At 65.9% G+C, this 57671-nt stretch carries 44 protein-coding genes, 1 tRNA gene and 11 pseudogenes (2 of these 56 only partly in view); 26 read left to right on the top strand and 30 right to left on the bottom strand.

What is annotated here, in order from left to right:
* From AADZ55_RS18820 to AADZ55_RS18845, 6 genes are all read right to left on the bottom strand, one after another.
* Positions 1-787 carry the 5' end (the start) of a vWA domain-containing protein gene (locus tag AADZ55_RS18820; protein ID WP_085325029.1) on the bottom strand. 1202 nt of this gene lie to the left of the window's left edge, so only the first 787 of its 1989 coding nucleotides appear in the window; the start codon lies at positions 785-787; its stop codon lies beyond the left edge, outside the window.
* A complete protein-coding gene (locus AADZ55_RS18825; RefSeq protein ID WP_085325028.1) occupies positions 780-2165 on the bottom strand; it encodes a sigma 54-interacting transcriptional regulator in 1386 nt (461 codons plus the stop codon). Before AADZ55_RS18825 ends, AADZ55_RS18820 begins: the two co-directional genes overlap by 8 nt.
* A 103-nt stretch (positions 2166-2268) precedes the next feature.
* Positions 2269-3840, bottom strand: a complete 1572-nt coding sequence (purH, locus tag AADZ55_RS18830) for a bifunctional phosphoribosylaminoimidazolecarboxamide formyltransferase/IMP cyclohydrolase (protein WP_085325027.1) — start codon at positions 3838-3840, stop codon at positions 2269-2271.
* Positions 3837-4484, bottom strand: coding sequence for a phosphoribosylglycinamide formyltransferase (gene purN / locus AADZ55_RS18835; protein WP_085325026.1), 648 nt, complete (start codon positions 4482-4484; stop codon positions 3837-3839). Before purN ends, purH begins: the two co-directional genes overlap by 4 nt.
* A gap of 241 nt (positions 4485-4725) precedes the next feature.
* Positions 4726-6102, bottom strand: a complete 1377-nt coding sequence (locus AADZ55_RS18840) for a DUF6350 family protein (protein ID WP_085325025.1) — start codon at positions 6100-6102, stop codon at positions 4726-4728.
* 36 nt (positions 6103-6138) lie between these two features.
* Positions 6139-7053, bottom strand: coding sequence for a DUF5336 domain-containing protein (locus AADZ55_RS18845; RefSeq protein WP_085325024.1), 915 nt, complete (start codon positions 7051-7053; stop codon positions 6139-6141).
* 164 nt (positions 7054-7217) lie between these two features.
* Here AADZ55_RS18845 and AADZ55_RS18850 point away from each other — a divergent pair, with 164 nt between their 5' ends.
* A complete protein-coding gene (locus AADZ55_RS18850) occupies positions 7218-8069 on the top strand; it encodes an LLM class F420-dependent oxidoreductase (RefSeq protein ID WP_085325023.1) in 852 nt (283 codons plus the stop codon).
* A gap of 18 nt (positions 8070-8087) precedes the next feature.
* Here AADZ55_RS18850 and sucD read toward each other — a convergent pair whose 3' ends face one another.
* Together sucD and sucC are read right to left on the bottom strand one after the other, a co-directional pair.
* Positions 8088-8990 (bottom strand): succinate--CoA ligase subunit alpha, encoded by a 903-nt coding sequence (gene sucD, locus AADZ55_RS18855; RefSeq protein WP_085325022.1) that lies wholly within the window; start codon positions 8988-8990, stop codon positions 8088-8090.
* A gap of 14 nt (positions 8991-9004) precedes the next feature.
* Positions 9005-10168: an ADP-forming succinate--CoA ligase subunit beta gene (sucC, locus tag AADZ55_RS18860; RefSeq protein ID WP_085325021.1), complete on the bottom strand. Its 1164-nt coding sequence runs from the start codon at positions 10166-10168 to the stop codon at positions 9005-9007.
* Positions 10169-10477: 309 nt separating this feature from the next.
* On the opposite strand from sucC, the gene AADZ55_RS18865 reads away from it, so the two are divergent.
* Positions 10478-11479, top strand: a complete 1002-nt coding sequence (locus AADZ55_RS18865; RefSeq protein WP_085325020.1) for a M23 family metallopeptidase — start codon at positions 10478-10480, stop codon at positions 11477-11479.
* 95 nt (positions 11480-11574) lie between these two features.
* On the opposite strand, the gene pcrA is transcribed toward AADZ55_RS18865, so the two are convergent.
* Together pcrA and AADZ55_RS18875 are read right to left on the bottom strand one after the other, a co-directional pair.
* A complete protein-coding gene (pcrA, locus tag AADZ55_RS18870; protein WP_085325019.1) occupies positions 11575-13905 on the bottom strand; it encodes a DNA helicase PcrA in 2331 nt (776 codons plus the stop codon).
* Positions 13906-14026: 121 nt separating this feature from the next.
* Positions 14027-14655, bottom strand: a pseudogene (locus AADZ55_RS18875) (PPE family protein); the annotation flags it as partial.
* A gap of 411 nt (positions 14656-15066) precedes the next feature.
* Between AADZ55_RS18875 and AADZ55_RS18880 the strand changes: the two are divergent.
* The 3 genes from AADZ55_RS18880 (at position 15067) to pgi (ending at position 18131) form a co-directional block, all read left to right on the top strand.
* Complete coding sequence (locus AADZ55_RS18880; protein WP_085325018.1) at positions 15067-15384, top strand: chorismate mutase; 318 nt, start codon at positions 15067-15069, stop codon at positions 15382-15384.
* Positions 15385-15446: 62 nt separating this feature from the next.
* Positions 15447-16418, top strand: a complete 972-nt coding sequence (locus AADZ55_RS18885; protein WP_119184959.1) for an esterase family protein — start codon at positions 15447-15449, stop codon at positions 16416-16418.
* A gap of 48 nt (positions 16419-16466) precedes the next feature.
* The gene (gene pgi / locus AADZ55_RS18890) at positions 16467-18131 is read left to right on the top strand and encodes a glucose-6-phosphate isomerase (protein WP_085325017.1); all 1665 of its coding nucleotides are present in this window, start codon (positions 16467-16469) and stop codon (positions 18129-18131) included.
* Between the two features lie 24 nt (positions 18132-18155).
* On the opposite strand, the gene AADZ55_RS18895 is transcribed toward pgi, so the two are convergent.
* From AADZ55_RS18895 to cobF, 5 genes and pseudogenes are all read right to left on the bottom strand, one after another.
* Entirely contained in the window at positions 18156-18905 is a 750-nt protein-coding gene (locus AADZ55_RS18895) for an SDR family oxidoreductase (RefSeq protein ID WP_207569087.1), read from the bottom strand.
* A 17-nt stretch (positions 18906-18922) separates the two neighbouring features.
* Entirely contained in the window at positions 18923-19381 is a 459-nt protein-coding gene (locus tag AADZ55_RS18900; protein WP_242670154.1) for a zinc finger domain-containing protein, read from the bottom strand.
* Between the two features lie 216 nt (positions 19382-19597).
* Positions 19598-19915 (bottom strand): annotated as a pseudogene (locus tag AADZ55_RS18905) (DNA-formamidopyrimidine glycosylase family protein); the annotation flags it as partial.
* On the bottom strand, positions 19833-21542 hold the full coding sequence (locus AADZ55_RS18910; RefSeq protein ID WP_085325014.1) for a PE family protein: 1710 nt from the start codon (positions 21540-21542) through the stop codon (positions 19833-19835). The pseudogene AADZ55_RS18905 and the gene AADZ55_RS18910, both read right to left, overlap by 83 nt.
* 170 nt (positions 21543-21712) lie before the next feature.
* Positions 21713-22453 (bottom strand): precorrin-6A synthase (deacetylating), encoded by a 741-nt coding sequence (gene cobF, locus AADZ55_RS18915; RefSeq protein ID WP_085325013.1) that lies wholly within the window; start codon positions 22451-22453, stop codon positions 21713-21715.
* Between the two features lie 156 nt (positions 22454-22609).
* Here cobF and AADZ55_RS18920 point away from each other — a divergent pair.
* Positions 22610-23404, top strand: a pseudogene (locus AADZ55_RS18920) (AurF N-oxygenase family protein); the annotation flags it as partial.
* A gap of 50 nt (positions 23405-23454) precedes the next feature.
* Here AADZ55_RS18920 and AADZ55_RS23615 read toward each other — a convergent pair.
* A pseudogene (locus AADZ55_RS23615) lies at positions 23455-23547 on the bottom strand (hypothetical protein); the annotation flags it as partial.
* On the opposite strand from AADZ55_RS23615, the gene AADZ55_RS18925 reads away from it, so the two are divergent.
* The 5 genes from AADZ55_RS18925 to AADZ55_RS18945 all read left to right on the top strand — a co-directional run bounded on the left by AADZ55_RS18925 (position 23512) and on the right by AADZ55_RS18945 (position 28016).
* Positions 23512-24798, top strand: a complete 1287-nt coding sequence (locus AADZ55_RS18925) for a DUF4873 domain-containing protein (RefSeq protein ID WP_085325011.1) — start codon at positions 23512-23514, stop codon at positions 24796-24798. The pseudogene AADZ55_RS23615 and the gene AADZ55_RS18925 overlap by 36 nt on opposite strands.
* A gap of 363 nt (positions 24799-25161) precedes the next feature.
* A complete protein-coding gene (locus tag AADZ55_RS23620) occupies positions 25162-25296 on the top strand; it encodes a hypothetical protein (protein ID WP_423202327.1) in 135 nt (44 codons plus the stop codon).
* Positions 25284-26057, top strand: a complete 774-nt coding sequence (locus AADZ55_RS18935) for an STAS domain-containing protein (RefSeq protein ID WP_085325009.1) — start codon at positions 25284-25286, stop codon at positions 26055-26057. Before AADZ55_RS23620 ends, AADZ55_RS18935 begins: the two co-directional genes overlap by 13 nt.
* Positions 26058-26145: 88 nt before the next feature.
* A complete protein-coding gene (locus tag AADZ55_RS18940; protein ID WP_085325008.1) occupies positions 26146-27012 on the top strand; it encodes an LLM class flavin-dependent oxidoreductase in 867 nt (288 codons plus the stop codon).
* A gap of 86 nt (positions 27013-27098) precedes the next feature.
* Positions 27099-28016: an SAM-dependent methyltransferase gene (locus AADZ55_RS18945; RefSeq protein WP_085325007.1), complete on the top strand. Its 918-nt coding sequence runs from the start codon at positions 27099-27101 to the stop codon at positions 28014-28016.
* A 71-nt stretch (positions 28017-28087) separates the two neighbouring features.
* Here the strand turns inward: AADZ55_RS18945 and AADZ55_RS18950 are convergent, their stop codons facing one another.
* Together AADZ55_RS18950 and AADZ55_RS18955 are read right to left on the bottom strand one after the other, a co-directional pair.
* Positions 28088-30022, bottom strand: coding sequence for a fumarylacetoacetate hydrolase family protein (locus tag AADZ55_RS18950; protein WP_085325006.1), 1935 nt, complete (start codon positions 30020-30022; stop codon positions 28088-28090).
* The gene (locus AADZ55_RS18955) at positions 30019-32277 is read right to left on the bottom strand and encodes an ATP-dependent DNA ligase (RefSeq protein WP_085325099.1); all 2259 of its coding nucleotides are present in this window, start codon (positions 32275-32277) and stop codon (positions 30019-30021) included. The genes AADZ55_RS18950 and AADZ55_RS18955 overlap by 4 nt, the downstream gene beginning before the upstream one ends.
* A gap of 22 nt (positions 32278-32299) precedes the next feature.
* On the opposite strand from AADZ55_RS18955, the gene AADZ55_RS18960 reads away from it, so the two are divergent.
* Positions 32300-33217, top strand: coding sequence for a carbohydrate kinase family protein (locus AADZ55_RS18960; RefSeq protein ID WP_085325005.1), 918 nt, complete (start codon positions 32300-32302; stop codon positions 33215-33217).
* A 138-nt stretch (positions 33218-33355) separates the two neighbouring features.
* A complete protein-coding gene (locus tag AADZ55_RS18965) occupies positions 33356-34174 on the top strand; it encodes a Ku protein (protein WP_085325004.1) in 819 nt (272 codons plus the stop codon).
* Positions 34175-34184: 10 nt separating this feature from the next.
* On the opposite strand, the gene pstA (AADZ55_RS18970) is transcribed toward AADZ55_RS18965, so the two are convergent.
* From pstA (AADZ55_RS18970) to AADZ55_RS18985, 4 genes are read right to left on the bottom strand one after another with little or no spacing between them, the layout of a single operon-like run.
* Positions 34185-35090: a phosphate ABC transporter permease PstA gene (gene pstA, locus AADZ55_RS18970; protein WP_085325003.1), complete on the bottom strand. Its 906-nt coding sequence runs from the start codon at positions 35088-35090 to the stop codon at positions 34185-34187.
* Position 35091: 1 nt separating this feature from the next.
* Positions 35092-36108 (bottom strand): phosphate ABC transporter permease subunit PstC, encoded by a 1017-nt coding sequence (gene pstC, locus AADZ55_RS18975; RefSeq protein ID WP_085325002.1) that lies wholly within the window; start codon positions 36106-36108, stop codon positions 35092-35094.
* A 56-nt stretch (positions 36109-36164) separates the two neighbouring features.
* On the bottom strand, positions 36165-37289 hold the full coding sequence (gene pstS / locus AADZ55_RS18980) for a phosphate ABC transporter substrate-binding protein PstS (protein WP_085325001.1): 1125 nt from the start codon (positions 37287-37289) through the stop codon (positions 36165-36167).
* A gap of 20 nt (positions 37290-37309) precedes the next feature.
* Positions 37310-38170: a phosphate ABC transporter ATP-binding protein gene (locus AADZ55_RS18985; RefSeq protein WP_085325000.1), complete on the bottom strand. Its 861-nt coding sequence runs from the start codon at positions 38168-38170 to the stop codon at positions 37310-37312.
* Between the two features lie 166 nt (positions 38171-38336).
* Between AADZ55_RS18985 and pstS (AADZ55_RS18990) the strand changes: the two genes are divergently transcribed.
* Both pstS (AADZ55_RS18990) and AADZ55_RS18995 read left to right on the top strand, forming a co-directional pair.
* Positions 38337-39449, top strand: coding sequence for a phosphate ABC transporter substrate-binding protein PstS (gene pstS / locus AADZ55_RS18990; protein ID WP_085324999.1), 1113 nt, complete (start codon positions 38337-38339; stop codon positions 39447-39449).
* 21 nt (positions 39450-39470) lie between these two features.
* Positions 39471-41495: a serine/threonine-protein kinase PknD gene (locus tag AADZ55_RS18995; RefSeq protein WP_119184957.1), complete on the top strand. Its 2025-nt coding sequence runs from the start codon at positions 39471-39473 to the stop codon at positions 41493-41495.
* Positions 41496-41521: 26 nt separating this feature from the next.
* Here AADZ55_RS18995 and pstA (AADZ55_RS19000) read toward each other — a convergent pair whose 3' ends face one another.
* The 3 genes from pstA (AADZ55_RS19000) to pstS (AADZ55_RS19010) are packed head-to-tail and all read right to left on the bottom strand — an operon-like array spanning position 41522 to position 44532.
* Complete coding sequence (gene pstA / locus AADZ55_RS19000; RefSeq protein ID WP_085324997.1) at positions 41522-42436, bottom strand: phosphate ABC transporter permease PstA; 915 nt, start codon at positions 42434-42436, stop codon at positions 41522-41524.
* The gene (gene pstC / locus AADZ55_RS19005; protein ID WP_085324996.1) at positions 42433-43407 is read right to left on the bottom strand and encodes a phosphate ABC transporter permease subunit PstC; all 975 of its coding nucleotides are present in this window, start codon (positions 43405-43407) and stop codon (positions 42433-42435) included. The genes pstA (AADZ55_RS19000) and pstC (AADZ55_RS19005) overlap by 4 nt, the downstream gene beginning before the upstream one ends.
* Positions 43408-43419: 12 nt before the next feature.
* Positions 43420-44532: a phosphate ABC transporter substrate-binding protein PstS gene (pstS, locus tag AADZ55_RS19010; RefSeq protein ID WP_085324995.1), complete on the bottom strand. Its 1113-nt coding sequence runs from the start codon at positions 44530-44532 to the stop codon at positions 43420-43422.
* 220 nt (positions 44533-44752) lie between these two features.
* On the opposite strand from pstS (AADZ55_RS19010), the gene AADZ55_RS19015 reads away from it, so the two are divergent.
* The 7 genes and pseudogenes from AADZ55_RS19015 to AADZ55_RS19045 all read left to right on the top strand — a co-directional run bounded on the left by AADZ55_RS19015 (position 44753) and on the right by AADZ55_RS19045 (position 50798).
* Positions 44753-45544 (top strand): SDR family oxidoreductase, encoded by a 792-nt coding sequence (locus AADZ55_RS19015; protein WP_085324994.1) that lies wholly within the window; start codon positions 44753-44755, stop codon positions 45542-45544.
* Between the two features lie 27 nt (positions 45545-45571).
* Positions 45572-46648: a diacylglycerol kinase gene (locus AADZ55_RS19020; RefSeq protein ID WP_085324993.1), complete on the top strand. Its 1077-nt coding sequence runs from the start codon at positions 45572-45574 to the stop codon at positions 46646-46648.
* A 52-nt stretch (positions 46649-46700) separates the two neighbouring features.
* The gene (locus AADZ55_RS19025) at positions 46701-47438 is read left to right on the top strand and encodes a flavodoxin family protein (RefSeq protein WP_085324992.1); all 738 of its coding nucleotides are present in this window, start codon (positions 46701-46703) and stop codon (positions 47436-47438) included.
* A gap of 30 nt (positions 47439-47468) precedes the next feature.
* A pseudogene (locus AADZ55_RS19030) lies at positions 47469-48757 on the top strand (Nramp family divalent metal transporter); the annotation flags it as partial.
* Positions 48758-49822: a poly-gamma-glutamate hydrolase family protein gene (locus tag AADZ55_RS19035; protein ID WP_085324990.1), complete on the top strand. Its 1065-nt coding sequence runs from the start codon at positions 48758-48760 to the stop codon at positions 49820-49822. It begins immediately after the preceding pseudogene.
* Positions 49823-49853: 31 nt separating this feature from the next.
* Positions 49854-50672 carry a TIGR03621 family F420-dependent LLM class oxidoreductase gene (locus AADZ55_RS19040; RefSeq protein ID WP_085324989.1) on the top strand — a complete coding sequence of 273 codons (819 nt, stop codon included), beginning with the start codon at positions 49854-49856 and terminating at the stop codon, positions 50670-50672.
* A 53-nt stretch (positions 50673-50725) separates the two neighbouring features.
* Positions 50726-50798: transfer RNA gene (locus AADZ55_RS19045), tRNA-Arg, on the top strand.
* A 42-nt stretch (positions 50799-50840) separates the two neighbouring features.
* Here AADZ55_RS19045 and AADZ55_RS19050 read toward each other — a convergent pair.
* The gene (locus AADZ55_RS19050) at positions 50841-52031 is read right to left on the bottom strand and encodes an IS481 family transposase (protein ID WP_341286227.1); all 1191 of its coding nucleotides are present in this window, start codon (positions 52029-52031) and stop codon (positions 50841-50843) included.
* A gap of 196 nt (positions 52032-52227) precedes the next feature.
* On the opposite strand from AADZ55_RS19050, the pseudogene AADZ55_RS19055 reads away from it, so the two are divergent.
* A pseudogene (locus tag AADZ55_RS19055) lies at positions 52228-53413 on the top strand (IS481 family transposase).
* Positions 53414-53428: 15 nt separating this feature from the next.
* On the opposite strand, the pseudogene AADZ55_RS19060 reads toward AADZ55_RS19055, so the two are convergent.
* Positions 53429-53524 (bottom strand): annotated as a pseudogene (locus AADZ55_RS19060) (integrase core domain-containing protein); the annotation flags it as partial.
* Here AADZ55_RS19060 and AADZ55_RS19065 point away from each other — a divergent pair.
* Positions 53525-53633, top strand: a pseudogene (locus tag AADZ55_RS19065) (IS481 family transposase); the annotation flags it as partial.
* Between the two features lie 112 nt (positions 53634-53745).
* On the opposite strand, the gene AADZ55_RS19070 reads toward AADZ55_RS19065, so the two are convergent.
* Both AADZ55_RS19070 and AADZ55_RS23625 read right to left on the bottom strand, forming a co-directional pair.
* Positions 53746-54411 carry a TIGR04283 family arsenosugar biosynthesis glycosyltransferase gene (locus AADZ55_RS19070; RefSeq protein ID WP_085326440.1) on the bottom strand — a complete coding sequence of 222 codons (666 nt, stop codon included), beginning with the start codon at positions 54409-54411 and terminating at the stop codon, positions 53746-53748.
* An 82-nt stretch (positions 54412-54493) separates the two neighbouring features.
* Positions 54494-54724 (bottom strand): annotated as a pseudogene (locus AADZ55_RS23625) (hypothetical protein); the annotation flags it as partial.
* A gap of 365 nt (positions 54725-55089) precedes the next feature.
* On the opposite strand from AADZ55_RS23625, the pseudogene AADZ55_RS19075 reads away from it, so the two are divergent.
* Positions 55090-55713 (top strand): annotated as a pseudogene (locus AADZ55_RS19075) (SAM-dependent methyltransferase); the annotation flags it as partial.
* A gap of 400 nt (positions 55714-56113) precedes the next feature.
* On the opposite strand, the pseudogene AADZ55_RS19080 reads toward AADZ55_RS19075, so the two are convergent.
* Positions 56114-57101, bottom strand: a pseudogene (locus AADZ55_RS19080) (IS256 family transposase); the annotation flags it as partial.
* Between the two features lie 243 nt (positions 57102-57344).
* Between AADZ55_RS19080 and AADZ55_RS19085 the strand changes: the two are divergent.
* On the top strand, positions 57345-57671 hold the 5' portion of the coding sequence (locus tag AADZ55_RS19085; RefSeq protein WP_085326441.1) for an RES family NAD+ phosphorylase. It continues 135 nt past the right edge of the window; 327 of the gene's 462 nt are visible here — the first part of the coding sequence; it begins with the start codon at positions 57345-57347; its stop codon lies beyond the right edge, outside the window.

Consider the following 57671-nt stretch of genomic DNA (forward strand, 5'->3'; position numbering starts at 1 on the left):
ACGCCGGTGATCCGAAGGCCTGCTGCGCCAACGCATCCAGTTCGTCACGCTGCTCCTGGGACAGGCTGTTGCGGAATCGTTGGGCGGCGGCCGCCCGCTTGGCCAGCGAGTCCAGCAGCTCCTCAACATTGCGCGGGTTCTCCGGGAAGAACTCGCCATGCTTGTTCATGAACTCTTGAAAGTCTTGGTCGGTGTCCTCGCCGCGGGCGTGCTTGTCCAACAGGTCGTTGAGGTCGTCCAGCATCTCGGCGACGCGCTGGCGGTCCTCATCGGTAGCGTGTGAAAGCGCCTGCTTCATGCCGGTGAAGCGTTGGTCGAGCATCTCGCGGCCGAGCAGATCCTTGATCCGCTCGTAGGATTCCCGGGCCTGTTCGCTTCGCCAGTTGTAGTCGGAAAGCTCCTGGATGGCTTTGGCCGGAGATGGCGGGAGGGCCTCCAACTGCAATTCGGCGAAACGGGCGTCGTCGTCCAGGGCGCGGGCCAGTTCCATTCGCTCGGCCAGCACCGCCTCGTCGAGCAACTTCTTGATTTCCTGTAAAGTGCCGTCTAAATTATTGCGGCGCAGCAACTCTCGTCTGCGCCGGTTGGCCTCGGCCGCCAACCGGTCTGCACCGCGCATGTTCTTGGTGCCGCGCCGCAGCAGCTCGGACAGCGCCCGGCGCGGCGAAGTGCCCGCCATGACGTCCTGCCCGATCTGTTCGAGCGCCTCACGCAGATCCACCGGCGGCGCCAACGGGTCGGGCCCGCCGGTGTAGGCCGAGTATCGCGTTGAGTGCCGTCTAGCCATAGACGGTTTGGCCCTCCCCCGACACCTTGTCGATTCGTTTTGCCAGGTACAGCGCCTCCAACGCCAGTTCCAGCGCCGCGGCGCGCTCCCCCTCGGACTCGGCGCCCAGCTTTCTGGCGATTCTGTCCACCACCGGTAACCCCGGCACCGCGGCCAACACGTCCTTGGCCGATACCCGCTCGCCCGTTGTCACCGCGGAACCGCCCTCGACGGCGGCCACCAACGAGCCGACGTCGATGCCGCCGAGGGCGCGCGATGCGGTATCGGCGGTGGCACGGCGCAACAGATGCTCGAGCACCGCCTGCTCGCGGCCCTCCTCGCCGGACTCGAACTCCAGCTTGCCGCGCAGGACGTCGATCACGGTGCCCAGATCGACCACCCGGGCCACCGGATCGGTCTCCCCCAGCACCGCACCGCGGTGCCGGGCGGCGGCCGCGACCGTCTCCGCCGCCGCGATGGCGAACCGGGCCGACACCCCCGACCGCTGATCGACCGAGCGGGATTCTCGTAGATAGCGGGCAAACCGCGCGAGCACCTGCACCAGGTAGTCGGGCACCTGCGCGCTCAGGTGCGCCTCCTGGGCGATGACGCCCATTTCGGCCTCCAGCTCCAGCGGGTAGTGGGTGCGGATCTCTGCGCCGAACCGGTCCTTGAGCGGCGTAATAATCCGGCCCCGGTTGGTGTAGTCCTCGGGGTTGGCGCTGGCGACCACCAACACATCCAACGGCAGCCGCAGCGTGTAGCCGCGAACCTGGATGTCGCGCTCCTCCATGACGTTGAGCATCGACACCTGAATGCGCTCGGCGAGGTCGGGCAATTCGTTGACGGCGACGACGCCGCGGTGCGCGCGGGGGATCAGCCCGTAGGCGATGGTCTCGGGATCGCCGAGGCTGCGCCCCTCGGCAACTTTGATCGGGTCGACGTCACCGACCAGATCGGCCACACTGGTGTCCGGAGTGGCCAGCTTCTCGGTGTAGCGCTCGCTGCGGTGTTTCCACCTGACCGGCAGATCGTCACCAAGCTGCGCGGCCCGCCGGATCGACTCCGGTGTGATCGGCCGGTAGGGGTGCTCCCCCAGCTCGGCTCCCCCGATCACCGGCGTCCACTCGTCCAGCAACCCGGTCAGCGCGCGCAACAGCCGAGTCTTGCCCTGACCGCGTTCACCGAGCAGGACGAAGTCGTGACCTGCGATTAGTGCCCGCTCCAGCTGTGGCAAAACGGTGTCGTCGAAGCCCAGGATGCCCGGCCAGACTTCGTCTCCTTCGGCCAGAGCGGTCAGCAGATTCTCCCGAATTTCCTGCTTGACCCCTCGTTCACGATGGCCCGCGGCCCGCAATTCTCCGACGGTCCGGGGCAGATAGCTCGGTGAAGTCACCACTCCACGCTACGACGCCGTCATTCTTATCGCGCCGAAAGTGAGTTTCACCCCCCAACTTTTCCGGGCACTTCCGGCAGGTCGGGTCATGGATTTCTCGTTAAAGTCAGTGGGCGAAATGGCGAGCGCCGGTCAGGTACAGGGTGATCCCGGCGTTGGCCGCCGCTGCGGTCACTTCCTCGTCGCGCACCGAGCCGCCGGGGTGGACTATCGCGGTGACCCCGGCGGCGGCCAGGGTTTCCAGTCCGTCCGGGAACGGGAAGAACGCATCCGAGGCCGCAACGGCGCCCTTAACCCGCTCGCCGCCGCGTTCGACGGCCAGGTGGGCGGCGTCGACCCGGTTGACCTGACCCATCCCGACGCCGATGGTGGCACCGTCGGCGGCGATCACGATCGCGTTCGACTTGACGGCGCGACAACTCCGCCACGCGAAGACCAGGTCGGTCAACGTCGCCGGGTCGGCCGGCGATCCGGTCGCCAAGGTCCAGTTCGCCGGGTTGTCGCCGTGCGCGTCGAGCTGGTCGCGTTGCTGCATCAGCAGTCCACCGCTGATCGGACGCAGCTCGATGCCACCGGCCAGCGGCTCGGAGGCCACCAGCAGCCTGATGTTCTTCTTGCGGGTCAGCACGTCGAGGGCGCCCGGCGCGTAGGCGGGCGCAACGACCACTTCGGTGAAGATGGTGCTCACGTACTCGGCCATCTCGACGCTGACCTCCGTGTTGGCCGCGATCACTCCACCGTAGGCGCTCAGCGGATCGCATTGGTGCGCCTTGCGATGTGCGTCGGCAACCGAAACCGCCGAGATTGCGATGCCACACGGGTTGGCGTGCTTGATGATTGCCACGCACGTTTGTTCGTGGTCGAAGGCGGCCCGCCAGGCCGCGTCCGCATCGGTGAAGTTGTTGTAGGACATGTCCTTTCCGTGCAGCTGCTCCGCCTGTGCCAGCCCCGGCCAGGCGGTGCGGTCGCCGTAGAGAGCAGCCTGCTGGTGCGGGTTCTCGCCGTAGCGCAGCATCGCCTCGCGGCGCCAGTATCCACCGAACCACGACGGGAACGCGGTGGGCGGATGCTCGGGAGCCACCGTCGACTGCATCCAGCTCGCGACGGCGATGTCGTACTCGGCGATGTGCTGAAACGCCAACGACGCCAGCCTTTTGCGCTCGGCGAGGGTGAATCCGCCGTTGCGCACCGCGGCCAGCACTCCGTCGTACCCAAGCGGGTCGGTGACCACCGCAACGTTGGGATGGTTTTTCGCCGCCGCCCGGACCATCGCCGGCCCGCCGATATCGATCTGCTCGACGCACTCGTCGACGCCGGCGCCGGATTCGACGGTCTGGCTGAACGGATACAAGTTGACCACGACGAGTTCGAACGCCTCGATTCCGAGTTGCTCGAGGGCCGCGGCGTGCTCGGACTTGCGCAGGTCGGCCAGCAGCCCGGCATGCACTCGCGGATGCAGAGTCTTGACCCGGCCATCGAGTACTTCGGGAAAGCCGGTCAGCTCCTCCACCGGGGTCACCGGAACCCCGGCGTCGGAAATGGCCTTGGCCGTTGACCCGGTCGAGATGATCTCGACGCCGGCCGCGCCCAGACCCTGGGCCAGGTCGACCAGCCCGGTCTTGTCGTACACGCTGATCAACGCACGGCGGATCGGCCTTCGGCCGTCGTCGGTGCTCATCCTATGGTTGCCTTTCGTCCGATCGTCGCGTTTCTTCCGACCACCGTCACTCCGCCGGTAGCGATTGCGGCCACCACATCCACCAACAGCCGCCGTTCAGTGATCTTGATTCGTTCATGCAAGGTCTGTTCGTCGTCGCCGTCGAGCACTGGAACGGGTTGCTGCGCCAGTATCGGCCCGGTGTCCATGCCAGCATCCACCAGGTGCACCGTAGCGCCGGTGACCTTCACACCGTAGGCCAGCGCGTCGGTGACCCCATGCGTACCGGGGAAGGCCGGCAACAGCGCCGGGTGGGTGTTGAGGATGCGGCCGCAGAAGCGTGAAAGGAACTGCGGTCCAAGGATTCTCATAAACCCAGCGGAAACGACCAGGTCGGGCGCATGCGCTGCGGTGGCGGCGGTGATTGCGGCGTCCCAGGCATCGCGACTGGGGTGGTCGGCGAGCCGGACGGTGAACGCCGGCACCGATGCCTCCGCGGCGATCTCGGATGCCCGGCATTGGCGATCCACCCCAACGGCGATCACCCGCGCCGGGTAGTCACCGACCGCGGCGTCGAGTAGGGATCTCAGCAGCGAACCGGTGCCGGATGCCAGCACCACCAGCCGCGCCGGTGCACTCGGGGGTACGCGGAGCGGTTCCTGCACACGGCGAGCCTAGTCTGGCGACGATGCGGACCGCTGCAGCGGCGCGAGGAGGAGCCAGACAGTCGAGCACATCTGGCGACGATGCGGACCGCTGCAGCGGCGCGAGGAGGAGCCAGACAGTCGAGCACATCTGGCGACGATGCGGACCGCTGCAGCGGCGCGAGGAGGAGCCAGGCAGTCGAGCACATCTGCGCTCTCCTGCTGCCCTTGCAGCGGCGCCGGGGCGCCCAACGCTGGACAATCAGTCGGGCTGCCGCGGCGGTTCGTCGGGTAGCGGGAGTGACCCGTCGTCGGCGGCCGGGGGGACTTCGAGGCCGTCGCCGACGTCGTCTTCGCTGGGCTGGCCGTCGTCCCGTTCCGGGGCGGGCGGCTGCTCGCCGGCTGTCCCGTCGATGGTGCCGACCGGAGACGTCGGCTCATCGACGTTCACCTCGACCGGCGGGGCGGGCTGGGATTTGGGCCGCTTGGGGCGACGCGTTATCCCGCCTGCCATCGCCACCGTCACCCAACCGACGACCGCGAACCAGAAGAACACACCGAATACCAGGGCGCCCTCGTCGACGCCGACGTCGCCGAAATTGCCCAGGCTGCCGCCGCCGCCGTATCCCAGAATGGCCATCGCCAATGCCCCCGCAGCGGCCGCGACCAGCAGCTTGGCCATCGCCGGAACCAACGGCAGCGCGTGGCGAGCGCATTGCTGACCGACCGCCACGCCGGAGGACGCGCCAACGATCAGCAGGGCAACCCAGGCCGGGCCGAGGGGCGGCGCGGGTGCCGCGGCCAGAACCGGCAGAGCCGGGATATCGCCACCGAAGACCGCAAACGAACTGAACGTCGCAAAGCCAATGTGCGCGCTGGACCCAACAGCGATCGCGGCGGTGCCGATGATGACGTTGGGGGCGTAGAGCACCGACAGCACGGTGAGGCTGAATTGGCCGAATATCGAATCGGTGATCCCGTAGAGCTCTTGCATCGTCGCCCAGTGCACAACCAGCGACCCCGCCGTCACCACGCCGGAGAGCCCGAGCAATGCCAACACCCCGGCCGCGGCGGCACGCGCCGAATCAGCCAGCCAATCGGGTAGTGGCGAGGTGGCCAGTGCCCGTCGACCGACCCGGGACCCCACCCCGATCGCGGCCCCGACCCCATGCACCGCCAGCACACCGATGAACGCGCGCAGGGCGTTGGGCGTCTGCAGCTCGGTGAGGACCGATGACGCGTCGTGGATGACCGCCAGCGCGATCGCCGCCATCAGCAAGGGTCCGCCCAACGCCGACGCGACAACCCAGCGAACGACCAGCCACGACGACCGTGGGGAGGTGGCCCGCGCCGTGCTGCGCGCGGTGGCCCATACCATCAACAGGACCGGCAATAGCGGCATTACGCCCAGTTCGCGGCCACCGATTGAGACCGGGACCAGGTGCACGCCGAGCCACATGCTGGCGGTGGCGCCCAACGCGCCGGTCATGTCGCTATTGGCGATCAGCAATTGCAGCAGCGTCACCGAGGCGATGATGCCCAACGCCACCACACCCGGGCCGAACGCGACCCTGACAAGGTCACGAGCCTGGCGAACGCCCGGCGCCCGATTGCCCTCGCTTTCTGACACCCTTTTCACTCTTCGCGCACGCACCCGATTAGGCGCGGGAGCGGGTTAGACCGGCGCCGCCCCAGGGGACGACGACTGCTGGCCCTGGCCGTAGGACTGCTGGCCCCCGCTGGGGCTTGAGTAGTTGACCGGAGCAGAACCAGCCTGCGACCCCGTCCCCGCATTGACCGGTGGCGGTGGGCTGAAGCTCGGGAAGCCGGTGGGCGGGGTGGACGGTCCCTGGTGCGATTGTTGCGACGCGGACTGCGCGGGGGGCTGGGCACCGAATCCACCGCCCGATTGGCTCGGACTCTGGCTCGGGCCGGACGAATAACCACCGTACTGCGACCCGTACCCGGGCTGCTGGGGGCTGGGCGACTGCAGTCCCGCGGGCTGCTGCCCACCACCGTAGTAACCGCCCGGCTGCGCGCCGTACTGCCCGTACTGCCCATACTGCCCGTACTGCCCATACGGGTCGTACTTGGGCCGCGGCGCCGGCGCGGTGATGACGCCCGTCTCCACCAGCAGCGCGGCGACCGCGGCAACCGCCTGGAACACAATGAAAACCAACACAATCCACAATGCCCAGGCGGTCGAATAGGCGCTGGGCTTGTTAAACGTTGCCGAGATCATCAGAAAGACGCCGAGCACCCCAAGCACCGCAACCACACTCACATGGTTTTTGGCCTTGGGCACCAGACCCACCCCGGCAAGTAGCGCAGCCAGCAGAGCCACCCCGACCGGCAGTCCAGTGTCACCGGCCACCGCGCCACCACCCCCGCCGAGTTCGGTGCTCAGCGTGAACATGGGGCCGAAGCTGGCGAAATACGCGGCCAGGCCGAGGGCAGCCACCGCGATGTTCAGATACATCAAAAGCTTGCTCGCACCCTCATCGGCTTTGGCGAACGAAGGTGTGGCGCCTCCGTAGGAGCCTGCGGGCTGCGCTTGCGGATATCCGGGGCTACCCGGCGAGTAGGTCATGGCTCCTCCACTGGTGCAGTGCGACGCTGTGCTCCCTGCGACGCGATTCGATCAACCACGCTAGCGCACGTTCCGGTGCCCGCGTCGGAGCGACCGGCGCCCCCCGGCATCAACCACCGGGCAGCCGCTTGCCCCGGCAGGTGGAACACGTTCTAATTCTCAGCATGCACTACGGCCTCGTGCTGTTCACCAGCGACCGTGGCATCACCCCGGCGGCGGCCGCCAAGCTTGCTGACATCCACGGGTTTCGCACGTTCTACGTGCCTGAACACACCCACATCCCGGTCAGGCGTACGGCCGCCCACCCGACCACGGGTGACGCATCGCTGCCCGACGACCGCTACCTGCGCACGCTCGACCCGTGGGTGAGTCTGGGCGCGGCTTCGGCGGTGACATCGCGGGTCCGGCTGTCGACTGCGGTGGCGCTGCCGGTCGAGCACGACCCGATCACGTTGGCGAAAAGCATTGCGACGCTGGACCATTTGTCCGGGGGGCGGGTAAGCGTCGGGGTTGGGTTCGGTTGGAACACCGACGAGCTCGCCGACCACGGCGTGCCGCCCCAGCGCCGCCGCACCATGCTGCGCGAATACCTCGAGGCGATGCGGGCGTTATGGACCCAAGAGGAAGCCGCCTACGACGGCGAGTTCGTCAAGTTCGGGCCCAGCTGGGCCTGGCCCAAGCCGGTGCAGTCACATATCCCGGTGCTCGTGGGCGCCGCCGGCACCGAGAAGAACTTCGCATGGATCGCGCGCAGCGCGGACGGCTGGATCACCACTCCGCGCGACGTCGACATCGACGAGCCGGTCCGGCTGCTGCAGGACACCTGGGCAGCCGCCGGCCGCGACGGGGCTCCGCAGATCGTGGCCCTGGACTTCAAACCGGTGCCCGAGAAGCTCGCGCGTTGGGCCGAGCTTGGCGTGACGGAGGTGCTGTTCGGCATGCCGGACCGGTCCGAAGACGAGGTCGCCGCATACGTGGAGCGGCTGGCCGGCAAGCTGGCCGCCGCTGCGGTGTAGATCCGCTCAGCAAACGCGTTACAGGCTCTTCAGGATCTCCCGCGCCAGCGCCGCCGTCTCCGACGGAGTCTTGCCGACCTTCACGCCGGCCGCCTCCAAGGCTTCCTTCTTGGCGGCCGCGGTGCCCGACGAGCCGGACACGATGGCGCCGGCGTGGCCCATCGTCTTGCCTTCGGGCGCGGTGAACCCGGCGACATAGCCGACGACCGGCTTGGACACGTTGGCCTTGATGAAGTCGGCGGCGCGCTCCTCGGCGTCACCACCGATCTCACCGATCATCACGATGAGCTTGGTGTCCGGATCCTTCTCGAAGGCCTCGATGGCGTCGATGTGGGTGGTGCCGATTACCGGGTCACCACCAATCCCGATCGCGGTGGAAAAGCCGAGGTCGCGCAGTTCGTACATCATCTGGTAGGTCAAGGTTCCCGACTTGGACACCAGGCCAATGGGACCGGGGCCGGTGATGTTGGCCGGGGTGATGCCGGCCAGCGACTGACCGGGACTGATAACGCCCGGACAGTTGGGGCCGATGATGCGGGTCTTGTGGCCGGCATCGAGGTTGCGGGCCCAGGCATAGGCGGTGTCCTGTACCGGGACGCCCTCGGTGATGACGACCAGTAACGGAATCTCGGCGTCGATCGCTTCGATGATCGCGTCTTTGGCGAACTTCGGTGGCACGAAGATGATCGACACATCGGCGCCGGTCTTTGCCATCGCCTCCGCGACGCTGCCGAACACCGGCAGCTTGATCAGCCTGCCCCCCTTGTCCTCATGGGTGACGGTGGTGCCCGCCTTGCGTGCGTTCACCCCGCCGACGATTTGCGTGCCCGCCTTGAGCATTCGAGCGGTGTGGACGGTGGCCTCGCTGCCGGTGATGCCCTGGACGATGACCTTGTTGTCCTTGCTGAGAAAGATCGACATATCCACAAGTCCTTTCAGGCGCTCGCCAGCTCGGCGGCCTTGTCAGCGGCCTCGTCCATCGTCGACACCAGCGTCACCAACGGGTGGTTGGCCTCGGTCAGAATGCGACGGCCTTCCTCGACGTTGTTGCCGTCCAACCGAACCACCAGCGGCTTGTTCGCCTCGTTGCCCAGAATTCCCAGCGCCTTTACGATCCCGGTGGCCACCGCATCGCACGAGGTGATGCCGCCGAAAACATTGACGAACACGCTCTTGACCTGCTCGTCACCCAGTACCACGTCCAGTCCCGCGGCCATCACCTCAGCCGAAGCGCCGCCGCCGATATCGAGAAAGTTGGCCGGCTTGACTCCACCGTGGTTCTCACCGGCGTACGCGACGACGTCGAGAGTCGACATCACCAGGCCCGCGCCATTGCCGATGATCCCCACCTGACCGTCCAGCTTGACGTAGTTGAGGTCGTGCTCCTTGGCCTTGAGCTCCAGCGGATCCGTGGCAGCTCGATCCTCGAATTCGGCGTGGCCCGGCTGACGGAAGTCGGCGTTGCCGTCGAGGGTGATCTTGGCGTCCAGCGCGAGGATCTGATTGTCGGGGGTGCGCACCAGCGGGTTCACCTCGACCAGAGTGGCGTCCTCGGCGACGAAGAGCTCCCACAGCTTGGCGATGGTGACCGCGGCGGCGTCGAGCACCTCGGCTGGCAGATGACCTTGCTCGGCGATGGACCGCGCGAAAGCCCGGTCAACGCCCTGGACGGCGTTCACCGGGACTTTGGCAAGCCGCTCGGGTTTGGTGGCGGCCACCTCTTCGATCTCCACGCCGCCTTCCACCGAGCACATCGCCAGGTAGGTGCGATTGGCCCGGTCCAGCAGGAAAGAAAGGTAGTACTCCTCGGCGATATCGCTGGCCTCGGCGACCAGCAGTTTCTTGACGATGTGGCCCTTGATGTCCAGGCCGAGGATGTTCTTGGCGTGTTCGTACGCGTCTTGGGCAGTCGCGGCGTATTTGACGCCACCGGCCTTACCGCGGCCACCGATCTTGACCTGCGCCTTGACCATGACCGGACGACCGATCTCGGTGGCGATGGCCTTAGCGCCCTCGGCCGTGTCGGTCACCCGACCCGGCGTGCTGGGTACGTTGTGCTTGGCGAATAATTCCTTGGCTTGATACTCGAAAAGATCCATGGGCTCACCGTCTTCGCTCGGCTTACTGCTCGGCTGGTAGGGAGGCGGTACCGGAAATGGGCAACTCGCACGGAGGAACTGTATCGAGACGGCAGATGAGCTCCGCGATCGCATCCACCCGGTGTGGGCCAGGTCACCGAACGTTCGCCAATTCGAATCGTGATCCGGGTCACAATCCCGGCCGGATTCCACACTGAGGTTGCCACTTCCATCCGGTTACGGATACCGTCTCAGGGTCCAGATAACGTTATGGTCACGATCCGAGGACATTTCAGATTGTCCCAGCACCGTTTCGCTCGTTCTGCTGCCATGGCAGCGTCTCGCACACCTCGCGATCATTGGCCGCATCAGCACCGCGACGAAATCACCGAAATCATCCCGCTGGACGGATTCCTCGACGGCATCGCGGACCTGGATGACCTGGATTTCGCCGACCTCGATGACCTGGACCTAGGCGACGACTGCGTCTTCGACCACGAAGCCCAACTGCTGCAGGCTCCGGAGCTCGACGACCTAGACGACGCCGACGATCTGACCCCCGAGTGGCTGGCCACCCGCCCGGACGTGCTGAGCCCGGAGGTCACCCCAGTGCCCCGGCGTCGGGCCGGGCAACACCGCAAGCAGCCGGTCGGTGCGACCAGGGGCCGCCTGCTGATTTCGGCAATGGCCGCGGGCGCGGCAGCGGCGGCGGCGCACGCGGCGACCCAACAGTCGGAAACCCCCAGCACCCAGACCGTGCTGACCGCTCACGCTTTGGCACTCACCGGAGGTTCCGGAAGCGACGCGCCGCGGGGAGTCCAGGTCATCGCCGCCCAGCCTGCGGCAAATGCTGCCGTGCACAACGCGGAGTTTGCCAGGGGCGTGGCCTTCGCCGAGGAACGCGCTCAGCGTGAGGCGCGACTGCAGCGGCCGCTGTACGTCATGCCGACCAAGGGCATATTCACCTCGAATTTCGGCTACCGATGGGGTGTACTGCACGCCGGTATCGATCTGGCCAACGCAATCGGAACCCCGATCTACGCGGTGTCGGATGGCGTCGTCATCGACGCCGGTCCCACCGCCGGCTACGGAATGTGGGTCAAGCTGCTCCACGCCGACGGCACGGTCACGCTGTACGGCCACATCAATACCGCGTTGGTCAGCATCGGCGAGCGCGTGATGGCGGGCGATCAGATAGCCACCATGGGCAACCGCGGCTTTTCCACCGGCCCGCACCTTCACTTCGAGGTACTCCTGGGCGGCAGCGAGCGAGTGGACCCCGTGCCGTGGCTGGCACAGCGGGGACTTAGCGTCGGCGGCTACACCGGCTGACCCGGCTGGTCGTGGAGCGATCGAACACCGAACGTGCACTGGCTGCGAAGGATTCGCGACTTTTTCGCAGCGAGTGCACGCTGGGTGCACCGACGCTAGAGCTTGGTGACCGGGGCGTGGTTATGCATCAGCTTCACGCGACCCGAACTACCGAAATCGATCAGCGACATCGCCGATTCGCCGACACCGGACACTTCCTCGACCCGGCCCATGCCGTACTTGTCATGGGTGACCCGGTCCCCGGGTTGCAGCACCAATAGCGGCCGCCTGCTCGCCCCTCCAGCACGGGTGGGCGATGGCCGCGGGGTACCGAACCGCCCTGCACCACTGACCGGCGCGCTGAACGACGTGGCCGGTGCGGTGCGCCGCCAATCGATGAGGTCTGGCGGAATCTCCCGCAGGAACCGGGACTCCGGGTTGAGCATCGGTTGTCCCCAGGACGAACGCACGATTGCCCGGCTCACGTACAGTCGTTGCCGGGCCCGGGTGATGCCCACGTAGGCCAGGCGCCGCTCCTCAGACAGTTCCCCGGCATCATCCAAGGCCCGCATGTGCGGGAACATTCCGTCCTCCCAGCCGGTCACGAACACCACCGGGAACTCCAGGCCCTTGGCGGTGTGCAACGTCATCAGCGTGACCAGGCCCGCACTGTGCTCCGGTATCTCGTCGGTGTCGGCGACCAGCGACACCCTTTCCAGAAACTCCGCCAGCACACCGGTGTCGGGCACGTCTTCGTCGTCTGGTTCAAGCCCCGCGGCTTCGCTGGTCTGCAGGGCTCGGTCGGTGCTGAATTCGTGTGCGACGCTGACGAGTTCGTTGAGGTTGTCCAGCCGTGCCAGCTCTTGGGGGTCGGTGGACGATTCCAGCTCCCGGCGGTATCCGCTGCGTTCCAGCACCGCCTCGACCAGCTCACCCAGGTCGTCATCGAGGCGGCCCCGCAGCTCGTCGAGCATCTCGACGAAGCCTGCGATCGCCTTCTCCGCGCGGCTGTTGAGCATCGGAACCTTGCCGCTCGCCGCGGCGGCAAGCGCGTCTGCGAAGCTGGCGCCGGTGTTCTCCGCATACACCGCCACACACGCCTCGGCCCGATCCCCGATACCGCGGCGGGGGGTGTTGAGGATGCGCCGCATGCTGACCGCGTCGCCAGGGTTGTCCAGCACGCGCAGGTAAGCGACGATGTCGCGTATCTCTTTGCGTTCGTAAAAGCGCACTCCGCCAACGACTTTGTACGGAATTCCGGCGCGAATGAACACCTCTTCCAGTGAGCGCGACGAATTGTTGGTGCGGTAGAAGACCGCCACGTCGTTGTAGGTGATGTCGCCACGCTGGGCCAGCGCATCAATCTCCTCGGCCACGAACCGGGCCTCGTCGTGCTCGTTGTCGGCGACGTAGCCGACGATCAGCTCGCCCGCGCCGGCGTCGGTCCACAACCGCTTCTCCCGGCGTCCGGAGTTGCGGGCGATCACTGAGTTGGCTGCCGACAGGATGTTCTGCGTCGAGCGGTAGTTCTGTTCCAGCAGAATCGTTCTGGCGTCGGGATAGTCGCGTTCGAAGTCTTCGATGTTGCGAATCGTGGCGCCGCGGAACGCATAGATCGACTGGTCGGCGTCGCCGACGACGCACAACTCGCCGGGCGGGACACCATCCTCGGTGTCGCGACCGACCAGCTCCCGCACCAGCACGTACTGCGCGTGGTTGGTGTCTTGGTATTCGTCGACCAAGACGTACCGGAACCGCCGCCGGTAGTACTGGGCAATCTGCGGGAACGTTTGCAGCACCGCCACCGTCTCGCCGATGAGGTCGTCGAAGTCCAGCGCGTTGGCCGCGCGCAGCCGTCGCTGATATTCGGCGTAGACGCTGGCAACGGTGCGCGCTAGGTCATCGGAGTCGTCCGTTAGGGCGGCCAGTGCCCCATGCGGGTCGATCAGCTCGTTCTTCAGGTTGGAGATGGCGTTGGCCAGCAGCCGCGGCGAATACCGCTTGATGTCCAGGCCCATGTCCCGACCGATCATCTGCAGCAGCCGCCGCGAATCGTCGGCATCGTAGATCGAGAAGTTGGAGTTGAGACCTTCGATCAGCGAGGCCTGGTTGCGCAGGATGCGCACGCAGGTGGAGTGAAACGTGGACACCCACATGTACCGGGCCCGGTCGCCGACCAGGGCCACTACCCGTTCCCGCATCTCGGCGGCGGCCTTGTTGGTGAAGGTGATGGCCAAGATCTGACCGACACCGACACCGCGGGCCGCGATCAGGTAGGCGATCCGCCGGGTCAACACCGCCGTCTTGCCCGAGCCCGCGCCCGCGACGATCAGCAGCGGAGAACCCTCATGCACCACCGCGTGGCGCTGTTGTGGATTCAGGCCCTCCAGCAGGGCATCTGCCGGGGCTGAACGGGGGAGTTTCGCGTCGGTCGCATGCACACTCATGTCGGTCCAAACTTACCGCCGCACACCGACGGCGTGTCGGACCAGGGCATCGGCCGAGCGTCACGCCGCCGCTACAGCGCAAGGCCCGATTGGTTCGCGCCCGCATGATTGCTATCCGAGCTAGGTTGAAACTGCCGGTGTTCTCGCTGCCCTGGTTCAGGCTGCCGATGTTTCCCAGCCCCAAGTTCGCGGCGCCGATGTTGCCGACGGCCGAGAGTGCGCTCAATGCCGGGAACGCCTGCTGCCACGGCGCCAACGTTGCCGCCACGGCCGACGCCCCGCTGTGGTAACCGAACATCGCCGCGACATCCTGCGCCCACATCTGTTCGCAAATGGCCTCGGCGGCGGCGATCACCGGAGCGTTCTGACCGAACAGGTTCGACAGCACCAACTGCACCAACTGCGAGCGGTTGGCCGCCACCGCTATCGGCTGCACGATTGCCGCCTGGGCGGCCCCGAACACGCCGGCAACCGTCCGGGCTTGCCCGGCCGCGCCCGCGGCCCGTGCCGCCGCAGCGCTCAGCCACCCCGCATACGGTGCCGCCGCGGCCGCCATTGCGGCCGATGCCGAACCCTGCCACCACTGACCCGCTAACCCCGACGTCACCAATCCGAACGAGTCCGCGGCCGACGCCAGCCCCTCGGGACCAAGCCGTCCCAGGCCGTCGCAGCCTGCAGCATCGGGGCGGAGCCCGCACCCGTGAACATCAGCAAGGAATTGATTTCGGGTGGCAACACCGAGAAATTCATCGCCAGAGTCCTTTCCCCCGGGTATCACAAGCCCGCGGCGGGCCGCCGGGCTGTCCAACGACCGCGTCAGCGAATAGAGCTGACGGCCGTGGGGGTGACCACGAGGGGCGTTTCGGCGAATTACCAGCCAGGCGCGTCGGGGCGCACCTCCGGTTCGCAGCCACCGGAACGGCGTTGCGGCCAGCAAACCGCCTTCGGCCGAGTCCGTCGGTTGCACGGTGTGGGCAGTAGCGGGAAGCTGCTTTTGCGCAGGCATGGCATTTGGTGGCACACTCTGTTGGTGCTCAGTGCGCAGCGCCGATTTTTCTACGGGTACCCGCCAGCGGTGCCCGTGGTTTAGCTGCTTTCGCAGAGCCCCGTGGTCCGCTTCGGCGATTCGGGGCTCGGCTCATGTGTGAGGCCCGACACCGGATGAGATCAGAACACCCACCTCACGACAACGCGGAGTTAGCAGAAATGAACCTGGAAGTGGTCAAAACCCAACCACCCCCCAAGATCGACGGGCTGCGCGAAGAGATCGACCGGCTAGACGGTGAGATCCTCGATTTGGTCAAACGGCGCATCGAGGTCTCCAAGGCCATCGGCAAGGTCCGGATGGCATCCGGCGGCACCCGGCTGGTGCACAGCCGCGAAATGGAGGTCATCCAGCGCTACAGCGAGCTGGGCCCCGACGGTAAGGATCTGGCCATGCTGCTATTGCGACTGGGCAGGGGCCGGCTCGGTCACTAATGGGTCACTTCGGCCGCTACATGCCGGGGATTTGTCTTTTGCTGCGGTAAATTTCCGCCGAAATGGTTGCGGCAGAGGCGGCTGGAGTTTCGCATTTGCGCCGACTGATGGTCATCTCGGCGGCGATTTTGCTTGCCCTGCTCGGGCAGTCCGCCAGCTCGGCAACCTCGTCCGCGTGGTCCCGGCGCGGTCTGCCCATCGAGTACCTGCTGGTCCCGTCACCGTCGATGCACCGCCAGATCAAGGTGGAGTTTCAAGGCGGCGGCCCGCACGCGGTGTACTTGCTGGATGGCATGCTCGCCCGAGACGACTACAACGGCTGGGACATACACCTCCCGGTGTTCGAGTGGTTTGACCAGTCGGGTTTGTCACTCGCCATGCCCACCGGTGGCATGGCGAGTTTCTATTCCAACTGGTACCGGCCGGCGGTCGGCAATGACGGGGTGTGGACGTACAAGTGGGAAACCTTTTTGACCCAGGAGCTGCCCGATTGGCTGGCGGCGAACAAGGGGATCAGTCCGACGGGAAACGCCGTGGTGGGTGCATCCATGGCCGGATCCGCGTCACTGATCCTGGCCGCCAAGCACCCGGAGAACTTCAGCTACGCGTCCTCGATGTCGGGCTTTCTCAATCTGTCCGCCGGACAATGGCCGTCGCTGGTCAGCATCGCGCAGCTGGGCGCCGGTGGCTTTCACTCCGACGCGATGTGGGGCCCGCCGGGCGACCCCGCATGGGCCCGCAACGACCCGACGGTCAATGCCGCGAAGCTGGTCGCCAACCGCACCCGCGTCTGGGTGTATTCGGGCAACGGCACGCCCGCGCAGGAGTTGGGCGGCAATAAGCCGGCGGCAAGCCTGCTGGAAAACGCCACGCGGGTGAGCAACAAGGCTTTCCAAAGCAAGTACAAGGCCGCCGGGGGGTACAACGGCGTGTTCAATTTCCCGGATAACGGCACCCACACCTGGGAATACTGGGGTGCGCAATTGCAGGCCATGCTGCCTGATCTGCAGCGGGTGCTGGGCGAGGACGGCTGACGCGCCTCGCCCTCCCGCCCGGCCGGCTCCGCAGCATAGGGTCGAGCCATGACCTCCGTGCAATCAATCCCGGACATCACCGCCACCCCGGCTTGGGACGCCCTGCGCAGGCATCACGATCAGATCGGCGACACCCAGCTTCGCCAGTTCTTCGTCGACGATCCCGACCGCGGCCGCGAACTCAGCGTCACCGTCGGCGACCTCTACATCGACTACAGCAAGCACCGCGTCACCCGCGAGACGCTACGGCTGCTGATCGATCTGGCCCGAGCCGCCAACCTTGAGGAGCACCGCGATCGGATGTTCGCCGGTGCGCGCATCAATACCTCGGAGGACCGCGCGGTATTGCACACCGCGCTGCGGCTACCCCGAGACGCCGAGCTGATCGTGGACGGTCGCAATGTCGTCGAGGACGTGCACGCTGTGCTCGACGCGATGGGCGACTTCACCGACCGCCTGCGCAGCGGAGAATGGACCGGAGCCACCGGAAAACGGATCAGCACCGTGGTCAACATCGGTATCGGTGGTTCAGACCTGGGCCCGGTGATGGTGTACCAGGCATTGCGCCACTACGCCGACGCGGGGATTTCAGCACGCTTCGTCTCCAACGTCGATCCCGCTGACATGATAGCCACGCTGGCCGACTTAGACCCTGCCACAACACTTTTCATCGTCGCATCGAAGACCTTCTCCACGCTGGAGACGCTGACGAACGCGACTGCCGCGCGGCGCTGGTTGACCGACGCACTCGGCGACGCGGCGGTGTCTCAGCACTTCGTCGCCGTTTCCACCAACCGCCGACTGGTCGACGACTTCGGTATCAACACCGACAACATGTTCGGGTTCTGGGATTGGGTCGGCGGACGCTATTCGGTCGATTCGGCTATCGGGCTGTCGGTGATGGCGGCCATCGGCCGCCAGGCCTTCGCCGATTTTCTGTCCGGGTTCCACATCGTCGACCTGCATTTCAAGACCGTCCCGTTGGAGTCCAACGCGCCTGCCCTGCTCGGCCTGATTGGACTCTGGTACTCCAACTTCTTCGACGCGCAATCGCGCGCGGTGTTGCCGTATTCCAACGACTTGGCGCGGTTCGGAGCCTATCTGCAGCAGCTGGCCATGGAGTCGAACGGGAAGTCGATCCGCGCGGATGGCACGCCGGTGAGCACCGACACCGGTGAAATCTATTGGGGCGAACCGGGCACCAACGGCCAACACGCCTTCTACCAGCTACTGCATCAGGGCACTCGGCTGGTGCCGGCCGATTTCATCGGCTTCAGTCAACCCATCGACGACCTGCCCACCGTGGAGGGCACCGGCAGCATGCACGACCTGCTGATGAGCAACTTCTTCGCCCAAACCCAGGTGTTGGCATTCGGCAAGACCGCCGACGAGATCGCCGCCGAAGGTACTCCCGCCGACGTGGTGCCGCACAAGGTAATGCCCGGCAACCGACCGACCACATCGATTCTGGCCAACCGGCTTACGCCGTCGGTGCTGGGACAGCTGATCGCGCTCTACGAGCACCAAGTGTTCACCGAGGGGGTGGTCTGGGGTATCGACTCGTTCGACCAATGGGGTGTGGAGTTGGGCAAGACACAGGCCAAAGCGCTGCTGCCGGTGATTACCAGCGACGCCTCCCCCATGACGCAGTCGGACAGCTCGACCGACGCGCTGGTGCGTCGGTACCGAACCGAGCGAGGCCGCAGCGGCTAACGGCCTGGTGCGCCAGTCGACGGTCTAGGCGAAACGCGTGCTCAGGTGAGGTGGCAGCACACGAATCAGCTGCACCAGCGGCGCCCACGGCCACCACGGCACCACGGCCCGCCCGGGCTCCCGCTCGATGGCGTCGACGAGTGCCTGAACGCCAGTTGCGTTGTCCACCATGAACATTGTGCTCGCCGATTTGGCCGTCATTTCCGACTCGATATAGCCCGGCTCCATCACCGAGATCTTGATGGGGCCCTTCGCGTACTCGGCACGCAGCGACTCGCCCAGCGAGCGCACGCCGGCTTTGCTTGCCGCATAAGCGGCTTTAACACCCGGCACCCCTTTGGCACCGAGCACCGAGGACATCAGCACCAGATGGCCCGAACCGCTCCTGGCGAACATGTCCAGTGCGGTTTCGATCTGCACTAGCGCGGCAACCAGATTGGTCTCGATGGTCGCCTTGTTCGCCCACAGTTTCCCGGAGCCCAGCCGGGCGCCCTTGCCGATACCAGCGTTGACGATGACGCGATCGAGGCCGCCAAGTTCGTCACCGAGCACGGCAAATACCTTCGGCACCTGCTCGGCGTCGTTGACATCCAGCTCCGCGACGGCGATCTTGATGGCCGGATATCGTTGTGACAGTTCGGTTTTCAGTTCTTCGAGACGGTCGGTGCGACGGGCACAGAGCGCCAGGTCGCGGCCCTTGCCGGCGAAGGCGCGGGCCATCCCGGCGCCCAGACCGGAACTGGCGCCGGTGATGAGAATCTTCTGGCGAGTCACCCGGGTGCGCATATCGGCTACTTGAGCAGCCGCGACATGCGCCGGTCGGCCAGCACCTTGCCACCGGTCTGGCACGCGGGACAGTACTGAAAAGACTTGTCCGCGAACGACACTTCACGCACGGTGTCACCGCACACCGGGCAGGGCAACCCGGTGCGTGCGTGTACTCGCAATCCGGAGCGCTTCTCCCCCTTGAGCATGGCGGCTCCCTGGCCGACCGACCGGCGCACCGCATCGGACAGCACCGACACCATCGCGTCGTGCAAGCTGGTGAGTTGTTCATCGGACAGTTTCCCGGCCGTGGCGTACGGCGAGATCTTGGCGACATGCAGAATTTCGTCACTGTAGGCGTTGCCGATACCGGCGATCACCTTCTGGTCGGTGATGACGGTCTTGATCCGGCCGGTGTTGCCGGCCAATTGCCCGGCCAGGTCGTCGGCGCTGACGGCCAATGCGTCTGGCCCCAGCGCGGCAATGCCGGGTACCTGCGCTGGGTCGTCGACCAGCCACACGGCCAGCCGCTTCTGGGTTCCGGCCTCGGTGAGGTCGAAGCCCGGCGCGGTGCCCGGGGCGCCCAGATGGACACGCAGCCCGATCGGCCCCTTGCCGGGTCGCAGCGGCGCTGCGGCCAGCCGGTCGGACCACCGCAACCAGCCCGCACGCGACAGATGAGCGATCAAGGCCAGCTTCCCGGCACGCAGTCCCAGGTACTTGCCCCACCGGTCGGCCCCGACAATCTCCTGGCCGTGCAGCGCGCCGATCGGCGGGTCGAACGTTTTCAGCACGGACAGCGCGCCGACGTCGACACGACCGACCGACAGACCGACGGCGTGCCGCCGCAAATGGTCTGCCAGCGCTTCGATCTCGGGGAGTTCGGGCACGCGTATCAGTCTGCCGACCGCCGCGCAGGGATGTCCATCCCGAGTGCTACGGGGGTCCGGCCGTCCCGGGCTGGCCGAATATCTGCCCGCCGGCACCGCCCTTGCCGCCGACACCGCCCTGGGCGGCACCGGCCCCGGCCCCGCCGTTGCCGCCGTTGCCGATCAGGCCGGCATCGCCGCCATCACCGCCGACACCGTTTCCCATCGGGGCGGTGAAGCCCGCGGGTATGGCGCCGGCGCTACCACCGTTGCCGCCGTTGCCGTAGAAGAACCCACCACTGCCGCCGAAGCCGCCGTCACTGGTCTGGAACACATTGCCGGTGCCGCCGCTGCCGAGGTTGCCCGGCGTGCCGGTGGCGCCGCCATTGCCGCCGGCGCCACCGTGGCCGAACAGCTGGGCGTCCCCGCCGAAGCCGCCGAGCACGCCGGGACCGGCGTCGCCGCCGTTGTGGCCGCCGCTGCCGCCGTTGCCTCCGTTGCCACCGGCGCCGGCATTGCCGCCGTTGCCAATCAACCCGGATTGACCGCCGCCACCACCGAAGCCGCCGTAACCGCCGGTGCCGTTGAAGGTCAGAATCTCGTTGGGGGCGCCCCCGCCATCTGCGCCGTTGCCGCCGAAGCCGCCGGTACCGCCGTTGCCGTAGAAGAACCCGCCGCCGCCGCCGGTGCCACCGTTGAGACCACTGCCACCCTGACCACCACTGTCTCCGCCAGTGCCTACGGTCTGGCCGGCGCCGCCCAATCCACCGTTGCCGCCGGCGCCGCCGTTACCGAACAGCCCGGAGTTGCCGCCGTTACCACCGGTCGCGAGGAAACCTCCGCCGTTAGCGCCGGCCGTGACGCTGCTGTCAGCGACGAACGAACCGCCATTGCCGCTGTTGCCACCGGCACCACCGTCGCCGTACAGCCACCCGCTGTGGCCGCCGTTGCCGCCGTTGCCGGCCTCCCCGCCATTGCCGCCCGAGGAAATGCCACCGGTGGCATTGCCGCCGTTTCCGCCCAGACCACCAAACCCGCCCGTGCCGAAGAGCAACCCACCGGGACCGCCGGAACCGCCGTTGCCCCCGACGCCGCCGTCAAAGCCGGAGGGTTGGCCCGGACCCGCGGCACCGGCCTGCCCCCCGTTACCACCGAGGCCACCGGCGCCGCCCAGGCCGTACAGCCACCCGCCGGCACCCCCGAGACCGCCGTTGCCACCCGCCTGGCCGGCCTCGCCTGCCGCACCCGCCGCCCCGTCGCCACCGGCGCCGCCCCGTCCGCCGTTGCCCAACAGCCCGGCCGACCCGCCGGTGCCGCCGGCCTGACCCAGCGCACCCGACCCGCCGTTGCCGCCGTTTCCGTACAGCCACCCGCCAGGCCCGCCGGCTTGGCCGGTCCCCGGGGCCCCGTTGGCGCCGTTGCCGATGAGTGGACGCCCAGTGAGCGCCAGCACGGGGTCAGTGGCCAAGGCCTGCGCTTGCTGCATGGGCAACGCGTTGAGGGCCTCGGTCGTGGCGTACTGCCCCGCGCCGGCGCTCATAAGCTGGACGAACTGCTGATGGAATAGCGCGGCCTGCGCGCTGAGCGCCTGATATGCCTGTGCGTGCGCGCTGAACAGCGCCGAAATGCCCGCCGACACCTCGTCGGCACCCGCCGGCAGCACCGCGGTTATCGGGGCCGCCGCCGCCGCGTTGGCCTGGCTAATCGTCGAACCAATACCTGCTAGATCGTTGGCCGCGGCAGCCACGTACTCGGGCGCTGCGTTCACCCACGACATCTACGTCCTCCAGACGCCTGCGACGGCCCGCCCGTCGCCATGTGATCTTCGACACAGGTTGACTAAGAAGCGATGGTATCGCGATCCGCGGACCTATCCGGGCGCTTCCACCAAATCCTTAATGCGGGATTACGCCACCGCTGTTCAGCGCGGCGCCCTAAGTGAGCCTTTTAGTGATCCCTAAGTAAGTAGGTATCCATGATCCAGCCGTGCCGTGCCCGCGCTTGGGCGCGTAGCGCCGCAATGCGCGTCCCGACCTCGCCGACCGTGCCTGCCACCAGCAGCTCGTCGTCGGTCCCCAGATAGGCGCCCCACCAGATTCGGGTGTCCGGCGGGCAGGCCCGAAACGAGCAGTCGCCGTCGAGCATGACCACAGCCGAGCCAGATAACCCGTGCGCGCGCAGTTGCCTGCCGGTGGTGATCAGGACGGGTTCGCCAACCTCGTTGAGCGGGATACGGTGCCGGGCCGTCAGCGCCTGCACCGCGGTGATACCCGGAACGACGTCATAGCTGATGTCGACCTCGGCGGCCACCGCATCCAGGACGCGCAATGTGCTGTCGTACAGCGCCGGGTCACCCCAGGCCAGGAAGGCCCCGACGCCGTCGGGCCCCAGCTCGGCGGAGATGGCCGCCGCCCAGATCCGTGCGCGCGCCGCGTGCCAGTCCGACACCGCCTCCCGGTACTCGGCAGCTGTCGATCGCGCTGGGTCGGACAATTCGACGAATCGGTACCCGGGCTCGCGAATGAACCGGGCACAGATCTTCCGCCGCAGCTCCACCAGGTCGCCTTTCGCCTCACCCTTGTCCATCGCGAAGAACACCTGCGTGTCGTTGAGCGCGTGAATCGCCTGGGCGGTCACGTAGTCGGGATCCCCGGCGCCGATACCGATGACGTGAATGTGCCGACTCACCTCAGTCCTCCGGGCCTCTCCGGTCCCTGTTTGCAGCTCAACCTAATTGAGGCCGCGAATGGGCTACCCGAGACCGCGGGTACCGGATACCATGGGTATTGACTATCGATTGTGATCTCCCTAACGTCTGAAACACCCGATGAAGGGACAACAACGATGACCGCTGCGGTGAAGCCAAGTGGGCCCAGTCGGGAAGAGTTCTCCGAGCGCCTGCTGAAGGGCTCAATCAAAAAGTCCTACCAGCCCGTCGTCGACATCGACTGGGATGCCCCGCTGGAGCCGGACAAGTTCTACCTGCCCCCCAGGCTGGTGTCGCTGTACGCCACCCCGATGTGGGACGAGATGACCCGCGACCAACAAATCGAGCTGTCCCGCCAGGAACTGGTCAACACGCTGTCCGCCGGGATCTGGTTCGAGAACATGCTCAATCAATCCTTGCTGCGCACCATCCTGCACGAAGACCCCACCAGCAACTCGACGCATTACAAACTGACCGAGCTGGGCGACGAGACCCGCCACATGGTCATGTTCGGCAAAGCGATCGAGCGGATCGGCGCCAGGGCGGTACGTCCCCGGCTGGTCCACCGAATGATCATCAACACGCTTCCGCTGGTGTTCCAACGAGGCTCGATGCTGTGGGTGGCCGCCCTCATCGGTGAGGAAATCTTCGACTCGCTGCAACGGCAGATGATGGACGACCCCGAGTTGCAGCCAATTATCCAGCGGCTCATGCGAATTCACGTCACTGAAGAGGCCCGCCACATCCAGTTCGCCCGCGACGGCGCACGCCGGCGGGTGCAGACGATGCCGCGATTGAGCAGGTGGTTCATGGCCAACATCAATGGCGTTGGCGGGTACTTCTTCCGCTACCTATTCAGCAATCCCGTCCCCTACGCGCGCACCGGTCTGGATCCGCAACGGGCTCGCAGGACCGCCCGGAGCAGCCCGCACCGTCACGAAATGCAGAAAGCCGGATTCGCTCCGCTGGCGGCGTTCTTGACCGAAGTGGGTCTGCTGGGCCCGATCGCCCGGCGCGGTTGGAAACGCACCAAGTTTCTGTGACCGAGACGCCCGGCCAGGCTGAGGCCGGCCACCCGGTCGTGCCGGTCGTGGTGGTCGGCGCCGGCGCCGGTGGCCGGGATGCCGCAGCCGCGCTGCTGGCCGCCGGAATTACCGAGTTCGTCATCCTCGACAAGGCGCCCGGGCCGGCCCTCGACAAGCACCTGCGTCCCGGCCACGAGGTCCTGAGTTCGGTGTTCGACGACGACACCGACACCTGGGCGCTCGGTACGGCCGGCGGCGAGACCATCCGGGGTCACGTCGTCATCGCCACCCACCGGCGGGTCGTCCATGTCCCGTGGACACCGGACTTCGCTGGGCGCGGCGACTACCGGGGCGAGTCCTTTCACGCGGCGGCGTGGGACCCCGATTTCAACCCGGCCGGCAAGCGCATCGCGCTGATCGGCACCGACGCCACCACCGCCCACCACATCGGCCGATTGATCGAATCGGCGGCGTCGGTCCTGGTCGTCGCCCACGCACCGCGCCGCGTCGTCACCGACGTCCCACTGTGGAGAACGCGGGCCAAACGCTGGCTACGTCGCGGCACCCAAGGTGACCGGCCGGTGCTCGCCCTGGCCGGGTCAGCGGTCGACGCGGTGACCTCCTCGGGCATCCGCACCCGCGATGGCATCGACCACCCCGTCGACGCCATCATCTACGGCACCGGGCTCGCGATCGCCGACCGGGTCCGCGATCAGACGCTGGTGGGTGCCCGCGGCCTGACCATCCGCCAAGCCTGGGACGACGGCATGGAGCCCTACCTCGGCGTCGCCGTGTGTGGTTTCCCCAACTACTTCTTCATCACCGGACCCGACACCCGCGCGCAGGCACGCTACGTCGTCGAGTGCGTGGAACTCATGAAACGCACCGCCAGCCGCCGCATCGAGGTGCGCCGCAGCAGCCAGCAGGTATTCAACGAGCGCGCCCACCTCCAACCCGCCCTGCGCCATCCGGTGCCGCGCGCCCGCGCGGCGTTCGACCTCTCATCCGGGGCGGCCGACGACGATCAGACCTACGAAGGCACGGCGACGCTGACGCTGGCCGGCACCCACCATCGAGTGCGCGTCCGACTCACCGGCCACCTCGATCCGATCGACGGCAACTACCACTGGCAGGGCACCGTGTTCGATTCCCTGCCCGAGAGTTCACGCGCGCACGCACGGGCGGCGACGTTAACAATCGGTGAACACAGCGCACCAGCACACATCACCGAACAAACGCCGTGGGGCACGCACTCGGTCGCCGGAGTGGGCCCACCGCCCTATGCGCGAGCCGGCTCCTAGGACCCCGAGGCAGAGCGTGACCACCCCACGGCGCCAGCGCCGCGTTCGCCGGTCTTTCGTTGGGCGGATTCCCCCGGGTTTACCTGCTGGAGTTTGGATAGGCTGGGCACAGCCCAACTGGAGGTTGGTCGTGCGCTTTTGCGGGTAACCCCCCTGGGTGGCGCGTGCTGCCTCAGACGATAAGACGGACAAGAACGCGATGTTCGGCGTGGTAGGGGTCGGTGCTTCGGACGGACGGGGTCGAGGCGTCGAGGCCACTTCGCGTTCGCGAGGCAGCGTGAGCAGCCGAAGATAGGCTTTTCCGACGCCAAGGGGGCGGCGTCCTCAAAGCAATTGGCGGGGCAGGAGTTCGAGGAGCTGCAGATGGAACCGGACGACAGGATGGGACTGGAAAGCCAGTTCATGGCGTCCCGCCGGTTCGGAACCAGGGCCATGGTGGCGCTGCGACCCCAGTTGCGACGTGCGCGGGACGCCGGCGCATGGGAGTGGTTGCGGTGAGCGCGGTAGCCAAGTCACCGAGTTCGCTGGCCATTGCGGCGCGGACGGAGAAGTCGGTGGTGATCCTTGCCGCCGACGGTGTGCTTGACTCCGGCAGTTCCGCGTCGCTTCGAGACAGCGTCACGAGGGCGACGCTGAAGGAGCCGTCGGCGGTTGTCGTCGATGTCACCGCGCTTCAAGTCGCTGACGAATCGGCATGGTCCGTGTTCATCAGCGCCCGCTGGCACGTCGACTTCCGACCGGCCGTTCCGGTCTTGCTGGTCTGCGGCCAGCGGGCGGGCCGCGCGGCGATCACGCGCACCGGGGTCGCCCGCTTCATGCCGGTATACCCGACGGAGAAAGGGGCCAAGAAGGCTATCGGTCGGCTTACGCGCCGCAACGTGAAGCATTCCGACGCGCAACTGCCCGCCAATCTGAACAGCCTTCGCGAGTCACGCCAGTTGGTCCGCGAGTGGCTCACCGAATGGTCACGTCCCGCGCTGATCCCGGTCGCACTGGTCGTCGTCAACGTACTCGTGGAGAACGTGCTGAAACACACCGGAAGCGACCCGGTGATGCGGATCGAAAGCGACGGCCCAACCGCGACCATCGCGGTTTCCGACGGCAGCACCGCCCCCGCCGTTCGGCTGACGTCGCCCCCCAAGGGTATCGACGTGTCCGGCCTGGCGATCGTTGCCGCCTTGTCGCGCGCCTGGGGCAGCAGTCCAACCTCGTCGGGCAAGACGGTCTGGGCGATCATCGGTCCGGAAAACCAGCTCTAAGCTAAGCCGTTGCGCCCGCACCCGCTTGCGGGCCAAATTAGAACACGTTCTAATCTCGTGGGACGGCCACTTCGAGGAAGGCAATGACGTGCGGTTCAGCTACGCGGAGGCAATGACCGACTTTACCTTCTACATCCCGCTGGCCAAGGCCGCCGAAGCGGCGGGATACAGCAGCATGACGATTCCCGACAGCATCGCCTACCCCTTCGAATCCGACTCGACGTACCCGTACACACCCGACGGCAACCGCGAGTTCCTCGATGGTAAGCCGTTCATCGAAACCTTTGTCCTGACAGCGGCATTGGGCGCGGTGACGACAACGCTGCGGTTCAACTTCTTCGTCCTCAAGCTACCCATCCGGCCGCCGGCTCTGGTGGCAAAGCAAGCCGGTTCACTGGCCGCCTTGATCGGCAATCGGGTCGGGTTGGGCGTCGGCACCAGCCCGTGGCCGGAGGACTACGAGCTGATGGGCGTCCCATTCGGTAAGCGCGGCAAGCGAATTGACGAATGTATCGAGATCGTGCGGGGCCTTACCACCGGCGACTACTTCGAGTTCCACGGCGAGTTCTACGACATCCCCAAGACGAAGATGACCCCGGCTCCCACCGAGCCTATCCCGATCTTGGTCGGCGGCCATGCCGACGCCGCGCTGCGCCGGGCGGCGCGTGCGGATGGATGGATGCACGGCGGCGGCGATCCGGACGAGCTCGACCGGCTGATCGCCAGGGTCAAGCAGCTTCGTGAAGAAGAGGGGAAGACCGGCCCGTTCGAGATTCACGTGATCTCCCTCGACGGCTTCACCGTGGACGGCGTCAAGCGACTTGAGGACAAGGGGGTGACCGACGTTATCGTCGGCTTCCGCATCCCCTATATCATGGGATCCGACACCGAGCCGCTGGAGACCAAGATCCGCAACTTGGAGATGTTCGCCGAGAATGTGATCGCGAAAGTCTAAGCATCACAGGTGATCCCAGATCGAAGTTGGCTTCTGTCTCCGGTGCCACCCAGGCGGATTCACCCGCGCAACGCAGAGGAGTAGCCATGGTGCGAGCCGACGACGACACGTGGGATTTGGCCGGCAGTGTGGGGGCCACCGCAACAATGGTGGCTGCCGCCCGTGCTGCCGCGACCAGGCGTGCGAGTCCGGTTATCACCGATCCGTTCGCTGAGCCGCTGGTCCGCGCTGTGGGGCTGGACCTGTTCACCCGAGTGGCCGCCGGCGACGCGGATCTCGACGAGATCGGCAGCGGTCTCGGCTTTCCGCGCATGGTGGACACGTTCGCGGCCCGTGCGCTGTTTTTCGACCGGTTCTTTGCCGACGCGACCGCGGCCGGCTTGCGCCAGGTCGTGATCGTGGCATCGGGCCTGGACGCCCGCCCGTACCGGCTTTCCTGGCCGGTGGGCACGACCGTGTACGAAATCGACCAGCCCGAGGTGATCGAGTTCAAGACGGCGACGTTGGCCAAGCTCGGCGTCGTCCCGACCGTCGAGCATCGCCCGGTGGGCATCGATCTTCGTGACGATTGGCCGGCCGCGCTGCAACGCGCCGGCTTCGATACCACCCAGCCCACGGCATGGCTGGCTGAGGGGGTGCTGATCGGGTTTCTGCCGCCCGAAGCTGAGGTCCGGTTACTGGACGATGTCAACGCGCTGAGCTCCGTCGGCAGCCGGCTGGCCGCCGACCACGGAACCATCTATGGATCCGCCGAGGAGTCGCAGCAACTGGGGCAACAGATGACCGAGGGTTGGCGAGCGCACGGACTCGATATGGACATCGCCGGCCTGATCTACCCCGGCCAGCACACCGACGTCGCCGCACACCTGCGCGCGCACGGATGGTCGGCGGCCACGTCCGAACACCGTGAGCTGTTCGCCGCCGCCGGCCTGTCCGAATTGGTGGCGGCCGACCTGCACGGCCCGGCCGGCACGATCAGCTTCGTGACGGCAATTCGGACCTAGCGCCACATTTCGACCTCCTTTCCCATCCCCCACATGCCCTCTAGACGAACGGGTGATCCCCGTTGCCCTGTTCAAACCGAGCGGCGCGCCGCCCATTCGGCCTGCATCACCAGCAGCGCCAGTGGGGCCTGCTGGGCGAGGTCGGGGTCCAGTTCGCGGTAGCGCTGGTAGATGTTGACGACGACCCGTTCGAAGTCCAGCCACGTCGCGTACTCGCCGAGGTCCACGGTCTCAATCGCCTCGGCGAAGGACAGGCCCTTACGGTAGGCCGCCTCGGCTTGTTCGGCGACGTGCACGAGATAACCGCGGACGGCGCGGATGCCGTCCGGGTCGGTGACCGGACCGTGACCGGGCACCACCGTGGGCGCATCCAGCGCGATCATCGCGTCGCAGGCTGCGACCCAGTTGGCGATCGGACCGGCCCACACAATCGGGGTGCAGCCGATGAACAGCAGATCCCCGGCGAACAACACACCGGCGTCGGGCACGTGTACCACCGAGTCGGCGGCTGTGTGCGCGGGACCGAGGTTGAGCAGATCGATCCGCCTACCGCCGACGTCGATGGTCAGTTCGCGGTCGAACGTCTGATCCGCGTTGCGCAGCGTGATGCCGCTGAAGTCGAAGTGCCCGAAGCGGTCCCGTACGAACTTCGTCGCGATCGGTCCGAGGTCGGTGGTCTGGATCATCGTCAGCATCTCGGGACGCATCCCATGGGCAATCTCCTCGGCGGTGCCCTTGGCCGCGATGATTCGCACCGAAGGGTCCAGCAGTTGGTTGCCGTGCGTGTGATCACCATTGGCATGGGTGATCAGCGCATCGGTGATAGGCGCGGAAGCGGTGATCGGCTTCATCGCATCCAGCATCTCGCGGGTCAGTGCCAAGTCGAACAGCGTGTCCACCAGCAGCGACGCACCGTCCCCGGCCACCAGTCCAGCGTTGCTCCAGCCGTACCCACCGTCCGGCAGCGTCCACGCCCACACCCGGTCGGCGACTTCGTGCAGCCCACGGGTGTAGGTCACCCGACTCCGCGCCCGATTGACCCCGCGCCGGTCGGGTTCGGCGTCCGGATTCGGCCGAGCGGCCAATGGAAACGGCGTGCCGCTCGTCCGAACGGTTTGCCGCGTCTCGCCCAGCCCCTCGACCTGCAGGGTGACCACGTCGCCGTCGTGCAGCCAGCCCGGGAATGATTCCGGTTTCGTCAGGTGCTCGACGAGCGTGCAGGTGGGCACCGTGCCAGAACCGAACACGTCACCCGGGTTCAACGTCACTCCGCGCGAAGCGTAGGAGATGACTTCACCGAAGCTCCAGTCCATTTGGGCGGTCGACCCCGAGCCGATCACGGTGTCGTTGACCCGCGCAGTCACCCGCAGGCTGAGCTTGCCGTCGCGTCGGTACGGCTCCAGCTCGTCCGGTGTGACCAGATACGGGCCGAGGGTGACACCGCTGTCTTTGCCCTTGGCCTGTCCGATGCGCAGCTGGCCCTCCAGCATCTGCAGGTCCCGCGCGGACCAGTCATTGAAAATGGTGTAGCCGATGATCGACTGCTCGGCCTGCTCGACCGTCAGGTCGCTGCCGCCGGTTCCGATAACCGCCGCGATCTCCAATTCGAAGTCTTGCCAAGCACTTCCGGGCGCGGTAGGTGCGTCGTCGTAGGGTCCCAGAACCGTTGCTGGACACGCGAAGTAGAACGCCGGGATGCGGTACCAGGTGTCGATGAGCACCCGGCCTCCTCCGATCGCCTCCTGGCAGTTGCGCATGTGGTCCAGAAAGCACAACGAGTCGCGGATCGACGGCGGGCGGGGGATCGGCGCCGCCAGCGCAACCTCGTTTAGGCCAACCACCGCGGCAGGTGATCGCAACGCTTCCTCGCCGGCCTCGCGCAGCCCGTCGGCGCCGCGCCCAACCAGATCGAGCAGCGCCACACCCGGCGGCATCGCATGGATGGCAGCACCGGAGAGCACTCCGGTTCGTTCACCTTGGTCGCTTCGATACGTTACCCACTTCATTCGCGCACCACCTCACTCGGTTTCTTGTCCGTCCGCAGCCCGCGCCAGCTGGATTGACGCAGCCGGCCCTCCGGGGTCCACTCGCTGTAGCGCACCTCCCCGACCAACCGAGGCTCGACGAACATGACGCCCTTGGCGTCGCGCACGGGAAGTGGTTCGTCGAAGGGGGATTCGTCGGAATGCAGGGGTGCCAACGTCGCCTTGAGGCTGGTCAGCTCGCGTTCGGTGAAGCCGGTGCCGACCCGCCCGGCAAAATGCAGCCCGCCAGGGCCCGGGATGCCCATGAGCAGTGCACCGATGCCGCCGCCGCGCCCGCCTTCCCCGGCCCGCCAGCCGCCGATGACGACTTCCTGAGTGTTCCAGTGCTTGTCCTTGATCCACGACGCGGAGCGCCGGCCCGGCTGATAGCTGGAGTCGCGTCTCTTGGCGACCACGCCCTCCCAGCCGTGCTTGCGCGAGTACTCCAGCGCATGGTCACCGTCACCGGGCAGCAATCGCGGGACGGTGAGACCGCTTGCGTTGCCCAGGGTTTCGAGCAGCTGGCGCCGGTCGTGGTAGCGGGCTCGCAGCAGTGACCGGCCGTCCAAGTAGAGCAGGTCGAACGCCCAGAACTCGACGTCGGTGCCGCGGCCCCGGTTCTGCATCTCGGTAAAGCTGGGCACACCGACCTCGTCGAGGGCGACGGCCTCACCGTCGAGCACCACGTGGTGATCGGCGAGACCGTCCCCCAATGACCGCAATTGGGCATACTCGGCGGTGACATCACGCCCGCTGCGGGACCGCAGCCGCACCCCGCCGTGGTCAGCCTCGACCAGCAGCCGGTAGCCGTCCCACTTGCCCTCAAAGGCCCACTGGCTCGCCTTCAGGCCGGCCACCGTACCGGAGGTAGACAGCATGGGGGCCAGCCCGCCGAAGTCGAACACCTTCTGATCCTTCATGCGGTGGGCGAGCCACTGGTCACCGTTGGTCCTAATCAACGCGTAACGCCCGGAGATCCGACTGCCATGCAAGGTCACGATGATCTCGTCGTCGTGGAACTTCTCGGTGTCGTAGGTGCCGGAGTCCCAGATGATGACCTTGCCCGCGCCATACTCCCCCTTGGGGATCGCGCCCTCGAACGTGGCGTATTCCAGCGGGTGGTCCTCGGTGTGTATCGCGAGGTGGTTGACCGATGCGGTGTCGGGCAGGTTTTTCGGCACCGCCCACGACACCAGCACGCCGTCGCGTTCCAGCCGGAAGTCGTAGTGGCGCCTACGGGCATGGTGCTCCTGGATGACGAACGTATTGTCATGTCCGGTAACTGGTTTCGATCTGGGCACCGGCTCAGGAGTCTTCGCCGCGTCGCGCATGCTGCGGTATCTGGTCAACCGGTCTGAAACGGGCGCGTCGACATCCAGCTGCTCGAGCAGATCGCCGTCACGGGCGATTCGGGTCAGCACCTCGTCGTAGCCGAGCTGACGCAGTTCGGGGTCGCCAAGTTCCTCCCAGTCGCGCGGCGCTGCGACCGTCGGATGCTCCCGGCCACGCAGCGAGTACGGCGCGATGGTGGTCTTCGAGCCGCTGTTCTGGCTCCAGTCCAGAAACACCTTCCCGGCCCGCAGGCTCTTGGTCATGGTCGAGGTGACCAACTTGGGCATTGCCTTCTCCAATTGCTGCGCGACGCGTTTGGCCAACACCGTGGCGCCCCTGCTGCTCACCGGTTCGTCCAGCGGAGTGTAGAGATGCAACCCCTTGCTGCCGCTGGTGACCGGGAAGGTGATCAGCCCAATGTCGGCGATCAGATCCCGGACAGCGCGCGCCACCTCGGCCAGCTCGGCCATCGTCACGCCTTCACCCGGGTCTAGGTCGAACACCAAACGCGTTGCCGGGCCCGGCTTTAACTCGCCGGACCCGGACTCGGCGACGAATCGCCACTGGGGCACGTGCACCTCGAGGGCCGCCTGTTGTGCGATCCAGGCCAGCCCGGGTGCGCTGTCGATGATCGGATAGGTCGTCGTCCCGGACCGGTGCGCCACACTGGCACGCGACAGCCAGTGCGGTGCCGAGGAAGCGAGCTGTTTTTCGAAGAACGAGGGTTGATCGACGCCGTTGGGCCAGCGCTTGCGCGTTGCCGGACGCCCCGCGAGGTGCGGGAGCATGACTTCGACGACGCCGGTGTAGTAGTCGAAGATGTCGGACTTTGTGGTCCCGGTGGTGGGATAGAGCACCTTGTCGGCGTTGGTCAACGTCACCCGATGCTCCGACGCCGAACCCATGCTGCCAACGTAACCTGTCGGCATGGTGCGCGGACTGGTGATCGGTGAAGCCCTGATCGACGTCGTCGATCGCCCCGCGGCCACCGAGCACGTCGGCGGCAGCCCGTTGAATGTTGCCGTCGGGCTGGCCAGGCTCGGCCGCCCGGTCGACTTTCTGACCCACATCGGCCACGATGCGCGCGGCAGACACATCACCAACTACGTCAAAGCCGCTGGCGCGACTCTTGTTCCGGGTAGCACCGCTGCCGCCCGCACGCCTACCGCCAGGGCCACGATCGCCGCCGACGGGTCGGCCAGTTATGCCTTTGACCTGGACTGGCAGCTCTCCGGCACCCCACCCGTCGCGCCGCCGCTTTTCGTGCACACCGGATCCATCGCCGCCATACGCGAGCCTGGGTGCTTGGCGGTGGCGGCCCTGCTGCACGCCTATCGGGTGTCGGCCACCCTGAGTTTCGACCCCAACGTGCGTCCGTCGCTGATCGACGACCGGGATCTGGCCCGCGACCGCATCGAACACCTCGTCGAGCGCAGCGACGTCGTCAAGGTCAGCGACGAGGATCTGCGCTGGATCTATCCCGACCGCGCGCCCGAACGCACCGCCCGCACCTGGTTGGCATCGGGGCCCGCGATCGTGACGCTGACCATGGGCGATCGGGGCGCGCTGGGGTTCTGCGCGGCCGGCGCGGCCCGGGTGCCCGCCCGGCCGGTTCGGGTGGTGGACACCGTCGGCGCCGGCGACGCCTTCATGGTCGGCCTGCTGGACACGCTATGGGAACTGGGCCTGTTGGGCGCCGGCCGGCGAGCCGACCTGCGTCGTATCGGGCTGGACGGCATGACGTCCGCGCTCGAAGCCGCGGCGTTGTCATCGGCGCTGACCGTCTCCCGCGCCGGCGCCGACCTCCCGGATCGAGCAACCCTGCAGCGTCAATCCAACTCGTAGCCCAGAGATTTCACATCGGCCGCGAGCGCATCGCCACGGCGAAAATCTCGGGCGAGTCTCTCCGGGGCGCTACGCTCACGGATGCCGGGCGGAACGCAACGCTGTTAGACGAACAACGATGTGGGCATACTGACTTACATGCGCTCCATCTGGAAGGGTTCGATCGCCTTCGGGCTGGTGAACGTGCCGGTCAAGGTGTACAGCGCCACCGAAGACCACGACATCAAGTTCCATCAGGTGCACGCCAAGGACAACGGACGCATCCGGTACAAGCGCGTCTGCGAGGTGTGTGGCGAGGTGGTCGACTACGGCGATCTCGCCCGGGCCTACGAGTCCGACGACGGCCAGATGGTGGTAATCACGGACGACGACATCGCCACCTTGCCCGAAGAGCGCAGCCGGGAGATCGAGGTGCTGGAGTTCGTCCCCGCCGCCGACGTCGACCCGATGATGTTCGACCGCAGCTACTTCTTGGAGCCTGATTCGAAGTCGTCCAAATCGTATGTGCTGCTGGCCAAGACACTCGCCGAAACCGACCGGATGGCGATCGTGCATTTCACCCTGCGCAACAAGACCCGGCTGGCGGCGTTGCGGGTCAAGGATTTCGGCAAGCGCGCGGTGATGGTGGTGCACACCTTGTTGTGGCCCGACGAGATCCGGGACCCGGACTTCCCCGTGCTGGACAAGAAGGTGGAGATCAAACCCGCGGAGCTCAAGATGGCCGGCCAGGTGGTGGACTCGATGGCCGATGACTTCAACCCGGACCGCTACCACGATACCTACCAAGAGCAGCTTCAGGAGCTGGTCGACGCCAAACTCGAAGGTGGGGAAGCCTTTACCGCCGAGGAGCAACCGACCGAGCTGGATGAGACCGAAGACGTCTCCGACTTGCTCGCCAAGCTGGAGGCCAGCGTGAAGGCGCGTTCGGGGGGCGCCAAGGCGCGGTCAAAGTCCTAACTGGGGTTGCTCAAACTTCCCAACGTCTCCGTGACAACCAGTTGATCAGCCGCCCGATGACGATCAGCATCAGCAGGAACACGATCAGCAACAAGGCCGCGTCATACGACAGGTCCTGGGCCGACTTGGACGGCTGGTTATAGAACGTCCAAATTGGGTAGGTCAGATAGCCGACCGGCGAGTCGGTGAGCTGGCCAGTTGGTAGCGAATTCGACCACCCCGCCGTGTACAGCAGCGGCGCCGTCTCGCCGATCGCCAGGGCAAGCGCGACCAACATCCCGGTCACGATCCCAGGCATCGCCGTCTTCAGCACGATCTTGCGCAGGGTCCAGCCGGCCGGTAGCCCAAGCGCCTCCGCCCCTTCCCGGTACGACGTCGGCACCTGACCCAGCGCGGACTCGGTGGCCTTGGCGATGTAGGGGATGCTCATCACCGACAGCACCACCACCCCGGCCGCCAACGAAAAGCCCCAGTCGAAGCGCACCACCAGGGCCAGATAGCCGACATAGCCGAGCACGATCGACGGAATACCGGACAGCACCTCATAGGCGCCCCGCAGCAACGAGCGTGTTCTGCCGACGGCGAATTCGGACAGATATATCCCGGTCAATACGCTCACGGTGCCACCCACCAGCAGCACCCCGATACCCAGGACCGCGGTACCGATGATGGCGTTGCGCAACCCGCCGCCGTTGCCCTGCGTGTCGCGCACCAGCACACTCCACTCGAAAACCGGCAATGCACGGCTGACGACACCGATCAGCATCCACAACGTCGGGACGATCACCACCGCCAGACCGCAGAAGCATGCGGTCCACCAGAGCCCGTCGACGATCTTGCGCCGTAAGGCGACCGATCGCCGTCGCGCGGTCATCGTCGGCAGCGGCGTGGGCCCAGACGTAGCCGATTCCCCCATGTCAGATACCGCGTCCCACCGGTAGCGCGGTTCGCGACACCCGACGAACCATCCCGCGCGCGGCCACATTCGTCAGCAACGTGATCACCATCAGCACCAGACCCACCTCGGCGAGAGTCTTGACCGCGAAGTTGGTGGAATCGGTCATCGCCGAATCCAGCTGCGACACGATGGTGGCGGCGATCGTTGTCATGGTCGAGTAGATGTTGGCGGGCATCGCACCCAACACCGCACCGGACACCATGGCTACGGCCATCGTCTCCCCGAGCGCACGTCCAAGGCCCAGAACCACCGCACCGATGATGCCGCTGGACACCCACGGCAGGGTGACCCGGCGCGCACACTCCCACTTCGACATCCCCAGCGCGATCGCGCCCTCGCGAGGCAGCAACGGCACCTGTCGGAACAGATCGCGCGTCGTGGTGGCGACGATGGGAATCACCATCACCGCCAACACCAGACCGGACACCAACATGCCTTCCCCGTTGCCGGTGTCGCCGCGGAAGTAGTCCAGCACTGGCACATCGGGAGCGTTGCGTGCGATCAGGGGAGCGATCCGATGGGCGATGAACGGCCCGAACGTCATCGCCCCCCACAAGCCGACCACGACACTGGGGATTCCGGCGAGCAACTCGAGCACCATTCCCACGGCCGCGGCCACCCGTTTCGGCAGCCGTTCGACGATCACCAGCGCCGCTCCGATAGACACCGGCACCGCGATAATCAGGGCGATTGCCGAGCTCGCCAGCGTCCCGACGATCAGCGGCAATGCCCCGTAGTAGGCACCGACCGGATGCGGGACACCGTCGGTGACAACTGTGGCACCGTAGGTGTTGCCCGGGTTCCATTCGGTGGCGGTGAAAAAATGCAGCCCGTTGAGCCTGATTGCGCCCATCGCCTCGATGAGCAGAATCACCAGCACGAAGATGAGCGCGGCCAGCGGGATCACCGCGCCTATCCCGCCCAGCCACCGGATGGCCACACCCGCGCGGCCGACGTCACGAGCGCGGGCCAGCATGCTCCGAAGCGGAGCCTTGTTGCCCGCTGACGGCTGTTGTCGAGTGGAGGTCAACTCTAGCTGGAAATCGTCGCGATCTGAGCGTCGGACAACTTCACCACCTCGGGCGGCAGCGGCTGAAAGTGAACCTGGTCGAGGAACGAGGCGTTGTTGCCATCGGTAATCGCCCAGTGCAGAAATGCTTGCACCGTCTGCGCGGTGGCGGCGTCCTTCTGACGGTTGCTGACGATGGCGTACTCGTAGTTGATGATCGGGTAGCCGTCCGGGGCGGGCCCGTCGATCATCGAAATCGCCTGGTTCGCAGGGGTTTTCGAGGCGAAGCCGGCGGCCCCAGCCTTAATGCTTTGCGCATCGGGCAGCAGGAAGTTACCGGAGCTGTTGCCAAGTTGGGCCTCGCCGAGGCCTCGTTGCTTGGCCTGGTCGAGGAAGCTGATGCCGATATAGGCCACGCAGCCCGGGGTCTCGGCGCAGCCGGTTACCATGCCGCCATTGCCGTTTTCACCCAGCGCACCCGGCACCGCGGGGAAGTCGACGGTGGTGCCGAAGCCGGGCGACTTACCCCAGCCGTCGGGATCTTGCTTGGACAGGTACTGGGTGAACAGGAAGGTGTCACCGGACCCGTCGGACCGGTGCAGCGGGACCACCGGGGTGTCGGGCAGGTTCACGCCGGGGTTGAGCCCTGCGATCTGCGGGTCGTTCCAGGTTTTGACGGTGCCCTGGTACATGGCCGCCAGTACCTTGCCGTTCAGCTTGAGGTGCTCGGTCACACCGGGCAGGTTGTAGTTGACCTGCTGAGCGGAAATGGCTAGCGCGATGTTCATCAACCCCTTGTGCGCGGCCATATCCCCCTCGGATAGGTACGCATCGGAGGCCCCGATGTTGACCGTCCCGGCGGCGGCCTGCGCGATCCCAGTACCCGAACCGGTGCCCTGAGTGGTGATCGTGACGTTCGGATACTTCTGGTGAAAGGCCGGGCCCCACAGGTTGAACAGCGGGTACAGCAGCGTGCTCCCGGTCTCCGCCAACGTCACCTGCGACGTCGCCGGGGTGGTCGCGACGGTGCCGGCGGTGTCACCGGCTCCAGACGAACCGCCTGTTGAGTTCGAACCACATCCCGCCGCAGCCAGGATCAGCGGCGCAACGGCCGATACGGACAACAGCGCACGCAATCGAGTTTTCACTGCATACCCTTCCTCTACTTCTACTTCTCATTTCCGCCAGTTACGTCCGCGGCACCGCCGACATTTCGGGGGCTGCGGTCGCCGAACAGTCCGGAGACATAACGAGCTGTTTCCGCATGCTTGGGCGACGAAAACAGCTGGTCGGTGGGCCCTTCCTCCACCAGCCTGCCGTCAAAGAACAAGGCCGCACGGTCACTGATGCGGGCGGCCTGGGCAAGGTTATGGGTCACGATGATCACGGTGAGGCGGTCGGCGAGCGATCGGATGAGCTCTTCGATCTTCTCCGTGGTGGTCGGGTCCAGCGACGAGGTGGGCTCGTCGAGCAGCAACACCTCCGGATTCACCGCAAGCGTACGGGCCAGGCACAACAATTGCTGCTGACCACCGGAGAGTCGGAACGGCGAATCGCGCAGCCGATCCTTGACCGCATTCCACAGGCCGACCTCGGTAAGGCGCGCCTCGGCAACACTGTCGAACTCCTTGCGTGGCACTAGTTTGTGGGCACGTACACCGGCGACCACGTTGTCCATGATCGACATCGGGAACGGATTGGGACGCTGGAACAGCATGCCGACCGTGCGGCGAAACTCCATCACGTCGCGGTGCTTGAAGATGCTGCGTCCGCCCAACAGGACATCACCGGTGTAGCGGTAACCGGAGACCTTGTCGTTCATCCGGTTCAGGGTGCGCAGGAAGGTCGTCTTGCCCGAGCCGGTCGGTCCCATCAAGGACGTCACCGCACGGGCAGAAAAGTCCATGGTCACCTGGTCGAGCACGGTTTTGGCGCCGAAACCGAGGGTGAGGTTCACGGCCGCCATGGCTGGGGCAGCGACATCGGCATCAGCGGCACCGGTCTCGACGCCGAGCCGTTCACACGCCATCGGCGCAGGGTACTACAAGTTGCTGAGGCAAAGCTCGCCGTCGACCCTTGATATCGACCAGCCCATCCGGCGGGCTAGGATTTTATGATCAGGACGTCTGCGGCTCGGCCGCAGCCGGTGGTGAGATGAGTGCATTCGCCACCGCGACCCTCTCGAGAGGAGTTGCGTGAAGTTCGCCCGATCCGGCGCAGCACTAAGCCTGCTGGCTGCCGCCACGCTGGTGCTAGTGGCATGCGGCGGTGCCAGCAACACCTCGTCGTCGGGATCAAGCCCTACGTCTTCGTCGGTGCACTGCGGCGGCAAGAAGGAACTCCACTCCAGCGGGTCGACCGCGCAAGAGAATGCGATGGAACAGTTCGTCTATGCCTACGTCCGATCCTGCCCGGGTTACACGTTGGACTACAACGCAAACGGTTCCGGCGCCGGAGTCGCACAGTTCCTCAACAACGAAACCGATTTCGCGGGCTCCGATGTCCCGTTGAATCCATCGACCGGTCAACCGGATAGGGCGGCGGAGCGGTGCGGTTCCCCGGCATGGGATCTGCCGACGGTGTTCGGCCCGATCGCCGTCACCTTCAACATCAAGGGCGTGAACACGCTGAATCTGGACGGGCCCACCACCGCCAAGATCTTCAACGGCACCATCACCAGGTGGGATGACCCGGCAATCCAAGCGCTCAACTCCGGCACCGAGTTGCCGCCGACACCGGTTAACGTCATCTTCCGCAGCGACAAGTCGGGTACGTCGGACAACTTCCAGAAATACCTCGACGGCGCATCCGACGGGGCCTGGGGCAAAGGCGCCAGCGAAACGTTCAACGGGGGTGTCGGCGTTGGCGCCAGTGGGAACAACGGCACCTCGGCCCTGCTGCAGACGACGGACGGGTCGATCACCTACAACGAGTGGTCGTTCGCGGTGGGCAAGCAGTTGAACATTGCCCAGATCATCACGTCGGCGGGTCCGGATCCGGTGCCGATCACCACCGAGTCAGTAGGTAAGACGATCGCCGGTGCCAAGATCATGGGACAGGGCAATGACCTGGTACTGGACACGTCGTCGTTCTACAAGCCCACCCAGCCCGGCGCCTACCCGATCGTGCTGGCGACCTATGAGATCGTCTGCTCGAAGTACCCGGATTCCTCGACCGCAACGGCGGTAAGGGCGTTTATGCAGGCCGCGATTGGTCCCGGCCAAGATGGCCTGGACCAGTACGGCTCCATTCCGTTGCCTAAATCGTTCCAAGCAAAATTGGCGACCGCGGTGAATGCAATTTCTTGATCAGGTGAAGGGAACTCGACGGTGAGCGAAGCCGTTTCGCGGGTGGGGTCGCGATTTGGGCCGTATCAGCTATTGCGGCTGCTAGGCCGAGGCGGGATGGGCGAGGTCTATGAGGCCGAGGACACCCGCAAGCATCGGGTGGTGGCGCTGAAGATGATTTCGGCGCAGTACTCCGACAACGCGGTGTTTCGCGCGCGCATGCAACGCGAGGCCGACACCGCGGGACGGCTGACCGAGCCACACATCGTGCCGATCCATGACTACGGCGAGATCGACGGACAGTTCTTCGTGGAGATGCGCATGATCGACGGCACCTCTCTGCGCGCCCTTTTGACGCAGTATGGTCCGCTGACGCCGGCCCGAGCCGTTGCCGTTGTACGGCAGATCGCCGCGGCTCTGGATGCCGCGCATGCCAACGGCGTAACGCACCGCGACGTGAAACCGGAAAACATTCTGGTCACCGCGAGCGACTTTGCCTATCTGGTGGATTTCGGTATTGCCCGCGCCGTATCCGACCCGGGGCTGACCCAGGCCGGGACCGCCGTGGGTACCTACAACTACATGGCCCCGGAACGGTTCACCGGCAATGAGGTCACCTATCGCGCAGATATCTATGCGTTGGCGTGTGTGCTGGGTGAGTGTTTGACCGGGAGCCCACCATATCGGGCCGGTACGGTTGAACGGCTGATCGCCGCACATCTGATGGACCCCGCCCCGCAGCCCAGCCAGTTGCGACCCGGGCGAGTGCCGCCGGCCTTAGACCAAGTGATCGCCAGGGGCATGGCCAAAAACCCCGAGGAGCGCTTTATGAGCGCCGGTGATCTGGCCATCGCGGCCCACGACGCGCTCACCACACCCGAGCAACATCAGGCCACCACGATTCTGCGGCGCGGCGACAACGCAAGCTTGCTGGCCAACCAGGATGATTCGGGCTTGATCCGGTCAGGGCCCGGTGGTACCGGGCCGGGCGTCAGCCCGCAGACCTCAGATGCCGCGCCGTGGTCGCCCGGCTCCGAGACGGTGGCCGGACCCGTGTCGGTGGGCGGCGGCAGCGGAAGCTGGCCCAGCCAGCCCGGGCACTTCCCATCCGTCAGCCATCCGGGTACACCCATGTTTGGCCAGGAGCCGAACGCGCCCCAGCACAGCTTGGGACACGACGGCGCGCAGCCCCGCAACAAGCGGAAGTTGTGGGCCGTTGTCGGCGCGGTCGCGGTGGTGGTGGTCGCCATCGCCGCCGTCGCCGGCTACCTGGTCCTGCGACCATCGTCATCGCCGAAGCAGGCGTCCGGACAGATCGTGTTGCCGTTTACCGGCATCGACTTCCGCCTCTCCCCGAGTGGCGTGGCGGTGGACAGCACCGGCAGTGTCTACGTCACCAGTGAGGGCATGTACGGCCGAGTGGTGAAGTTGGCCGCCGGATCGAGCAGCACGACGGTGTTGCCGTTCAACGGGCTGTACCAGCCCCAGGGGTTGGCGGTGGACGGCGCCGGCACCGTATACGTCACCGATTTCAACAACCGAGTGGTGACCTTGGCGGCCGGGTCCAACAATCAGACCGTGCTGCCGTTCGACGGGCTCAACTACCCTGAGGGCCTGGCGGTGGACACCCAGGGCACGGTCTATGTCGCGGACCGCGGCAACAGCAGGGTGGTGAAGTTGGCGGCCGGGTCCAAAACCCAGACCGTGCTGCCGTTTGACGGCCTCAAGGACCCAGATGGGGTGGCGGTGGACAACTCCCTCAACGTCTATGTCACCGACACCGACAACAACAGGGTGGTCAAGCTGGAGGCCGGGTCGAACAACCAGGTCGTGCTGCCATTCACCGGCATCAGCGCGCCGTGGGGGATCGCCGTGGACGACGCCGGTACCGTCTACGTCACCGAGCACAACAACAACCAGGTGGCGAAACTGGTTGCCGGGTCGACCAGCTCCACGGTGCTACCGTTCACCGGCCTCAACACCCCCCTCGCGGTGGCAGTGGACAAGGACGGGTCGGTCTACGTTGCCGATCGCGGCAATGACCGGGTGGTGAAACTCGCGCCCTGAGCCCCCTCGGCGTGAGAAGGAGGCGGTCACCGCCGTCGGGTTGCGACGAACCGGATCATCGCCGCGATCAGGTTGATCGCGGCGACCACGATGATCAGGGTCAGCGCCGCGCCCCAGACGCGCAGGAAACCGGCGCGCTCGGGATTGGTGAGTTCGGTGTAGATCAGCAACGGCAGCGAGGCCATGTTGCCGTGGAAGATGTCCAGGTTGATGGAGTGGCTGTACCCGACCAACACCAGAACCGGTGCGGTTTCGCCAATGACACGCGCGATCGACAGCAGGACGCCGGATACGATGCCCGGCATCGCGATCGGGATAACGATCCGCACGATCGTCTTCCATTTCGGAACACCCAACGCGTAGCTGGCTTCTCGAAGTTCATCGGGCACCAACCGGAGCATCTCCTCGCCTGCCCGAACCACCACCGGCAGCATCAGCAGGACCAACGCCAACGCCACGGCGAATGCGCTCTGCTGAAATCCCAGGGTGGCGATCCACAGGCTGAAGACGAACAACGCCGCCACGATCGAGGGCACGCCGGCAAGCACGTCGACCATGAACGTAGTCACCCGCGCCATTCGGCCAGTGCCGTACTCCACCAGGTAAACCGCGGTCATTAAGCCCAGCGGCACGGCCAGCACGGCGGCCACCCCGGCCTGCACCAGCGTGCCGTACAGTGCGTGATACACCCCACCGGCCAATTGCTCTGGCAGCACACCGCGCAATGAGTGGGTCCACCAGCCCGACCGGGTGATGGCGAACCAGCCGCGTGCAATTACCACCCAAAGCAGCCAGACCAACGGTATCAACGCGACGACAAACGAGGTGAAGAAAAGCATTGTCGCGGCGCTGTTCTCGATCCGCCGGCGCAGGCTGAGCGAACGAAACATCATCGTCTTGACCGGCCGGTCCAGCGCCTCGGAGCTCGTCGGGGGGCTCATCCGTTGACCTTCCCGCCTGCGATCGCGCGAGCGGCCGCGTTGACCAGGAACGTCAGCACGAATAGCGCAAATCCTGCCGAAATATAGGCTCCGGTCGGCAGCGGTTCGCTGAATTCTGAAGCCGCGGAAGCGATCTTGGAAGCGAAGGTGTAACCGCCATCGAACAACGACCAGTTCCCCGGCTGGGCGGCCGAGCGCAGGATGATCAGCACAGCCACGGTTTCGCCCAGAGCCCGGCCCAAACCCAGCATGGACGCCGCGACGACCCCGCTTCGACCGAACGGCAGCACTGTCATGCGCACCACCTCCCATTTCGTCGCACCCAGCGCCTGGGCCGCTTCGATCTGGATCAGCGGGGTCTGCCGGAACACTTCTCGCGATATCGATGTGACGATCGGCAGGATCATCACCGAGAGCACGATGCCCGCGGTAAAGATCGTGCCGCCGCCGGCCAACGAAACGTTGCCCTGTTTGAACAGGAACAACCAGCCCAGGTTGCGGTTGAGAAACCTCGCGATCGGCTCCAGCTTGGGCGCCAGCACAAAGATCCCCCACAACCCGAAGATGATCGACGGCACCGCGGCCAGCAGATCTACCATCGCGCCGAACGGACGCGACAGCCGCTTCGGCGCATATTGGGTGATGAATACCGCGACCCCGACGGCCACCGGCACGGCCAAAGCCAGAGCGGTTATCGAACTTAGTACCGTGACCATGAACAAGTCACGGATCCCGAACGCCAACCGCTCATCGTCGGACGTGTCGAATTGGGCGCTGGTGAAGAAGTTGACGTGGTTCGCGCTCAACGACGGTATCGCGCGGACCAACAGGAATATCGCTATCAGCAGGATCGCGATGACGATCGTCGAACCGGCAGCCGACGCTGCCAACTTGAATAGCCACTCCCCCCGCCGTGCGGCACGCGTATTGACTGCCACTAGCGCAGGCTTTGCCAGCGGGTCCGTGACCACGTCGACCTCAGATCAGGCGATCGCGTTGACCGCAGTCGACAGTCTCGACTTGAAGTCGTCCGGAATCGGGATATATCCGTTGTCCGCCAAGCCATTCTGACCGGCGCCGATCGTACTCTGCAAGAACGCCTTCACCGCGGTGCCAACCTGGGAGTCAGGATATTTCGAGCAGACGACTTCATACGTCGCGAGCACGATCGGGTAGGAGCCGGGACGCTTCGGCCGGTAGAACGAGTCCGTGTCGAGCACCAGGTCGTTGCCCTGACCGGAGATGGTGGCCCCGGCAATCGTCTGGCCGACCGAGTCGACACTGATCGCCACCGGATCCGGACCCGCCGACGTGATGATCTTGGCCATGGTCAGGCGCTGCGCCTGGGCGAACGACCACTCGTTGTAGGTAATCGACCCTTGGGTGTTCCTGATGGCCGCGGACGTTCCATCGTTGCCCCTGGCCCCCTCGCCGACGCCGCCCTGGAACGACTTGCCGGCGCCCTTGTCCCACGCACCGTTGGACGCGGCCGCTAGGTACCTCTGGAAGTTGTCCGTGGTCCCCGATTCGTCGCTGCGGAACACCACATGAATCTGCTCACCTGGCAGCGTGAAGTCCCGGTTCAGCGCCTGGATGGCGGGATGGTTCCACTGCGTGATGGAGCCTTTGAAGATCTTCGCCAACGTGGGACCGTCCAGATTCAGCGAGGTAACGGTGTTGAGGTTGAAGGTAACCGCGATCGGGCCGAACACCACCGGCAGGTTCCACGCCGGTGAGCCGCACCGCTGCTGCGCCGCTGCGGCCTCGTCCTTGCTCAGCGGGACGTCAGAGCCACCGAAATCGGTTTGGTTGCCATTGAATTCGCTGATCCCCGCACCCGAACCATTGGCCGTGTAGTTGAGGGTCTGACCGGGGCAGGCCTGCTCGAACACATTGATAAACCGGGTCATCGCGTTGGCCTGGGCCGTCGACCCGCTGGCTTTGAGCGTCTTCTTCCCCCCGCAACTGACCTTCGTCGACGCCTGGCCCGTCGTCGCACCTCCCCCGGCCACGTTGCTGTCACTGCCACACGCCGACAACGCCAGTGCGCCAGTAGCCAGGACACTCAGCGCGGCGCCAAATCGGTTGAGTTTCAATTCAGTTCCTAACGGTAGAGATGAAACATGCTCGCCGCCGCCCGTAAGCCGCGGCGTCGCCAACCCGCCGTCCTCCTCGCAGCCTTGAGGTTACATCAGCAACAAGTAACCATACCGTTACATTTCGGCGCCACTGTGACAAACTAGAACCTGTTGCAGTAAAGCCCCACCCGGACGGGAGGACACTGCCGTTTCGGCTGACAACTGAAGCGAGGCCGCAGTGATCCTGGACATGTTCCGTCTCGACGACAAGGTCGCCGTCATCACCGGCGGCGGCCGGGGCATCGGCGCAGCCATCGCGTTCGCCTTCGCCGAGGCCGGCGCGGATGTCGTCATCGCGTCGCGAACCCAATCCGAACTTGACGCCGTCGCCGAGCCGATCCGCGCCATCGGGCGCCGAGCACACGTCGTTGCCGCGGATCTGGCCCATCCCGAGGCGACCGCACAGCTGGCCGGTGCGGCGGTCGAGGCCTTCGGGAAGCTGGACATCGTCGTCAATAACGTCGGCGGCACCATGCCGAACACGCTGCTGACCACCTCGACCAAAGACCTCAAGGACGCGTTTACCTTCAATGTCGGCACCGCGCACGCGCTGACCGTCGCGGCGGTGCCATTGATGCTCGAACACTCCGGGGGCGGCAACGTGATCAACATCAGCTCCGTCATGGGCCGGCTGGCCGGACGTGGTTTCGCCGCCTACGGCACCGCCAAAGCCGCGCTGGCTCATTACACCCGGCTGGCCGCGCTGGACCTGTGCCCGCGCATCCGGGTCAACGCGATCGCACCGGGGGCCATCACCACCTCGGCGCTGGAAGTGGTGGCCTCCAACGACGAGCTGCGCGCATCGATGGAACGGGCGACACCGATGCGCCGCCTCGGTGATCCCGTCGACATCGCAGCCGCGGCAGTGTATTTAGCATCTCCAGCCGGCGGCTTCCTGACCGGCAAAACATTGGAGGTCGATGGCGGCCTCACCTGCCCAAATCTCGACCTTCGGATTCCGGACCTGTGAATCGTGGCCACCACTAAGGAGCCAGTCATGGCCATACCCGTCATCCAACTGGGCACCGGCAACGTCGGCGTGCACTCGCTACGGGCGCTCATCACCAATCCGGAGTTCGAGCTCACCGGAGTCTGGGTATCGTCGGCCGCCAAAGCCGGCAAGGATGCGGCGGAGCTTGCCGGACTAGCGGATTCGACAGGTGTTAAGGCCAGCACCGATCTGGACGCGGTGCTCGCCACCGGGCCGCGCTGTGCCGTGTACAACGCGATGGCCGACAATCGGCTGCCCGAGGCCCTGGAAGACTACCGCCGCGTCCTGGCGGCAGGGGTCAATATCGTCGGCAGCGGCCCTGTTTTTTTGCAGTATCCGTGGCAGGTGATCCCCGAGGAGCTGATCAAGCCTTTGGAAGACGCCGCGCGCGAAGGCAATTCAAGTCTGTACGTCAACGGCATCGATCCGGGTTTCGCCAACGACCTGTTGCCGATGGTATTGGCCGGCACCTGTCAGAGTGTCCAGCAGGTGCGTTGCATGGAGATAGTCGACTACGCGACCTATGACAGCGCGGTGGTCATGTTCGAATTGATGGGCTTCGGAAAGCCGATGGACGAGATCCCGATGCTGCTGCAAACCGGTGTGCTAAGCCTGGCCTGGGGATCGGTGGTCCACCAACTCGCTGCGGGCCTTGGCATTTCGCTGGACGAAGTCACCGAGACGTATGTGCGGGAGCCGGCGCCGGAGGCCTTCGACATCGCGTCGGGTCACATTTCCAAGGGCAGCGCCGCCGCGCTGCGCTTCGAGGTGCGCGGGATGGTCGGCGGCACACCTGCCGTCGTGCTGGAACACGTCACCCGGTTACGCGCGGACCTGTGTCCGTCGTGGTCGCAGCCCGCCCAGCCCGGCGGCTCTTACCGGATCGACGTCACCGGCGAACCCTCTTACACCATGGACGTCTGCCTGCGCAGCCGACGGGGCGACCACAACCACGCCGGACTGGTCGCGACCGCGATGCGGATCGTCAACGCCATCCCAGCCGTCGTTGCCGCGGAGCCCGGCATCCGGACAACACTGGACCTACCCCTGGTCACCGGCCGGGGGCGGTACGCTCCGGCCTGACAACCGAGGCCATCATCCGGCGCCCGGCAGCAACTACGACAGGCAGGTGGGTATGACCACGACTTCTGACGGCGGCGTTGTGACGCCGCCGCGATTTGACGGCTTGCGCGCGCTGTTCATCAACACGACACTGAAGCGCTCGCCAGAGGTCAGCCATACCGATGGCCTCATTCAACGCAGCTCGGGGATCATGCGTGAACACGGCGTGGTGGTCGACACTTTGCGCGCTGTCGACCATGACATAGCGACCGGCGTATGGCCGGACATGGCCGAACACGGTTGGGCGACCGACGAATGGCCCGCCCTGTATCAGCGTGTCCTCGATGCGCACATTCTGGTGCTGTGCGGGCCGATCTGGCTGGGGGACAACAGCTCGGTGATGAAGCGGGTGATCGAGCGGCTCTACGCGTGTTCGAGCCTGCTCAACGAGGATGGGCAGTACGCCTACTACGGCCGCGTCGGTGGTTGCCTCATCACCGGAAACGAAGACGGCGTCAAGCACTGCGCGATGAATGTGCTCTACAGCCTGCAGCACCTGGGATACACCATCCCGCCGCAGGCTGACGCGGGTTGGATCGGTGCAGCCGGTCCGGGACCGTCCTACCTCGACCCCGGTTCTGGCGGTCCGGAGAACGACTTCACCAACCGCAACACCACGTTCATGACCTTCAACTTGATGCACATCGCGCAGCTGTTGAACGCTGCCGGCGGTATTCCGGCCTACGGGAACCAACGCACCAAATGGGACGCGGGCTGCCGTCCCGACTTCGCCAACCCTGACTATCGGTAGCCAACGGGGCCCTGGGGAGCCGGGCAACTTGCGGCCACCGAATTTCGGTTAACCTCACTTTTTTATTCGGTAATGGATCGAGAGTCGGTGAGTTGGCGCACGACACCCTAACTTCGGTGAAAACGAGCTGGTATCTGCTCGGGCCGGCTTTCGTCGCGGCGATCGCCTATGTCGACCCCGGGAACGTAGCGGCCAACGTCAGCTCCGGCGCACAGTTCGGCTACCTGCTGTTGTGGGTCATCGTCGCAGCTAATGTGATGGCCGGCCTGGTGCAGTATCTCTCGGCGAAGCTCGGGTTGGTGACCGGACGCTCACTGCCGGAGGCAATCGGGGCGCGGATGGGACGCCCGGCCCGGCTGGCCTTCTGGGTGCAGGCCGAGATCGTCGCGATGGCAACCGATGTGGCCGAGGTGATCGGTGGAGCCATCGCGTTGCAGATCATGTTCAACGTGCCACTGCCGGTCGGCGGGATCATCACCGGCGTGGTCTCGTTGCTGCTGCTGACGGTCCAGGACCGGCGCGGTCAGCGCCTGTTCGAGTACGTCATCACCGCGTTACTGCTGGTGATCGCCATCGGCTTCACCGCCAGTTTCTTCGTCGTGACACCGCCCCCCAATGCCGTCCTCGCCGGTTTGGTACCGCACTTTCAGGGAACCGAGAGCGTACTTTTGGCCGCCGCGATCCTGGGGGCCACCGTCATGCCGCACGCCGTGTACCTGCATTCAGGTCTCGCGCGCGACCGGCACGGACATCCCGCTCCGGGTCCGTTGCGGCGACGATTGCTGCGCGTCACCCGCTGGGACGTCGGCCTGGCGATGGTGATCGCCGGCGGGGTAAACGCGGCGATGCTGCTGGTTGCCGCGCTGAACATGCGGGGTCGCGGGGACACCGCGTCGATCGAGGGCGCCTACCATGCCGTGCACGACACGTTGGGGGCGACGATCGCGGTGCTATTCGCGGTCGGATTGCTGGCCTCCGGCCTGGCGTCGTCGTCGGTGGGTGCCTATGCCGGCGCCATGATCATGCAGGGATTGCTGCACTGGAAGGTGCCCATGGGCCTACGGCGCCTGATCACGCTGTGCCCCGCCGTGACGATACTGATGCTGGACTTCGACCCCACCCGCACCTTGGTGCTCTCGCAGGTGGTGCTCTCCTTCGGTATTCCGTTCGCGATACTTCCGCTGGTCAGACTCACCAGCAACCCGGCGGTGATGGCGGGCGACACCAACCATCGCGCCACCACATCTGTTGGCTGGGTGGTCGCGGTGCTGGTTAGTCTGCTCAACGTGGGGCTGATCTATCTGACGGTGGCCGGCTGAATGCCGGACCAGCGGCATCCCTACTTCGCATACGGGTCCAACCTGTGCGCCCGGCAGATGACGTCGCGTTGTCCTGACGCCGGTGATCCGCGGCCCGCCGTGCTCAGCGACCATGACTGGCTGATCAACCAGCGCGGTGTGGCCACCGTCGAGCCGTTCGCCGGCAATCAGGTGCACGGAGTGCTATGGCAGATCTCGGACCACGACCTGGCCACATTGGACAGCGCCGAGGGCGTGCCGGTGCGCTACCGGCGGGAACGGCTGACCGTGCACACCGACGACGGACCGTCGCCGGCCTGGGTCTACATCGACCACCGGGTGACCCCCGGCCCGCCGCGGCCGGGCTATCTGCCGCGCGTCATCGACGGCGCCGTACACCACGGGCTGCCGCAACGCTGGATCGAGTTTCTGCATCGGTGGGATCCCGCGCAGTGGCCCCGACCGGTGTTACCGCCAGCACGGACCGGACCTGCGCCACAGTCACTTTCGGAGTTGTTGAACGAACCCGGCATGATCGAGTCCTGCCAACTGCGGTCCCGGTTCGGCTTCCTTGCCATACACGGCGGCGGCCTCGAACAGGTGACCGATCTGATCGCCGAACGCGCCGCCGAGGCCGCAGGCGCTTCGGTGTACCTGCTGCGGCATCCGGACAACTACCCGCACCACCTGCCGTCGGCCCGGTTCGACCCCGCGGAATCGGCCCGCCTCGCCGAGTTCGTCGACCACGTCGACGTCGCCGTCTCGCTGCACGGCTACGGCCGCATCGGGCGCAGCACCGAGCTGTTGGCCGGAGGCCGTAACCGCACGCTCGCCGCCCATCTCGCCCAGCACATCCGGCTGCCCGGCTATCAGGTCGTCACCGATCTCACTGCCATCCCGCAGGAGCTACGGGGCCTGCATCCAGACAATCCGGTCAACCGGGTCCGCGACGGCGGGGCCCAGCTGGAACTGTCGGTTCGCGTCCGGGGCCTCGGCCCACGCAGCACCCTCACCGGCGACGACGGCTTGTCACCGGTCACCACCACCCTGATTCGGGGCCTGGTGGCTGCGGCCCGATCCTGGTAGCCGTCCGACGATTCGTGAACGGAGGTGGCTGGTGGCCAAGGACTTTCGCTTCGGGGTCAGCGTCCGCTTCATCAGGTCGCGCGCTGCGCTTGAGGCAACGGCGAAGCGGGCGCAGGACCTCGGATACGACATTCTTTGCGTGCCTGACCATCTCGGCGCGGCGGCACCGTTTCCGCTGCTCACCGCGGCCGCCCAGGCCACCACGACCATCCGAGTGAGCAGCTATGTGCTCAATTGCGGCTTCTACCAACCGGCTCTGCTCAGCCGAGACATCGCTGCGGTGGACATGCTCAGTGACGGGCGGCTCGAAATGGGCCTCGGCACCGGCTACGTCCGGGCGGAGTTCGAGGCCGCCGAGCTGCCGTACCCGAGCGCCGGACGGCGAGTCGACCACCTCGAGCGTATGGCGACCTACCTGAGAGCACGTCACCCGACGGTGCCGCTCCTTATCGCGGGCAACGGCGATCGGGTGTTGACGCTGGCCGCTCGGCACGCCGACGTCATCGGGCTGACCGGCGCCAAGGTAGGCGACGTCGCCGATCCGCTGGCCGAACGTGTCGAGTTCGTCCGCGGCGCCGCCGGCGACAGGTTTGCCTCGCTCGAACTGAACCTGGCAATCACCGCGGTGCCGGCCAAGGGCGCCAGCATCCCCGACCTGTCGTTGACCCGCAGGTATGCGCCGGAGGCGTCCGACGAAGAGTTGCTGGCCATGCCAACGGTGCTCAGCGGGTCGCCGCCAGAGCTGGCCGACGCGTTGTCCGGATATCGGGAGAGGTACGGGCTGACATCCTTCACGGTGCAGGACCGCCACCTCGAGAACTTCGCGACGGTGATCGCAAGGTTGCGGTGACCGATCGCTGCCAGCGGAAGTTCAGTAGCTCCCCCGGTAAGCTCAGCCCGACCGCCCTCGTAGCTCAGGGGATAGAGCACGGCTCTCCTAAAGCCGGTGTCGCAGGTTCGAATCCTGCCGGGGGCACCGTGTGATGTCTCAAGACATCGGAATAGGTCCGAACCTGCGTTAGGGTCGGGCCTTCTTCCGTTTGGGGCCTTTGGGGGCACCGGTGGGTTGGTAGTCCTTGGTGGGGTCCAGTGTTAGCTCGCGCAGCAGCTCGCCGGTGGCGGCGTTGATGATGCGGACGTGTAGGTCCTGGACGAGGATCAGCACGCGGGTGCCGGTGTAGGTTCGCCCCACGCCGAGGTGGTGCAGCCGGCCGGCGACGCGCAAGGTGATGCCGCCGGCTTGGTCGATGCGGTCGGTGCGGACCCGGTTGTGGGTGTCGGTGCGGGTTGCTGGATCGGCTTTGGGTCGGGCGGTGTAGGCGGTGGCGGGGGTGGTCCGATGGGGTAGGGAGCGGTGGGGGCGGCGATGGTTGTAGACCTCGACGAAGGCGTCGAGCTGGGGCTGCAGGTCGGCGATGGTGTCGGCTTTGGGTTGTTTGGTCAGGAACCGTTTGAGGGTTTGGTGGAAGCGTTCCACCTTGCCGCAGGTGGTGGGGTGGTTGGGGGTGGAGTTGATTTGGGTGATTCCGAGGCGGCGGAGTTCATTTTCTAAGCCGTTGCGTCCGCCTTTGCCGCCGGAGAGGCGGGTGGTGAAGACCATGCCGTTGTCGGTCAATGTGGAGGCCGGGATGCCGTGGGCGGCACAGGCTTTGCGGAACTCGGAGAGCACGATGGGGCCGGTGACGCGGCGGTGGGCGGTCACCGACAGGGCGTAGCGGGCGTGGTCATCGAGCCAGTTGAGGATCTCCACGTGGGTGCGATCGGCCAGCCACCAGTGGGTGAAGTCGGCCTGCCAGCGTTCGTTGGGCTGCTCGGCGGCAAACCGGATGTAGGAGGACTTGGGCCGCCGTTGTGGTGTGGGGGTGATCAGCCCGGCTGCGCGCAGATGCCGGTGGATGCTGGGCACCGACACGATCAGTCCGTGATGATGTTGCAGGTGCCAGGCGATGGTGTGCGGGCCATGGTCGAGCCCTTTGCTGGACAGGTCCTGGCGGAGTTTGATGATCAGGTCGATGGTCTGCTGGGGCAGCCGGGCCGGGCTGGTATGCGGCCGGCGCGAGCGGGGTTGGAAGGCGGCCTCGCCCTCCTGCTGGTAGCGGGACACCAGACGCGAGATCCAGCCCTGCGAAACCCCGTATTCGCGGGCCACCTCCGATTGGCTGCGGCCCTCGACGATGACAGCGGTGATGACTAAGCGAGCCTTCGACACCAGCTGACGCTGGGCCGCTCAACCTATTCCGATGTCTTGCGACACGCTATTCGTATGTCTTGAAACCAGACACTGCCGGGGGCACCGATGTGGTGTATGACCTCGGGTGATGCTTGACATTTTGTCTTCGGGTGATGCCTGACAGTGTTTCGGCTGATGCTTGACAGTTGCTTCGGTTGATGCTTGACCTCCCTGGATGAGGGAGTTGAGCGTGGCTGAGCAGCGGTATCAGGCCGTGATGTCGGTGAACGCCGATGGTTTGTCGATTTCGCAGGTTGCCGAGAAGACGGGGGTGTCGCGCCAGACGCTGCATGCCTGGTTGGCGCGGTATGAGGCCGCGGGCCTGCAGGGTTTGGTGGATCGGTCGCATCGACCGGTGTCGTGTCCGCATCAGATGCCGGCGCGGGTCGAGGCCGAGCTGTTGGAGTTGCGCCGGTCGCGACCGTATTGGGGCCGCGGCGACTGGTGTTCGAACTATCCAAACGCAAGGTGGCGCCGGTGCCGTCGGAATCGGCCGTTTATCGGGCTTTGGTCGGGCGGCGATGATCGACTCGACTGGTCGGGATCGGCGCTCGCGCAAGTGGAAACGCTGGGAGCGTGGGGCGCCGATGGAGTTGTGGCAGATGGACATCGTCGGGGGTTTTCCGCTGGCCGATAGCACCAGCGCCAAGGCCTTGACCGGGATTGATGATCATTCCCGGATGTGTGTCTGTGCGCGGTTGATGGCCCGCGAACGCAGCCGGGCGGTCTGTGACGGGCTGCGGGCGGCGTTGGCCACCTACGGTGCACCGGAGCAGATCTTGACCGATAACGGCAAGGTGTTCACCGGTCGGTTCGACCACCCGGTGGTGGAAGTGCTTTTCGATGCGATCTGCCGCGAGAACGGGATCGAGCATTTGTTGACCCAGCCGCGCAGTCCGACCACGACGGGCAAGATCGAGCGGTTCCATCGCAGTCTGCGCGCGGAGTTCCTCAGTGACCGAGCGCCTTTCGTCACCCTGAAGGCGGCTCAGCAGGCCCTGGATGAGTGGGTGACCGACTACAACACCGCTCGCCCGCATCAGTCCTTGCAGATGGCCACTCCCGCGCAACGGTTCAGCGCCGGTCCGCCGGCCTCACCGCCGTCGACCTCACCGGTGGCTGGTGGCGCTCGCACCGGCACCGACTGGGTCAGCCGCCGGGTGTGCAGTAACGGTGTGGTCTGCGTGTCCTGGCAGCAGGTCAGCATCGGCCGCCACTACGCCGGGGCGCGTTGCGACGTCCACGTTGACGGTGAGCTGTTGCGCTTTTGGATCGGCGATGATCTGGTCAAAACCGCCGCGCGGACCAGCCGCGGCGAGGCACGAAACAAACGGGCCGCCCGCACCAGCGGAACGTCCTAACCACTAACGCACGAGTGTCAAGGATCGGGCAAAGGCCCATTCGTCGGCCAGGGTTCGGTGGAAGCGCTCGACTTTGCCGTTAGTTCGGGGGCGGTAGGGTTGAGTGCACCTTACCTCAGCGACCAGCAGCGCTGCCAGGAGTACCCGCGCTGGCTGCACGCCTACAATCACCACCGCGGCCACACAGCACTCGACGGAACCACCCACCAGCCGCGTACCGGGTCCCGAAACGCCACCACGCCAGGGGACTTACCCACGAGATGTTCCGATTAACCCAACAGCGCCCCGGGCCGAACTGCAGTCGCACGCGAACACGATGAGCGTCGGCTTCATCAACCGTAGTGCCTCGCGATGGTCCGCGGGCTCACGCCGAGGAACCATGCGGAGACGCAAACGAGGTTGCGCGTCGAGCGGCGTAGGTAGCCGTCGTGCCGATAGCGCGCAGCGGAAGTGACCGCCACGTGATCGAGCGCTACGAGTCGCGCGCGGCCGAGGCGACGGACGATGTCTACGTCCTCCATCAGCACGATCGGGCGATAGCCGCCGACCAAATCATAGAGCGTGCGTGACATGAGTAGGCCCTGGTCACCATAGGGCAGCCCCAGCCGCCGGCAACGCCATGCCACCACGCGCTCAAGCCGCCGTGCCGCCGGCGCGTCGTCGTCGAGGGCGAAATGGAAATAGCCGGCACTCAGGCGGTCCTCGCGTCCGGCCATGAAGCGGTCGGCGACGGCGCGCCAGCCGGGCGCGAGTTGCGTGTCGGCGTGCACGAAGAGCAGCCAGTCACCCCGCGCGGCGGCAGCGCCCACAGCGAGCTGGAGCCCGCGTCCCGTCGGCGCCGCGACGATCCGCGCCCCCTGCCCAGCCGCGAGCACCACCGTGCCGTCCGTGGAACCGCCGTCGGCGATCACGATCTCGTCTGCGTCTTGTGCCAGCGCCGCGAGAGTCGCGGGCAGCGTCGCGGCGGCGCACAGCGTCGGGATCACAACGCTGAGCATGGCGATATGATAAAACGTTGCGGTCCGCGGTTATGGGAGTTCAGACGGTGTGTGAAGCGGACCGGATCTGATGCACATTTCGTTACGTGCGATCGGGGCAGGTTTCGGCCTGGAGTTGATCGTAGTAGTCGGCTTCGGCTTGCGCGGGTGGGCGTAGGTAGTCCCAGCCGGTGCACATGAGTCGTTGGTGGTTGAACCACCCACCCGTGCACTGGTGATGTCTCCCAGGTCAGCGAGGGTGCTGATCGGGTCCGCGGCGAGACGGGCTGTCGTCGCGGACGCACTCGGTTTTGTAGAGTCCTATGGTGGTTTCCGCATAGGACGTTACCTGCCCGCTGTGTTAGCCGAACGACTCACCACGGCCCATCCCGATGTGCTGCGCGAGCTGCTTGTTGAGTGTCCTGCGTGAGCGCGGCAGGCACGGTCTGCCGTGCACGCAACCGTATCGACAGCCGTTCAACCCTCAGCTGTGTCTGCTGGCCTACGGATACATCTACGTCAACAAGGGCGCGATCACCCAGCAACTCGACCAACGAATCCGTTGTCGTCTACGCCGCGATCACGGCATCATGGAAACCCGCAGAACCTCGTGCGAAACCCCGTACGGCGTATACTGCTCCGCGGGACATGACCTTAAGGGCAGGACGGCTTAGCCGGGTACCGTGCGAAGGGCATGAAATGCTGGGGGATCTCTACGATCGGGCGCTTGGCGGCGAGCACTGTTGGATCCGTTATGACGACGGCGAGGTGCGGGTACTGCCGACGCGCCGATGGTTGGGCGGTCGAGCCTCCGACGAGTCCTTCGATGAGGCGGTCGCGGGTCTGTGCAGCGGGCCCACCCTCGAGTTGGGGTGCGGACCCGGGCGGCTGGTGGCGCGCCTGGTCCGACGGGGCATACCCGCGCTGGGTATCGACCGGTCCGCGGCGGCGGTCCGGCTCGCCGGTCGCGCCGGTGCGCCGGTGCTGCTGGGTGACGTGTTTGAGTCGCTACCTGGCGTGGGGCACTGGCAGACGGTGTTGCTGATCGACGGAAACATCGGGCTCGGCGGAGACCCGTTGCGGATTCTGGGCCGCGCCGCCGAGTTGTTGAATCGCGGCGGGCGTTGTGTAGCCGAGTTCGACGCCGAAGCCATCGGAGTCCGCTCCCGCTGGGTGCGCCTGGAGCTGGCGTCCGAAGTCGGTCCGTGGTTTCGCTGGGCATCGGTGGGGGCGGACAGCGCCCCCATACTGGCCGCCCAGGCCGGCCTCAGGCTCACCAGCGTCCGAATGATCGGCGGTCAGGTTCTCGCGAGCCTGACCGCCCGAGGAGCGACTACAGATTTCCCGCCGGACTTTGGCGCACGCTGGAAGCGATATCGGCCGCCGCACCCCGACGCACGGTGGGAACCCGACGCCGAGCGGTGGGCGCCAAACCTTCGGTTGGATGCCGGACTTGGATCAAGGCCCCAGGCCGGAACCTGCTTAGTTGGGGTTAATTCGCGGCGTCGTCGATCGCCAGAGCTGTCCGAGTCCTACGATTCCAGGCCTAAACCTGAATCCACCGATGAATCCGGTTGGTCATCGGTGTCGTAGTGAGGAAAGCGCCCTCTGAGCTCGGATTGATTGTGTTCCTTACGCAACAATCTGGGATAGCGCCCTGGGAGTGGTGAACTTCGGATCTGGCGTGACTCACGCTATTGTGATCAACGAGTCATGTTGAACGCTAGGTGATTTGGTGTGGTTTGTCCAGTGCTGCCGCGGTGTGTTTGGCAGCGATGACCGTGCGTAATTCCTCCAAGGAGACATCAGAAAGGTAGCGGCGGGTAACCTGCCATTCGTCGTGCGCCTCGATGACCACCGCAGTGGCCAGCCGTAAAAATGCCGCCGGGTTGGGGAAGATCTCCACGACATCGGCGCGGCGCTTGATCTCCTTGTTCAACCGTTCGATGGGGTTGTTCGACCAGATCTTCTGCCAATGCGCGCGGGAACGCGGTGAAGGCCAACACGTCGGTCTTGGCCTGGCTCATCATGTCGGCTACCTTCGGGAAGCTGCCCGCCAGCGTGTCGGCAACGCGGTCCCACTGCGCGGCGACCTCGGCGGGGTCGGTGTGCGCGAAGATAGTCTTGACCGCCGCCGCATGCTTGGCGGCGACCGCGGTGTGTAGGTTGCGCATGAAATGCCCGCCACCACTGCCAGGAAGATCCGCTGAACTGCTGTGCCACAGCAGCTTTCAAACCGGCGTGGGCAACAGAGATCACCAGATGAACCCCCGAGAGTCCACGTGCTTTCAGCAAGGCCAGGAATTCGCGCCAGAACTCGTAGGACTCGCTGTCCCCGACGGCGGTGCCCAGCACTTCGCGGGTGCCGTCGATGGACATCCCGGTGGCCACCACCAGGGCCTGGGAGACCACGTGGGCCCCGATCTCTTTGTCCAGGCCGGCGCAGATGCGTGACACCTCGGATTTGGACACCCCGGCCTGGACGCCCATCGCAGTGACCAGGTCATCGACGCTGCGAGTCGATACGCCGTGGACGTAGGCCTCCATGATCACCGCATGCAGCGCCCTATCGATGCGGCGGCGCCGTTCCAACAGTGACGGGAAGAACGACCCGGCCCGCAGCTTAGGGATCTGTACCTCTACATCACCTGAGGTAGTCGACACCGTTGTGGTCGGTGCCCGTTGCGGTGCACAGCACGGCCCTCGGTGCGCGGAGCATCCAGTGCTCGACCGGCGGCCGATCGACCTCCTCGACGACCCGCTGTCCTACCCGCGAATCCGCAGCGCTGCGACCGCTGCTCGTGCCATGACGGCATGAGGCTCACGGTCTTTCGACACGCATCGTACGACTCGCCGTGGTGGGCATTCCCCAGCTCGCGGGCCGGCCGTTTCCACCGCGCCAAAAGCGATATCGTCCAGTACCTAGTCTTCATCCGCTGGGCCCCGCGGCCGAGATGCTTCGCCACCACCTCGGCCCGAACGGCAATCCAGACGACGTTGTCCCAAATCTGTGGACGGCGGTCTTCGAGGTGAACGACCCCGCGCGGGTCGACTTCGACGACTGCGCCAAATACGGGCTGACCCCAGACGAACTCGTCGGCGACGACTACACCCCTACGCAGGCCTTGGCCGATAGCGTGCGAGGCACCGGAGCCACCGCAATGATCGTGCCATCGGCCGCGTTGCCCGGGACCCACAACCTAATCCTGTTCGGCGTCCGAGTCCTCAATCCATTCTTGAGCACACCCCTGACGCCTGAAGAGATCCCAACCAGTCACGTT

This window comes from Mycobacterium decipiens (assembly GCF_963853665.1).
In the GTDB taxonomy this organism is placed as follows: domain Bacteria; phylum Actinomycetota; class Actinomycetes; order Mycobacteriales; family Mycobacteriaceae; genus Mycobacterium; species Mycobacterium decipiens.

What these genes read in the sequence shown, in the direction of transcription:
- purH (WP_085325027.1), bottom strand. Translation starts at nt 3,840, where the DNA reads ATGAGCACCGACGACGGCCGAAGGCCGATCCGCCGTGCGTTGATCAGC.
- AADZ55_RS18845 (WP_085325024.1), bottom strand. Translation starts at nt 7,053, where the DNA reads ATGACCTACTCGCCGGGTAGCCCCGGATATCCGCAAGCGCAGCCCGCA.
- AADZ55_RS18850 (WP_085325023.1), top strand. Translation starts at nt 7,218, where the DNA reads ATGCACTACGGCCTCGTGCTGTTCACCAGCGACCGTGGCATCACCCCG.
- sucD (WP_085325022.1), bottom strand. Translation starts at nt 8,990, where the DNA reads ATGTCGATCTTTCTCAGCAAGGACAACAAGGTCATCGTCCAGGGCATC.
- sucC (WP_085325021.1), bottom strand. Translation starts at nt 10,168, where the DNA reads ATGGATCTTTTCGAGTATCAAGCCAAGGAATTATTCGCCAAGCACAAC.
- AADZ55_RS18865 (WP_085325020.1), top strand. Translation starts at nt 10,478, where the DNA reads ATGGCAGCGTCTCGCACACCTCGCGATCATTGGCCGCATCAGCACCGC.
- pcrA (WP_085325019.1), bottom strand. Translation starts at nt 13,905, where the DNA reads ATGAGTGTGCATGCGACCGACGCGAAACTCCCCCGTTCAGCCCCGGCA.
- AADZ55_RS18880 (WP_085325018.1), top strand. Translation starts at nt 15,067, where the DNA reads ATGAGATCAGAACACCCACCTCACGACAACGCGGAGTTAGCAGAAATG.
- AADZ55_RS18885 (WP_119184959.1), top strand. Translation starts at nt 15,447, where the DNA reads ATGGTTGCGGCAGAGGCGGCTGGAGTTTCGCATTTGCGCCGACTGATG.
- pgi (WP_085325017.1), top strand. Translation starts at nt 16,467, where the DNA reads ATGACCTCCGTGCAATCAATCCCGGACATCACCGCCACCCCGGCTTGG.
- AADZ55_RS18910 (WP_085325014.1), bottom strand. Translation starts at nt 21,542, where the DNA reads ATGTCGTGGGTGAACGCAGCGCCCGAGTACGTGGCTGCCGCGGCCAAC.
- AADZ55_RS23620 (WP_423202327.1), top strand. Translation starts at nt 25,162, where the DNA reads ATGGAACCGGACGACAGGATGGGACTGGAAAGCCAGTTCATGGCGTCC.
- AADZ55_RS18945 (WP_085325007.1), top strand. Translation starts at nt 27,099, where the DNA reads ATGGTGCGAGCCGACGACGACACGTGGGATTTGGCCGGCAGTGTGGGG.
- AADZ55_RS18950 (WP_085325006.1), bottom strand. Translation starts at nt 30,022, where the DNA reads ATGAAGTGGGTAACGTATCGAAGCGACCAAGGTGAACGAACCGGAGTG.
- AADZ55_RS18955 (WP_085325099.1), bottom strand. Translation starts at nt 32,277, where the DNA reads ATGGGTTCGGCGTCGGAGCATCGGGTGACGTTGACCAACGCCGACAAG.
- AADZ55_RS18960 (WP_085325005.1), top strand. Translation starts at nt 32,300, where the DNA reads ATGGTGCGCGGACTGGTGATCGGTGAAGCCCTGATCGACGTCGTCGAT.
- AADZ55_RS18965 (WP_085325004.1), top strand. Translation starts at nt 33,356, where the DNA reads ATGCGCTCCATCTGGAAGGGTTCGATCGCCTTCGGGCTGGTGAACGTG.
- pstA (WP_085325003.1), bottom strand. Translation starts at nt 35,090, where the DNA reads ATGGGGGAATCGGCTACGTCTGGGCCCACGCCGCTGCCGACGATGACC.
- pstC (WP_085325002.1), bottom strand. Translation starts at nt 36,108, where the DNA reads ATGCTGGCCCGCGCTCGTGACGTCGGCCGCGCGGGTGTGGCCATCCGG.
- AADZ55_RS18985 (WP_085325000.1), bottom strand. Translation starts at nt 38,170, where the DNA reads ATGGCGTGTGAACGGCTCGGCGTCGAGACCGGTGCCGCTGATGCCGAT.
- pstA (WP_085324997.1), bottom strand. Translation starts at nt 42,436, where the DNA reads ATGAGCCCCCCGACGAGCTCCGAGGCGCTGGACCGGCCGGTCAAGACG.
- AADZ55_RS19020 (WP_085324993.1), top strand. Translation starts at nt 45,572, where the DNA reads ATGGCCATACCCGTCATCCAACTGGGCACCGGCAACGTCGGCGTGCAC.
- AADZ55_RS19025 (WP_085324992.1), top strand. Translation starts at nt 46,701, where the DNA reads ATGACCACGACTTCTGACGGCGGCGTTGTGACGCCGCCGCGATTTGAC.
- AADZ55_RS19035 (WP_085324990.1), top strand. Translation starts at nt 48,758, where the DNA reads ATGCCGGACCAGCGGCATCCCTACTTCGCATACGGGTCCAACCTGTGC.
- AADZ55_RS19070 (WP_085326440.1), bottom strand. Translation starts at nt 54,411, where the DNA reads ATGCTCAGCGTTGTGATCCCGACGCTGTGCGCCGCCGCGACGCTGCCC.